General features: G+C 70.4%; 61 protein-coding genes, 1 tRNA gene and 2 pseudogenes (1 of these 64 cut by a window edge). 29 read left to right on the top strand and 35 right to left on the bottom strand.

Going from position 1 to position 52773, the window contains the following annotated elements:
* Both ACFQGL_RS22290 and ACFQGL_RS22295 read right to left on the bottom strand, forming a co-directional pair.
* The coding region (locus tag ACFQGL_RS22290) for a cobalamin biosynthesis protein (RefSeq protein ID WP_377514230.1) at window positions 1-961 on the bottom strand (961 nt) is incomplete at its 3' end.
* 272 nt (window positions 962-1233) lie between these two features.
* A complete protein-coding gene (locus tag ACFQGL_RS22295) occupies window positions 1234-2010 on the bottom strand; it encodes a single-stranded DNA-binding protein (protein WP_377514231.1) in 777 nt (258 codons plus the stop codon).
* 307 nt (window positions 2011-2317) lie between these two features.
* Between ACFQGL_RS22295 and ACFQGL_RS22300 the strand changes: the two genes are divergently transcribed.
* Together ACFQGL_RS22300 and ACFQGL_RS22305 are read left to right on the top strand one after the other, a co-directional pair.
* The gene (locus tag ACFQGL_RS22300) at window positions 2318-2758 is read left to right on the top strand and encodes an HPF/RaiA family ribosome-associated protein (protein WP_377514232.1); all 441 of its coding nucleotides are present in this window, start codon (window positions 2318-2320) and stop codon (window positions 2756-2758) included.
* Window positions 2759-2954: 196 nt separating this feature from the next.
* Window positions 2955-3941, top strand: a pseudogene (locus ACFQGL_RS22305) (alpha/beta hydrolase); the annotation flags it as partial.
* Window positions 3942-4187: 246 nt separating this feature from the next.
* Here ACFQGL_RS22305 and ACFQGL_RS22310 read toward each other — a convergent pair.
* The gene (locus tag ACFQGL_RS22310; protein WP_377514234.1) at window positions 4188-4886 is read right to left on the bottom strand and encodes a hypothetical protein; all 699 of its coding nucleotides are present in this window, start codon (window positions 4884-4886) and stop codon (window positions 4188-4190) included.
* A gap of 159 nt (window positions 4887-5045) precedes the next feature.
* On the opposite strand from ACFQGL_RS22310, the gene ACFQGL_RS22315 reads away from it, so the two are divergent.
* Both ACFQGL_RS22315 and ACFQGL_RS22320 read left to right on the top strand, forming a co-directional pair.
* Window positions 5046-5121: transfer RNA gene (locus ACFQGL_RS22315), tRNA-Arg, on the top strand.
* Between the two features lie 263 nt (window positions 5122-5384).
* On the top strand, window positions 5385-6722 hold the full coding sequence (locus ACFQGL_RS22320) for a UDP-N-acetylmuramoyl-tripeptide--D-alanyl-D-alanine ligase (RefSeq protein ID WP_377514236.1): 1338 nt from the start codon (window positions 5385-5387) through the stop codon (window positions 6720-6722).
* Between the two features lie 67 nt (window positions 6723-6789).
* On the opposite strand, the gene ACFQGL_RS22325 is transcribed toward ACFQGL_RS22320, so the two are convergent.
* From ACFQGL_RS22325 to ACFQGL_RS22345, 5 genes are all read right to left on the bottom strand, one after another.
* Window positions 6790-7428, bottom strand: coding sequence for a pentapeptide repeat-containing protein (locus ACFQGL_RS22325; RefSeq protein WP_377514238.1), 639 nt, complete (start codon window positions 7426-7428; stop codon window positions 6790-6792).
* Between the two features lie 86 nt (window positions 7429-7514).
* Window positions 7515-7697 (bottom strand): multiple cyclophane-containing RiPP AmcA, encoded by a 183-nt coding sequence (gene amcA / locus ACFQGL_RS22330; protein ID WP_377514239.1) that lies wholly within the window; start codon window positions 7695-7697, stop codon window positions 7515-7517.
* Entirely contained in the window at window positions 7690-8838 is a 1149-nt protein-coding gene (gene amcB, locus ACFQGL_RS22335; RefSeq protein WP_377514240.1) for a cyclophane-forming radical SAM peptide maturase AmcB, read from the bottom strand. The genes amcA and amcB overlap by 8 nt, the downstream gene beginning before the upstream one ends.
* A 334-nt stretch (window positions 8839-9172) precedes the next feature.
* Window positions 9173-9586, bottom strand: coding sequence for a helix-turn-helix domain-containing protein (locus tag ACFQGL_RS22340; protein WP_377514242.1), 414 nt, complete (start codon window positions 9584-9586; stop codon window positions 9173-9175).
* Window positions 9587-9595: 9 nt separating this feature from the next.
* Complete coding sequence (locus ACFQGL_RS22345) at window positions 9596-9841, bottom strand: hypothetical protein (protein ID WP_377514243.1); 246 nt, start codon at window positions 9839-9841, stop codon at window positions 9596-9598.
* 314 nt (window positions 9842-10155) lie between these two features.
* On the opposite strand from ACFQGL_RS22345, the gene ACFQGL_RS22350 reads away from it, so the two are divergent.
* From ACFQGL_RS22350 to ACFQGL_RS22365, 4 genes are all read left to right on the top strand, one after another.
* The gene (locus ACFQGL_RS22350; RefSeq protein ID WP_377514245.1) at window positions 10156-11445 is read left to right on the top strand and encodes a helix-turn-helix domain-containing protein; all 1290 of its coding nucleotides are present in this window, start codon (window positions 10156-10158) and stop codon (window positions 11443-11445) included.
* Window positions 11446-11458: 13 nt separating this feature from the next.
* Window positions 11459-11794: a PPC domain-containing DNA-binding protein gene (locus ACFQGL_RS22355; RefSeq protein WP_377514347.1), complete on the top strand. Its 336-nt coding sequence runs from the start codon at window positions 11459-11461 to the stop codon at window positions 11792-11794.
* Between the two features lie 380 nt (window positions 11795-12174).
* Window positions 12175-13320 carry a response regulator gene (locus ACFQGL_RS22360; protein ID WP_377514246.1) on the top strand — a complete coding sequence of 382 codons (1146 nt, stop codon included), beginning with the start codon at window positions 12175-12177 and terminating at the stop codon, window positions 13318-13320.
* A gap of 1104 nt (window positions 13321-14424) precedes the next feature.
* A complete protein-coding gene (locus tag ACFQGL_RS22365) occupies window positions 14425-14829 on the top strand; it encodes a hypothetical protein (RefSeq protein WP_377514247.1) in 405 nt (134 codons plus the stop codon).
* A gap of 130 nt (window positions 14830-14959) precedes the next feature.
* On the opposite strand, the gene ACFQGL_RS22370 is transcribed toward ACFQGL_RS22365, so the two are convergent.
* Together ACFQGL_RS22370 and ACFQGL_RS22375 are read right to left on the bottom strand one after the other, a co-directional pair.
* The gene (locus ACFQGL_RS22370) at window positions 14960-15484 is read right to left on the bottom strand and encodes a hypothetical protein (RefSeq protein ID WP_377514248.1); all 525 of its coding nucleotides are present in this window, start codon (window positions 15482-15484) and stop codon (window positions 14960-14962) included.
* 103 nt (window positions 15485-15587) lie between these two features.
* Complete coding sequence (locus ACFQGL_RS22375) at window positions 15588-16574, bottom strand: serine hydrolase domain-containing protein (protein WP_377514249.1); 987 nt, start codon at window positions 16572-16574, stop codon at window positions 15588-15590.
* A 199-nt stretch (window positions 16575-16773) separates the two neighbouring features.
* On the opposite strand from ACFQGL_RS22375, the gene ACFQGL_RS22380 reads away from it, so the two are divergent.
* The 3 genes from ACFQGL_RS22380 (at window position 16774) to ACFQGL_RS22390 (ending at window position 18878) form a co-directional block, all read left to right on the top strand.
* Window positions 16774-17256 carry a hypothetical protein gene (locus ACFQGL_RS22380; protein ID WP_377514250.1) on the top strand — a complete coding sequence of 161 codons (483 nt, stop codon included), beginning with the start codon at window positions 16774-16776 and terminating at the stop codon, window positions 17254-17256.
* 78 nt (window positions 17257-17334) lie between these two features.
* Window positions 17335-17832 (top strand): SigE family RNA polymerase sigma factor, encoded by a 498-nt coding sequence (locus ACFQGL_RS22385; RefSeq protein ID WP_377514251.1) that lies wholly within the window; start codon window positions 17335-17337, stop codon window positions 17830-17832.
* On the top strand, window positions 17832-18878 hold the full coding sequence (locus ACFQGL_RS22390) for a hypothetical protein (protein WP_377514252.1): 1047 nt from the start codon (window positions 17832-17834) through the stop codon (window positions 18876-18878). Before ACFQGL_RS22385 ends, ACFQGL_RS22390 begins: the two co-directional genes overlap by 1 nt.
* 79 nt (window positions 18879-18957) lie before the next feature.
* On the opposite strand, the gene ACFQGL_RS22395 is transcribed toward ACFQGL_RS22390, so the two are convergent.
* The 3 genes and pseudogenes from ACFQGL_RS22395 to ACFQGL_RS22405 all read right to left on the bottom strand — a co-directional run bounded on the left by ACFQGL_RS22395 (window position 18958) and on the right by ACFQGL_RS22405 (window position 20401).
* The gene (locus ACFQGL_RS22395; protein ID WP_377514253.1) at window positions 18958-19506 is read right to left on the bottom strand and encodes a DUF1062 domain-containing protein; all 549 of its coding nucleotides are present in this window, start codon (window positions 19504-19506) and stop codon (window positions 18958-18960) included.
* A 292-nt stretch (window positions 19507-19798) separates the two neighbouring features.
* Window positions 19799-20155, bottom strand: a pseudogene (locus tag ACFQGL_RS22400) (barstar family protein); the annotation flags it as partial.
* Between the two features lie 42 nt (window positions 20156-20197).
* Window positions 20198-20401 carry a hypothetical protein gene (locus ACFQGL_RS22405; RefSeq protein WP_377514254.1) on the bottom strand — a complete coding sequence of 68 codons (204 nt, stop codon included), beginning with the start codon at window positions 20399-20401 and terminating at the stop codon, window positions 20198-20200.
* 226 nt (window positions 20402-20627) lie between these two features.
* Between ACFQGL_RS22405 and ACFQGL_RS22410 the strand changes: the two genes are divergently transcribed.
* Window positions 20628-21017, top strand: coding sequence for a hypothetical protein (locus ACFQGL_RS22410; protein WP_377514256.1), 390 nt, complete (start codon window positions 20628-20630; stop codon window positions 21015-21017).
* A gap of 498 nt (window positions 21018-21515) precedes the next feature.
* Here the strand turns inward: ACFQGL_RS22410 and ACFQGL_RS22415 are convergent, their stop codons facing one another.
* Window positions 21516-22052, bottom strand: coding sequence for an alpha/beta hydrolase (locus ACFQGL_RS22415; RefSeq protein WP_377514258.1), 537 nt, complete (start codon window positions 22050-22052; stop codon window positions 21516-21518).
* Window positions 22053-22129: 77 nt separating this feature from the next.
* Here ACFQGL_RS22415 and ACFQGL_RS22420 point away from each other — a divergent pair, with 77 nt between their 5' ends.
* The gene (locus tag ACFQGL_RS22420) at window positions 22130-22348 is read left to right on the top strand and encodes a hypothetical protein (RefSeq protein ID WP_377514259.1); all 219 of its coding nucleotides are present in this window, start codon (window positions 22130-22132) and stop codon (window positions 22346-22348) included.
* Window positions 22349-22363: 15 nt separating this feature from the next.
* Here the strand turns inward: ACFQGL_RS22420 and ACFQGL_RS22425 are convergent, their stop codons facing one another.
* Entirely contained in the window at window positions 22364-23389 is a 1026-nt protein-coding gene (locus ACFQGL_RS22425) for a hypothetical protein (RefSeq protein ID WP_377514261.1), read from the bottom strand.
* Between the two features lie 76 nt (window positions 23390-23465).
* On the opposite strand from ACFQGL_RS22425, the gene ACFQGL_RS22430 reads away from it, so the two are divergent.
* Complete coding sequence (locus ACFQGL_RS22430; protein WP_377514262.1) at window positions 23466-23972, top strand: hypothetical protein; 507 nt, start codon at window positions 23466-23468, stop codon at window positions 23970-23972.
* Here ACFQGL_RS22430 and ACFQGL_RS22435 read toward each other — a convergent pair.
* Complete coding sequence (locus ACFQGL_RS22435; protein WP_377514265.1) at window positions 23969-24199, bottom strand: hypothetical protein; 231 nt, start codon at window positions 24197-24199, stop codon at window positions 23969-23971. The genes ACFQGL_RS22430 and ACFQGL_RS22435 overlap by 4 nt on opposite strands.
* A gap of 145 nt (window positions 24200-24344) precedes the next feature.
* Between ACFQGL_RS22435 and ACFQGL_RS22440 the strand changes: the two genes are divergently transcribed.
* The 5 genes from ACFQGL_RS22440 to ACFQGL_RS22460 all read left to right on the top strand — a co-directional run bounded on the left by ACFQGL_RS22440 (window position 24345) and on the right by ACFQGL_RS22460 (window position 28722).
* Complete coding sequence (locus ACFQGL_RS22440; protein WP_377514266.1) at window positions 24345-24740, top strand: VOC family protein; 396 nt, start codon at window positions 24345-24347, stop codon at window positions 24738-24740.
* Between the two features lie 118 nt (window positions 24741-24858).
* Complete coding sequence (locus ACFQGL_RS22445) at window positions 24859-26037, top strand: sensor histidine kinase (protein ID WP_377514268.1); 1179 nt, start codon at window positions 24859-24861, stop codon at window positions 26035-26037.
* A 61-nt stretch (window positions 26038-26098) separates the two neighbouring features.
* On the top strand, window positions 26099-27241 hold the full coding sequence (locus ACFQGL_RS22450; RefSeq protein WP_377514349.1) for a hypothetical protein: 1143 nt from the start codon (window positions 26099-26101) through the stop codon (window positions 27239-27241).
* Window positions 27214-27927, top strand: coding sequence for a response regulator transcription factor (locus ACFQGL_RS22455; RefSeq protein WP_377514270.1), 714 nt, complete (start codon window positions 27214-27216; stop codon window positions 27925-27927). Before ACFQGL_RS22450 ends, ACFQGL_RS22455 begins: the two co-directional genes overlap by 28 nt.
* A 72-nt stretch (window positions 27928-27999) precedes the next feature.
* Complete coding sequence (locus ACFQGL_RS22460; RefSeq protein WP_377514272.1) at window positions 28000-28722, top strand: hypothetical protein; 723 nt, start codon at window positions 28000-28002, stop codon at window positions 28720-28722.
* Here the strand turns inward: ACFQGL_RS22460 and ACFQGL_RS22465 are convergent.
* The 5 genes from ACFQGL_RS22465 to ACFQGL_RS22485 form a co-directional block, all read right to left on the bottom strand.
* Entirely contained in the window at window positions 28634-29584 is a 951-nt protein-coding gene (locus tag ACFQGL_RS22465; RefSeq protein WP_377514273.1) for a GlxA family transcriptional regulator, read from the bottom strand. The two genes, ACFQGL_RS22460 and ACFQGL_RS22465, sit on opposite strands and share 89 nt — an antisense overlap.
* Before the next feature lie 4 nt (window positions 29585-29588).
* Window positions 29589-30197 (bottom strand): isochorismatase family protein, encoded by a 609-nt coding sequence (locus tag ACFQGL_RS22470; RefSeq protein ID WP_377514274.1) that lies wholly within the window; start codon window positions 30195-30197, stop codon window positions 29589-29591.
* 84 nt (window positions 30198-30281) lie between these two features.
* Window positions 30282-31034 carry a lysophospholipid acyltransferase family protein gene (locus ACFQGL_RS22475; protein WP_377514275.1) on the bottom strand — a complete coding sequence of 251 codons (753 nt, stop codon included), beginning with the start codon at window positions 31032-31034 and terminating at the stop codon, window positions 30282-30284.
* Between the two features lie 108 nt (window positions 31035-31142).
* Window positions 31143-33203, bottom strand: coding sequence for an amylo-alpha-1,6-glucosidase (locus tag ACFQGL_RS22480; protein ID WP_377514276.1), 2061 nt, complete (start codon window positions 33201-33203; stop codon window positions 31143-31145).
* The gene (locus ACFQGL_RS22485) at window positions 33203-33574 is read right to left on the bottom strand and encodes an SCP2 sterol-binding domain-containing protein (protein ID WP_377514277.1); all 372 of its coding nucleotides are present in this window, start codon (window positions 33572-33574) and stop codon (window positions 33203-33205) included. Before ACFQGL_RS22485 ends, ACFQGL_RS22480 begins: the two co-directional genes overlap by 1 nt.
* Before the next feature lie 216 nt (window positions 33575-33790).
* On the opposite strand from ACFQGL_RS22485, the gene ACFQGL_RS22490 reads away from it, so the two are divergent.
* Window positions 33791-34897: a DNA glycosylase AlkZ-like family protein gene (locus tag ACFQGL_RS22490; protein WP_377514278.1), complete on the top strand. Its 1107-nt coding sequence runs from the start codon at window positions 33791-33793 to the stop codon at window positions 34895-34897.
* Between the two features lie 65 nt (window positions 34898-34962).
* Here the strand turns inward: ACFQGL_RS22490 and ACFQGL_RS22495 are convergent, their stop codons facing one another.
* Both ACFQGL_RS22495 and ACFQGL_RS22500 read right to left on the bottom strand, forming a co-directional pair.
* Complete coding sequence (locus ACFQGL_RS22495) at window positions 34963-35379, bottom strand: CBS domain-containing protein (protein ID WP_377514279.1); 417 nt, start codon at window positions 35377-35379, stop codon at window positions 34963-34965.
* 73 nt (window positions 35380-35452) lie between these two features.
* Window positions 35453-36139: a TMEM175 family protein gene (locus ACFQGL_RS22500; RefSeq protein WP_377514280.1), complete on the bottom strand. Its 687-nt coding sequence runs from the start codon at window positions 36137-36139 to the stop codon at window positions 35453-35455.
* 131 nt (window positions 36140-36270) lie between these two features.
* Between ACFQGL_RS22500 and ACFQGL_RS22505 the strand changes: the two genes are divergently transcribed.
* Window positions 36271-36846 carry a nucleotidyltransferase family protein gene (locus ACFQGL_RS22505; protein WP_377514350.1) on the top strand — a complete coding sequence of 192 codons (576 nt, stop codon included), beginning with the start codon at window positions 36271-36273 and terminating at the stop codon, window positions 36844-36846.
* Window positions 36847-36868: 22 nt separating this feature from the next.
* Here the strand turns inward: ACFQGL_RS22505 and ACFQGL_RS22510 are convergent, their stop codons facing one another.
* The 4 genes from ACFQGL_RS22510 to ACFQGL_RS22525 form a co-directional block, all read right to left on the bottom strand.
* Window positions 36869-37342 carry a PPOX class F420-dependent oxidoreductase gene (locus ACFQGL_RS22510; protein WP_377514281.1) on the bottom strand — a complete coding sequence of 158 codons (474 nt, stop codon included), beginning with the start codon at window positions 37340-37342 and terminating at the stop codon, window positions 36869-36871.
* 102 nt (window positions 37343-37444) lie between these two features.
* The gene (locus ACFQGL_RS22515; RefSeq protein WP_377514282.1) at window positions 37445-38470 is read right to left on the bottom strand and encodes an aspartate-semialdehyde dehydrogenase; all 1026 of its coding nucleotides are present in this window, start codon (window positions 38468-38470) and stop codon (window positions 37445-37447) included.
* Window positions 38471-38660: 190 nt separating this feature from the next.
* Complete coding sequence (locus ACFQGL_RS22520; RefSeq protein WP_377514284.1) at window positions 38661-40004, bottom strand: M16 family metallopeptidase; 1344 nt, start codon at window positions 40002-40004, stop codon at window positions 38661-38663.
* Window positions 40001-41290 carry a M16 family metallopeptidase gene (locus ACFQGL_RS22525; protein ID WP_377514286.1) on the bottom strand — a complete coding sequence of 430 codons (1290 nt, stop codon included), beginning with the start codon at window positions 41288-41290 and terminating at the stop codon, window positions 40001-40003. Before ACFQGL_RS22525 ends, ACFQGL_RS22520 begins: the two co-directional genes overlap by 4 nt.
* A 96-nt stretch (window positions 41291-41386) precedes the next feature.
* On the opposite strand from ACFQGL_RS22525, the gene ACFQGL_RS22530 reads away from it, so the two are divergent.
* On the top strand, window positions 41387-42145 hold the full coding sequence (locus ACFQGL_RS22530) for a phosphodiesterase (protein WP_377514287.1): 759 nt from the start codon (window positions 41387-41389) through the stop codon (window positions 42143-42145).
* Here ACFQGL_RS22530 and ACFQGL_RS22535 read toward each other — a convergent pair.
* Window positions 42112-42327: a hypothetical protein gene (locus ACFQGL_RS22535; protein ID WP_377514288.1), complete on the bottom strand. Its 216-nt coding sequence runs from the start codon at window positions 42325-42327 to the stop codon at window positions 42112-42114. The genes ACFQGL_RS22530 and ACFQGL_RS22535 overlap by 34 nt on opposite strands.
* 275 nt (window positions 42328-42602) lie before the next feature.
* Here ACFQGL_RS22535 and ACFQGL_RS22540 point away from each other — a divergent pair, with 275 nt between their 5' ends.
* From ACFQGL_RS22540 to ACFQGL_RS22550, 3 genes are all read left to right on the top strand, one after another.
* Complete coding sequence (locus tag ACFQGL_RS22540) at window positions 42603-43697, top strand: 3-deoxy-7-phosphoheptulonate synthase (RefSeq protein ID WP_377514289.1); 1095 nt, start codon at window positions 42603-42605, stop codon at window positions 43695-43697.
* Window positions 43698-43944: 247 nt separating this feature from the next.
* A complete protein-coding gene (locus ACFQGL_RS22545; RefSeq protein WP_377514351.1) occupies window positions 43945-44178 on the top strand; it encodes a hypothetical protein in 234 nt (77 codons plus the stop codon).
* Between the two features lie 52 nt (window positions 44179-44230).
* Complete coding sequence (locus tag ACFQGL_RS22550) at window positions 44231-44425, top strand: hypothetical protein (protein ID WP_377514290.1); 195 nt, start codon at window positions 44231-44233, stop codon at window positions 44423-44425.
* Window positions 44426-44482: 57 nt separating this feature from the next.
* On the opposite strand, the gene ACFQGL_RS22555 is transcribed toward ACFQGL_RS22550, so the two are convergent.
* From ACFQGL_RS22555 to ACFQGL_RS22565, 3 genes are read right to left on the bottom strand one after another with little or no spacing between them, the layout of a single operon-like run.
* Window positions 44483-45022, bottom strand: coding sequence for a DUF1360 domain-containing protein (locus ACFQGL_RS22555; protein WP_377514291.1), 540 nt, complete (start codon window positions 45020-45022; stop codon window positions 44483-44485).
* Window positions 45023-45070: 48 nt separating this feature from the next.
* Window positions 45071-45409 (bottom strand): hypothetical protein, encoded by a 339-nt coding sequence (locus ACFQGL_RS22560; protein WP_377514292.1) that lies wholly within the window; start codon window positions 45407-45409, stop codon window positions 45071-45073.
* The gene (locus ACFQGL_RS22565; protein WP_377514293.1) at window positions 45409-45756 is read right to left on the bottom strand and encodes a DUF6158 family protein; all 348 of its coding nucleotides are present in this window, start codon (window positions 45754-45756) and stop codon (window positions 45409-45411) included. The genes ACFQGL_RS22560 and ACFQGL_RS22565 overlap by 1 nt, the downstream gene beginning before the upstream one ends.
* Window positions 45757-45886: 130 nt before the next feature.
* On the opposite strand from ACFQGL_RS22565, the gene ACFQGL_RS22570 reads away from it, so the two are divergent.
* Both ACFQGL_RS22570 and ACFQGL_RS22575 read left to right on the top strand, forming a co-directional pair.
* Window positions 45887-46309 carry a hypothetical protein gene (locus tag ACFQGL_RS22570; protein WP_377514295.1) on the top strand — a complete coding sequence of 141 codons (423 nt, stop codon included), beginning with the start codon at window positions 45887-45889 and terminating at the stop codon, window positions 46307-46309.
* 26 nt (window positions 46310-46335) lie between these two features.
* Complete coding sequence (locus tag ACFQGL_RS22575; RefSeq protein WP_377514296.1) at window positions 46336-46662, top strand: DUF3817 domain-containing protein; 327 nt, start codon at window positions 46336-46338, stop codon at window positions 46660-46662.
* A gap of 42 nt (window positions 46663-46704) precedes the next feature.
* On the opposite strand, the gene ACFQGL_RS22580 is transcribed toward ACFQGL_RS22575, so the two are convergent.
* Window positions 46705-47226: a DUF6232 family protein gene (locus tag ACFQGL_RS22580; RefSeq protein WP_377514298.1), complete on the bottom strand. Its 522-nt coding sequence runs from the start codon at window positions 47224-47226 to the stop codon at window positions 46705-46707.
* A gap of 500 nt (window positions 47227-47726) precedes the next feature.
* Between ACFQGL_RS22580 and ACFQGL_RS22585 the strand changes: the two genes are divergently transcribed.
* Window positions 47727-48698: a C40 family peptidase gene (locus ACFQGL_RS22585; protein WP_377514299.1), complete on the top strand. Its 972-nt coding sequence runs from the start codon at window positions 47727-47729 to the stop codon at window positions 48696-48698.
* Window positions 48699-48770: 72 nt separating this feature from the next.
* Here the strand turns inward: ACFQGL_RS22585 and ACFQGL_RS22590 are convergent, their stop codons facing one another.
* The 3 genes from ACFQGL_RS22590 to ACFQGL_RS22600 form a co-directional block, all read right to left on the bottom strand.
* The gene (locus ACFQGL_RS22590) at window positions 48771-49760 is read right to left on the bottom strand and encodes a sigma-70 family RNA polymerase sigma factor (protein WP_377514300.1); all 990 of its coding nucleotides are present in this window, start codon (window positions 49758-49760) and stop codon (window positions 48771-48773) included.
* A 411-nt stretch (window positions 49761-50171) separates the two neighbouring features.
* A complete protein-coding gene (gene murQ, locus ACFQGL_RS22595; RefSeq protein WP_377514301.1) occupies window positions 50172-51128 on the bottom strand; it encodes an N-acetylmuramic acid 6-phosphate etherase in 957 nt (318 codons plus the stop codon).
* Entirely contained in the window at window positions 51125-52039 is a 915-nt protein-coding gene (locus tag ACFQGL_RS22600; protein ID WP_377514302.1) for a MurR/RpiR family transcriptional regulator, read from the bottom strand. Before ACFQGL_RS22600 ends, murQ begins: the two co-directional genes overlap by 4 nt.
* Before the next feature lie 320 nt (window positions 52040-52359).
* Between ACFQGL_RS22600 and ACFQGL_RS22605 the strand changes: the two genes are divergently transcribed.
* On the top strand, window positions 52360-52773 hold the 5' portion of the coding sequence (locus ACFQGL_RS22605; RefSeq protein ID WP_377514304.1) for an SDR family NAD(P)-dependent oxidoreductase. Its footprint extends 276 nt past the window's final position; the window shows 414 of its 690 coding nt (coding positions 1-414); the start codon lies at window positions 52360-52362; the stop codon falls past the right edge of the window.

The following is a 52773-nucleotide window of genomic DNA, read 5'->3' on the forward strand; positions in this document are numbered from 1 at the left end:
CCACCGCGGCGGCCAGACGGCCGACGGTCAGCGGATACGCGGCGGCCAGGCCGAGCGCGGCCAGGCCGACCGCGCCGGAGATCTGGGCGGCCCGCTTGAGGTGCCGTCCCTCGGGACGGGGACCGTCACCGAGGAACGGGCGAACCTCGGAGCGCCCGAAGTAGACGTTCCGGCCGCCGAGGCGGACGCCGAGCGCCCCGGCCATCGCGGCCTCGCACTGGCCGGCGTTGGGACTCGGGTGATCGTTGCGGTCGCGCCGCCACACCCGCCAGGCCCGCTCCCGGTCACCGTTGGCCACCGGCGCGACGGCGATGGTGAGCAGCCCGGTCAGCCGGGACGGCACCAGGTTGAGCACGTCGTCCAGGCGGGCGGCCGGGGTGCCGAACCGGGCGTAGCGGGCCGACCGGTGCCCGACCATCGCGTCCAGGGTGTTGGCCGCGCGGTAGCCCAGCAGCCCCGGCAGGCCGGCGACCGCACCCCAGACGAGCGGGGCGACCACCGCGTCCGAGGTGTTCTCGGCAACCGACTCGACAGTGGCGCGGGCCAGCTCGGACTCGTCCAGGGTCGACGGGTCCCGACCACAGAGGTGGCCGAGGCGGTGCCGGGCGGCGGGCAGGTCGCCGTCGCGGAGCGTACGGCCCATGACGGTGGCTTCGTGTCGCAGCGTGCGACCGCCCAGCACGGTCCAGGTGCCGGCGGCGACGAGCACCGCCCGGGCCACCGGTTGACGCCGGGTGACTGCCGTGGCGACCGCCCCGAGCAGCACCGGACCACCCACGGCGAGCGCGGTGAACGCCGCGCCGGCCGTCCGGTCCGGCCGGTACAGGCGACGCTCCAGGGCGCCAGCGGCCTGCCCGAAGCCGGCCACCGGGTGCCACCGCCGAGGGTCGCCGAGCAGCCTGTCCAGCGCGTACCCGGCCAGCAGCCCCACCGCGTTCGCCACCGGCGCTGTCCGTCGCACGCGCACCACCTCCGGCCGGCCAGCCTAGACGAGCGGCCCTGCACCGACCCGGTCGGCGCGGGCCGCGGGGCCTCGGCGCTGCCGTCACGCGGGGTGACGACGCCGGTCGCGTCGCCACCCCGCCCCCGTCGTGCTGAGCTAGCAGGGCCGGTCGGCGGTGGGCCAAGGTGACGCTCGACGGACTGGCCGTGCCGTCCCCGGCCGGCGCGGTCGGCGGCCAGGCAGCGCACGTGGGTCAGGCCGTCGGCAGCCCGGACCGGCGGGCCGACGAGTCACGCCGGCTGCGGAACCCTCCCCCGGCCGCGTCGTCCCCGGCCGGCCGGCTCCGGCTCGGCCTCCGGCTGACCCTCGTCCGGCTGGCCCTCGTCCGGCACCGGGCCGAGTTCGTCGTCGAGCTCGTCGACCTCGTCGACGTCCGCCCTGGGCGTGAAGGCCAACTCGTCGTCATCGAGCGCCGCCCGGTCGTCGGCATTCCCGCTCTGCCCGCCGCCACCGAAGGACATGCCGTCGCCGGACCCGTACGGGCCGGCAGGCGGCCCGTCGAAGACGGGCAGCTCGAAGTCGTCGTCCAGCGGGTGGTCGTCGGGCAGGACGGGCGCCTGACCGACCGGCACCGGCTCGGTGGGCTCGCCGTGCACCCGGCCCTCGGCCTCCGCGTCCTCCACGGTGCTGGTGGTCATGCTCGGCCGGTTGCGCAGGAACCGGGCCCGTCCCCGGGACAGGTCGTGGCCGACGGCGACCGCTTCCAGCTCGTAGAGGGTGCGGTGATTGCCCGCGTCGTCGGTCCAGTCGCGGGTGTAGAGCCGGCCACAGACCACCACCGGATCGCCGACCATCACCGAGGCGGCGACCCCTTCGGCCAGCTTGCGCCAGCAGTTGACGCGAACCCGAAGGGAGTTGCCGTCGACCCAGCGACCGCTGTCCCGGTCGAGGCGGCGGGCGGTGGAGGCGACCTTGAAGTTGGCCACCAGGGTGCTGCTCTGGGACGTACGCCGCCACTCCGGCGTCGTCAAGACATTACCGACAATCGTTACGTAGGTGTCGAACATCGTCCCTCCAGGGGGATCGGGAGCTTGCCAGCGCGAGTCGACTCGACACCGAGCCTGGGCGGTCCGATCACCTGTCGCCAGCACCCCTCCCCGACCTGTGGACGACGAAGCCACCTGTGGAAAACGCCCTGATCACGCCCGAATGTGGTACGGCCAACGCGCCCGACCTGGCTACGGCGGTTCCGGATCCGCCCGGACTGGGTATGGATTTGATCAACGCACCACCGACAGCTCCACGTCGACGAGAGGTCAGCGTCATGATGATCACCACCATCGGCTCCGCCACCACGTCCGGCCAGGTGCGGCGATGAGCGCCGTGGCGAACCCGGCCACCGTGGCTGAGTGCCTGCGGGTGGGCACCGGGTTCTCGCAGGGCGACCGGAACTGGATCACCGAGCAGTTCGCCACCCTCGACGCTCGGCTGGCCAGCTTCCACTCCGACGCCACCGAGCTGGAGGTGTCGGTGAAGGATCGGGAGGCCCGGGGGCAGAAGGTCACCCTGGAGTGCTGGATCGCCGGCCGCCAGAAGATCGTCACCACCTCTGCGGAGGAGGACCTGCACACCGCGCTCAACGACGTCCGCGACGATCTGCGCCGGCGGCTCAACGACGCCAAGACCCGCCAGGAGCCCCGCCACAACAAGCACCTGCGCGACGTCAGTCAGCCCCAGGCCGAGGCGGACCCCTCCGAGGAGCCCGAGGCCCTGCCGCCCGCCGACCCGAGTCGCGCCGACGCGGAAACGGCCTAACCCCGCCCGGTCCGGCCCGCCCCGGCCCTCGCGATCTTGCACTTTCGGACCTCATCACGCGGCTTTCGCCCGCTATGTAGAGGCAACCAGTGCGAGATCGCGGGGCCGGGAGGGCGGGAGCGGCGACGGCGAGGGCGAGACGGGGTCGGGCGGGCGGGGCTACCGCTGGGTAGGTCAGCGGCGTAGCGTCGCCCTCGTGGAACCGGACGTGCTGGGGCCGCCCTACGAGCGGCAGACGATCGAGCTGGGCACCGACGACGAAGGGCCCGTCGTCGCGACCCTGGTCCGGCGGCGGGCCGAGCGCCCCACCGGGCGGGCGGTGCTCTACGTGCACGGCTTCGTCGACTACTTCTTCCAGACCCACCTGGCCGACTTCTTCGCCGAGCGCGGCTGGGATTTCTACGCCCTCGACCTGCGCAAATACGGCCGCAGTCTGCTTCCGCACCAGACCCCGAACTTCTGCCAGGACATCAGCGACTACTTCCCCGAGCTGGACGCCGCCGCCGAGATCATCCGCGCGGACCACGGGCACGACACCCTCCTGGCGATGGGCCACTCCACCGGCGGCCTGATCATCTCGCTCTGGGCGGACGCCCGCCGCGACGCCGGCACCGTCGACGGCCTGGTGCTCAACAGCCCCTTCTTCGACCTCAACGCCCCCTGGGCCGTGCGGCGACCCCTCGCGGCCGCCGCCGCACGGCTGGGCCGCAGGGCGCCGCACCGCATCCTGCCGTTCGGGCTGGGCACGGTGTACGGCGAGAGCCTGCACGCCGACCACCGCGGCGAGTGGAGCTACGACCTGGCCTGGAAGCCGCTGGCCGGGTTCCCGGTCCGAGCCGGCTGGCTGAACGCGATCCGCACCGGTCAACGCCGGCTGCGCGCCGGTCTGGACATCCAGGTGCCGGTGCTGCTCGCCTGCTCGACACGCTCCTTCCGGGGCACCAAGTGGCACGACAACGCCACCCTGGCCGACGCCGTGCTGGACGTCGAGCACATGGTCCGGTACGCGCCCCGGCTCGGTCGGCACGTCACCCTGGCCCGTTTCGACGGCGGGCTGCACGACCTCACGCTCTCCGGCCCCGCCGTACGCAGGAAGGTGTTCGACGAGGTCGGGCGGTGGGCCGAGGCGTTCCTCGCCGCCGGCCCCACCGCCCCAGCCGATCCGACCGACGCAGTCCAGACCGACGCAGTCCAGACCGACGCCGACCAGCCCGACGCTGTCCCGGCCGACGTCACGTCGTCCGACACCGCTGCCGCCACCAGTAAGGTCCGAGTGCCGGAGAGTCGGCGACCGGCGGCCGACCCGGCGGGTGCGGCGACGCCCGGCGCCTGACCAGGCCAACAGACGGCGCAGGCCGACAGCAGGCGGCATGCGGCAGGCCGACGGCAGGCGGAAGCGTGGCCGCCAACGGCCAGCGCGGCGCTCGGCTCAGGCGTCGCCGGGGGCCGCCGGGAGGACGGCGCGGATCCGGTCGAAGGTCGCCACCGGGTGACCGCCGACGCCGGGCAGCACCAGGCCGAGGCAGTACAGCGACACGTCCCCTTCGGCGTCGGGCTGGACGACGAAGACCGGCGCACCGACGTACCCCGGTGGCAGTTCCGTGGTGATCCGCACGGCGTCCCCGTCGCGGACCACCCGCTCGATCGCGACCTCCAGCGGTCGTGACCCGTCTTCGCGTACCCCATGGGCCAGCACGAAAGCGGAACCGGCGGCGGCGCCGAGACGGGCGATCACCTCGGGCCCGGCGGCGATCTCGGCGGGCACCGGCTGTACGCGCCACCGCCAGCCACCGTCGTCGGCGTACCGGTGCAGCCCGGCGGTGGGCAGCACCGCGACACCGTCGCCCGGGAAGTTGAGCCAGCCGGGCCTGATCTCGGCCTCCGCTACGGTCGCCGGAGCGACGCCCGCCGGCTCGGTGACGCTCGCGCGCAGGCCCAACTCGCCATCCTGGGTGCCGGTGAGGTCGGCCGCCGTCAGCAGGAAGCCGCCCACCGGGCCGTCGGCGGCCCGGAAGAAGAACGCGGTGCCGAACGTGTCGCCCGCCGACCGGTACGGCAGGATGGCCCGCCCGACGAGCTGACACAGCTCGTAGGCGACGTCGTTCTCGGCCTCGGGATCCAGCAGCACCAGCCGAGGGTACGGGCCGCAACCCGACCGGCCTGCGAGAACCCGGATGCCCGGCACCCGGGCTTCGTGAGACCCTGCACGACGACGTGGACGCGACCACCCTTTACCCCGCTGCGAGGCGGGGCGGCGGTACCCTCTTGGCGCGAACATCCACGCCGCGCGCCCGTAGCTCAGCGGATAGAGCAGGGGACTTCTAATCCCAAGGCCGCAGGTTCGAATCCTGCCGGGCGCACCACGCAATCTAGCTGCAATAGTGCCCCCGCCGAGACCCATCGAGCAGAGGTTCATTTCGCCGTGTGGGGACAGGCTGGGGACACGTCGGTCCTCCTCGGAAGCTTTCGCTACCGCTTGACCGTGTCGGGCAAGTCCAACAGCGCTAACAGGCGGTGGCAGGGCACCCGAGGAGCCGTCGCACGGTAGGTTTTCCTCGTGCTTCCGATGACTCTGCGCGAGATCACGGCCGCTGTCGGTGGGGCCGTTCAAGACGCTGCAACCGACGTGACGGTGACAGCCCCGGTGGTGTTCGACAGTCGGCGTGTGGAGCCCGGCGGGATGTTCGTGGCGCTGCCGGGTGAGCGCGTCGACGGGCACGACTACGCCGCCCAGGCGATCGAGGCCGGCGCGGTGGCGGTGCTGGCGTCACGTCCGGTCGGGGTGCCCACGGTGGTCGTCGAGGACGTGCCCGCCGCCTACGGACGCCTCGCCCGCGCGGTGGTCGACCGGCTGCCGCAGACCACGGTTATCGGCGTGACCGGTTCGGTCGGCAAGACATCGACCAAGGACATCCTGGCCCAGGTGCTCCCGGTGTTCGGTCCGACGGTCGCCAACCGTGGATCGAACAACAACGAGCTTGGGTTGCCGTACACGGTCACCCGCGCCACTACTGGCACCCGTCATCTCGTGTTGGAGATGGGCTCTCGCGGTATCGGGCACGTGGCGTACCTGACTCGCATCGCCCCGCCCACCGTCAGTGTCGTTACCCGGGTCGGGCACGCGCACCTTGGCGAGTTCGGTTCGGTGGAGAACATCGCCCAGGCCAAGGGTGAGATCGTGGAGGCGCTGCCCAGCGCGCACGACGACGGCCTAGCGGTGCTCAACGCCGACGATGAGTTGGTGGCCGCCATGGCGAGCCGCACCCGCGCCCGAGTGCTGACCTACGGCATCGAGAACCCGGCAGACGTGCGGGCCGAGAACGTGGCATTGGACGAGCTGGGCCGGGCTTGCTTCCGGCTCGTGCACAACGGCCAGACCGCCGAAGTACGGTTGCGCCTGTACGGGTTGCATCAGGCGTCCAACGCGCTCGCCGCCGCCACCGTTGCCCTCGGGCTGGGCCACCCGATTGAGGCCGTGGCCGAGGCGGTTTCGCAGGCCGAAGCGGTGTCACCGGGGCGGATGCAGGTCACCACCCGCGCGGACGGGGTGACGGTCATCAACGACGCCTACAACGCCGCGCCGGACGCGATGCGTGCGGCACTACGCGCCCTGCACGCGATGACCGGCGACGGTCAGCGGGCGGTCGCGGTGCTGGGTGAGATGCACGAGCTGGGCGAGCACGCCGCACAGGTGCACCGCGAGATCGGCCAGCAGGTAGCCGAGATCGGGGCCGGATGGCTGGTGGCGATTGGCGAGACGGACGCCGACCAGTACGCGGCCGGGGCCGCCGGCAGTGGCACGGCGGTTGATCGCGCGGTGGACGTACCGCAGGCGTGGGAACTGCTCCGCGATGGGCTGCGACCGGGCGATGTCGTGTTGGTGAAGGCATCGAACAGCGCCGGGCTCCTCGCGCTCGCGGACAAGCTGATCGAGGAACCCGGCGCTGTCACCGCCCAGGCGTAGGCACGCCGTACCTCCTCCAGGCCGGGAATCGGCTGCCTGCTCCCCGAGCCGGCAGCTTTTACGTTGGCTACTCAGCCAGCACGGTCAGTTCTAGAGCCGTCACGGCCAGGTCCGCCAGGTCGGGCAGTTGCTCGGGAGCCAACGTCACCGCCTGTAGGTTCCCCAGGCCTGCCTTCAACCCGGCCAGGTCGTTCCCGCGCAGGTCCGCCCCGCGCAGGTGGCAGCCGTCCAGTTCCAGGCCATCGAGCTTGCAGGAGCGCAGCACAGCATTGGGCAAGCGGCACGAAGACCAGGCCGCAGAACTCAGTACGCAGTCCACGAAGGCCACCGCACCAGCCGCCACCATGTGCCGAAGCGTCGCGTAGTCGAAGCGGCACCCGCTGAAGACCACATCTTTCAACGTCAGGTGGGATAGCCGCGCGCCGGTGAACTTCGCCCCAGTCACAAGGCATCTCTCGAAAGTGAGGCCCGACATCTCCGCGCCGGACAAGTCGACCCGCTCCAGCTCCGAGCCGAACACCCGGCCGCCGTCCCAGACCGACTCGCCCAGATCCACACCGACGAGCCGGCTACTGTGCACCTCCACCTCTTCGAAGCGCCCACCCGCCCAAGACGCGCCGTCAACCAGCACGTCCCGCAAGCCGTTTCCTTGCTCGGTCGTCTCGTCCAAGTCGCGGGGATCGAGTTCGGGCAGCAGGATCGACACGCTGCCAACTTTCCTGGTCTGCATACCATCTCAACTCAGTCAGGTGGGGAGCGGACGCCCGCTCCCCAACCACTCGGACCGGCAGGCTACTTCTTCTTGTTCCAATTGTCCCAGGCAGGGCGGCTGTCAAACTTGCCCTTGTTGGCCCAGGCGGGTCGGTTGTCGAACTTTGCCGCATCGATCGGCGCAACAGCCTGATCCAGGTCGACGCCGAACCGCGCCAAGCGCTCCGGGGTGATACTGGCGAGGGATGCCAGTGCGCTAACCATTCTCTACCTCCAAATGGGTTAGTTGATCCACTGTGGCGCGGACCAACGCTTGACGACTTGTTCGGCAATAGTTCGTCTCCGCAACGGCGAGGGTGCCGTGTTCGAAATACCGGTTCCCTGCCTGCGCCCCCTTACAGAAGGCATAGAACGGGCAGCCGCTGGCGCAGTCATTCAAAGCGGAGACGAATTCGCGGACGTACCGCAGACCGCCAGCGTTTGCGATCATTGCAGGAATTGAAGTGCGCAGCACGTTGCCGACCAGGAAATCGCCGTACCGGTCATCGGTTACACCGAGCAGTTCCGGCGACAGCAACACCGCGTCTCCGGCGTGCGAAACGGTAGGGATCGGCTCGTACGGTGTGTGCGCGATCGGACCGATGCGGCTGGCCGCAATGTAATCGGCCAGGCGATCAAGGTCACGGACCCGTAGTGGGCTACCGGTCAGCCGACGCTCGACGAGGCGTCGCCAGAAGCGATAGGCCGCTTCCTCCGACACTGGGGCACGGACAGCGCCTTCCTGCTCTTCAATGTTGAAGCCCACCGAGGCGCAGCCGGGCAGGCCGGCGAAGAAGTCGGCAAGCTCGTCCGTGTGTCCGATCGTCTCCGGCGTCACCACGCAGATCACCGAGTACGACAGTCCGGCGTCGGCAAGTGCTGCCATGCCCCTCAGCGTTCGCTTAGCAGTGTCGTTGCCCGCCCGATCGAGCCGGTTGCGGTTCAACGCTCCCGGCCCATCGATGCTCACCCCGATCTCCATGTCGATCGAGGCGAACAGGTCGCACCACCGCCGGTTGATCAGCGTGGCATTGGTCTGAATCTCATGCCGAATCTGCCCCGCCCGCCGCAGCGGCTCAAACGGTTGCAGCAGCTCCCGGAACACCTTCACCGGGATAGCGGTCGGCTCACCCCCATGCCACACCACGCCTACCGGATGCGGACTGCCTTGCTCAGCGATAGACGCGGCGCACGCCGAAGCAACGGCCGGCGCCATCACCCGCCGCTTGTCCCGATGCAGGAGATAGCAATAGGTGCAGTCCAGATTGCAAAACGTCGTGGGTTGCATGATCAGGGTGTGGAACGTTCCCGCAATCGCCGGCTCTTGGTCGACACCAACTGTTCCGATGCTGCCGTACTCTTTCACCGCTCCGTCACGTCCTCTCGGTTGGTCCCTTCAACGTGTGAGTCTTCGGCGACGCCCAGGCCATCGATAGGGCGGACGCGATATGAGGCCATCCGCTGGCTGGGCCAACCCATGAACCGGTCGAACAGGTCCGGTCCGCTCTGCGGCTCGTCGGGATGCAGCCGCCACAGATCGCCGGTCGCCTCATGTAGCAGCCCAGCAAGGTAAACGAACAGGCTTACTCGATCCCGCTCGTACTCCAGGGTCAGAGCAAGTTTCGACTCGCCGCAGGGCCACGGATGCCCGCAGCCACGACACACCCAGATTGGGCGTATCGGCGTGTGCCCCCGCCCCGTCACAACGGCCACCCCAGCCCACCGAGCAGCCATCGCAGATCACGGCATACGCAGGCAGGGGGCGTTTGCGCCTGCCGTCGCCGCAACAGGTCCACCGTCATCTGAGCCCGTAGGCGGCGTGCAAGGGCTTGCGTCCGCGCCCACCCATCTACCAGCAGACCGCCCGCACCCAGCGCCGCATCGCACGCGGCCCAGAACTCCTGGGAAGCCAGGTGACGCGCCGTCTCCACGTTGGCGACTGTGCTTCGCGACCACCGCACCCCCACCGCCAGGCGGGCTTGCGTGACGCCGACCGCCCTCCTGGTTTGCGCCAGACGCGTTCCGAGCAAACGACGAGCCTCCGCCAGCGTCTCTGGCGTTAGGTGCTCAGCAGCGGTGCGTGAAAGCGTCAGCTCGTTCGCAGTGAGGGTCATTGCCGTGGCCTACCGCACCGAGAACAGCGAGGGCGAACCTACGAGGCGCGCACCGATCAGCTCGGGGCGAGTCGCCCCGGGCTGCCGACTCGGCAGGCGCAGCGTTCGCATGAAGACCAGCACCGCGGCTTCCCGTTGGGCGCATGGCCCAACGATTCCGCAACTCAGACAACGGCCATCGGCACTCGACACCGCGTGCCGTTCAAGTGCGTTCTGCGCGGCGTCGACCTGTTCGCCGCCGGGGTAGATCGCCATCTTCAACCGCCTTCCAGGCTGCATCGGCCGAGCACGCCGCGCGAGGAGGCTTACCACTTCCCCCGATTCGCGCGGCGTGCCAGCCGTCACCGGTCCGCACGGAGTCACCAGTCGCATACGAACAAGGAGCTTGAGCGCCGTAATCGAACGATCGCCTATCGTTAGCGACACGATGCCGGGGTTCGTCCAAGGACGACATGACAGAGGGCAGGTATCGATATGCGCCCCATGCATGACCAGAACCAGCACTCGAATGGGATCTTGGAGTGGAACCGCCTACCATCGAGGCTCGGCAGCCACACAAGGACGCCAAGATGACAGCTACCCACAAGGCCCGCTATTGCCGCTGCGGCGTTCGGCTCGCGCGGGACAACAAGGACGGACGCTGTTCGCCCTGCTCGGCCTACGAGCGGCAGCATTCAGGTACGGCACCCGAGGTCCCAGCCGACTTCTGGGATGAGGTTGTCCTAGCCCAAGCGCTGCAAAGCCGCCACATGGGCCGGGTCATCCGGGCATGGCGGACGCATCCCCACCACGGCCGACATCCGATCTCCCAGGACCGGGCCGCCGCATGGGTGGGCATGAGCCAGGCGCAGCTAAGCCGAGTCGAGACCGGTCCGCCCATAGTCCACCTTGATCGCCTGGTGCAGTGGGCAGTAGCGCTGCATCTACCGGAAGGCCGCTTGTGGTTCGCCCTCCCTGCTGCTGACGGCGAGCCGGACAAGAAGGAAGCCAACGTGAATCGCCGCCACTTCTTCACCTCGACCCTGTCCACCGCAGCCACTGGTGTCCTTTATGATCATTCCGCCCCAGCGGCGGTAAGCGCCGAGCACGAAGCCGTCGAATGGCTAGCGTGGAACCTCTGGCAGCAACGCAAGGACGAGCTGGATTCCTCTCTGATCCCAGGGCCAATTGCCCGGGTGCTGAACATGCATCCACACGTCATCAGGACAGCAGACGACACGTACCGCTTCACTGACCCCGCACTGACAGACGTGATGGTTGCCCATCGAGTATTCGGCGATATCACGCAGGGCAGCGGCCACCTCCTCGCGACCGCGCAGACCAGCCACGCCACTGATCTGACCATTGGCGCACTGGCAGCCGAACACGAGTCGGCGCGACGGGGCCTGTCCGTTTGGATGCGGACCGGCGCAACGGCAGTCCTCAGGGTCAACGCAGCCGGCATCCTCGCGAAGGTGGGAGCAGCCGAACTGGGTGACGCGGCAATCACCGCCCTCCGCGCCGACCAGGACGCGCGACAACTCTACCTAACCGCCGTTGCCAGCCGGGTACTGGAACTGCCATGGGAACGAGCAGCACACCTCTCCAGCGCGACAAGCACGCAGGCCACCAACTGGGCATGTAACGAGAGCAGCGACGCGAGAGGACGGGTATCGCAAAGACTTGCGAATGAGCTAACCAACAACCGTGATGCCGCCGCCCGATGGTGCAGCGCCGTACTGCTCGGGAACTTCGTTGATGCCGGTGACACTCGAACCCGAACTACCCTGATGCTTGCTGTAGAACGGGAAAAGTGCCGCGAGAACTTACGGGCATATGCGGCAGTGCTAGCCGGCGTCACCCCTCTAGCGATTGGATAGACAACAGGTGAAAATGCTCACAGTCAGGCCAGGGGAAGAAGTAATAGAGACGCTTACCAAGCAGGCCGCAGACCAAGGAATAACGAACGGCGCAATTGTCTCCCTCATTGGCGCTGTCGATGAGTGCGCAATCAGCAACATGCTCGCCGAGGACGCCGGCACAGACATCATCAGCGAATACCAACAGCCGTTCGAACTAAGCGGCACTGGCGAAATCCAGAACGGAAAGGTCCACGTCCATGTGGTTCTCGGTCGAGAGGGCGACACCGCACTCACCGGCCACTTGCACTGGGCGCGTGTAGAAACCTTCTTCGTCCACGCCTACACCCTTACGTTGGAGGACGGATGATCTGTGTGCAACATCCGATCTTGAGCGCTGACGAAGACGGCCGAACTGGACGGATTGGTGCTCCGATCTAGCTCCGACCCTCGCCATCTCTCGCCCCTCGCATGCCTTCTCGCTGTCGGTTATGCCGGATCTGTGCCCAATGCTCTCAAGTCGCTGATTTTCTCAGCCGCCAACAGTGCGTCGCATAGCCACACGACGACTCCCGCCAGGTAACCTCAGTCCAAACGGAGGCGACTATGCAGAGTATGAACTCTGGGAATCACTGGCTATATTCGTGGATTGACGAGTTCGAAGCTGATGGCCCCGAATCCACACGTCGCGCACTGTCGAGCACGTCAGCTGTGAAGCGGTTAGAGGATTTGGCGAGACGCGGTACAAAGATGACGCACGAGGACGTACCTTACACCGGAACAGTGGTTGCTGGCCCCGGACTGGAGATCAGCTCGCCAGCTACCTGTCGTGCGTTCGAATGCCGCAGACTCGGCCTAGACAATGAACTAGGCTCGCTACTACACTACTTCGACCATGTAGTCATGCAAGGGCCTCAACCTAACACCTATCTGACGTTGGCCGAATATCTCCAGAGCGGCAGTCAGAGTCACCTTTGGGCCTCCGACATTATTGAGGACATCACATCGCTCAACTACATCCGCGATAGCGGAATGGGTAATCACATAATTTTTACCGACAAGCCCTGCTACTGCGAGCATCACCTGTGGGAGCTGGCCAAGACCATTGGCCTGGGTGAAGTCGCCACTCCGGATGCGGTTTCATCGGCAGCGCAGAATCTGGTTCGCCGGGACGAGGTCCGAATCGAGGAGCTAGAGCCGGGTGTCTGGTGGGGTTCAACCAAAACACCGATGTTTAATAACACAATTGGCCGCCCCTTTCATCAGAAACGAAAGCCGTCTAGACGACACGTAGCCGAACTAGTCATCCGAGACAGCATTGCGGCAATGATTATCGATGCGGGGACGGCAAAGGCGCTGGACCTCCCCCTGTCATCGGTAGCTCATCCCACTTTATTCGAACAGAAGACAGCCGACGAGGTAACCGTTGACGACGTTGCACTACGAATGAAGATTCCCGTACTCTCGGGCCTAAGTACCGCCGAGCTTATCAGGCTGCGCATAACCGCCTCGGACGATTTCGACATATTCCAACAGGCACTGAGAATGGCAATCTCAGCAACACTGGCAAATAGCCAATCATCGAACCCTGCCGCAATCGGCGAAAAGACTTGGCAGGAGATTCTAAAACCAGCTTTAGCGGATATAGAGCGAAAATTGACGGCAGACCGTTGGGGACTCGGGGTAGGTGGAGTCACCACCGTTTCCGTGGGTTTCGCGGCGGCAGCTGTCAGTTCAATCACGAGCCTGCCGCTCGCTGCGGCACTCCTCGGTGCCGCCGCAAGCGCAACCGTTCCCCTCAACCAATTCTCGGAGTACATTAAGGACCGCAAGCAGGCGCGCTCATCGCCCTATTACTTTCTATGGCGAGCACGCAAGATGCAAACTCATGCTTGATGGCGAATAAATTTGCTGCCTGCGCGTATGCCATCCCGCTTCCGTCGGCCGTCTTCTGAGGAACGGGCCGCCCGACCCGCCATGTCAAGCGGACCGTGACGCAGGTTCGGACGCTGGCGGGTCGGGCGGTGGCTTGGTCGGCTCGCCGGGTCGAGGACGAACGGATGGCTTGCCGCAACCACCAACGGACGGCGACCCGCCGGAGGCACAGTTACCGCAACTCCGCCACCGCCGACAGCTCACAGACGCGGCCGGCGTTTGCTTCCTTACGGTGCGCGGGCCCGTGGCTGCGCAGCCAGGCCGGCTGCCGGTCCACTACAAGCAGTCAACCGCCCTTTAGTTCTACGGCGGCCCCTTGGGCCTCCCGCCTCCTCGTGGGCCGCCGAGTGTGCTGAGTGGCCCGAGTCGGAGCGCCAGCAGAGCAGCGGACGCGCGCGCAGGCAAGCGGCGCATGCCGCCCGCCTCGGACCGCCTTAAGCCGTGCAGAAGCTTTGACCCTTGGGCCTGGCCGTCCACGTCAACGGCCAGAGATGCTGATCGCTTGGAGGGTGAGCCCGCAGTGAGCCCGGACGTCCCCGGATCCGGCATCACGAGCCGACATGGATCGGCATGCAAAGGGGTGTCTACCTGGACAGATAGACACCCCTACGGACTACGGATTATGCAAAAACACGATCAGGATTCAACTTCTAATCCCAAGGCCGCAGGTTCGAATCCTGCCGGGCGCACCCACCACACCGCAGGTCAGCGGCTTCCCGCCTCCGGTCGAGACGGTCTCCACGGCCTCCATACAGCCAAGTCACCCGAAGAGGTGCATTGCGGCCTCGTCCGCGGCGGGCCGCTCGATCTCCGCCAGAACGCCCGGAGGCTCATCGTGCGTGCAGCCCAGGACCTCCGGAGCTAGGCCGCGCTTCAAAAGACGTTTCTCATGATCGAGATGTGCTCGATGTGATGGCGCTCAGATCGGCGGCTGGCTGCGGAGCCCGAGTATCGCGTGGCGCCAGCCTGGTTCGATGCTGTCTACTGCTGGCCGTGGGTGGAACCGCGTTGAGTGTCCTGAGTCCGTGCACGGCTGAGGACGTCAGACCAGTACTGCTGGAGGAGATGGCAGCCGAGGGCCTGGTCCGGTACGAGCCCGAGCCTGACTACTGGTATTCCGCCGAGGGTCTGCCCTACGGATATGACTTTCAGGCGTCGGACTTCGAGATCAGCGTCGAGGAGCTCGATCTGATCGCTCAGGCGGCCGGCGCGACCATGCGCTGTGACATCGTCCTTCATATCCTCGTCAGCGACGTCGCTGGCCGGCCTGCTCTGGCCCGCATCGCCGAGCGAGTGGCACGGCGGACCGACGGCTGGGTGTTCATCGAGTTCCACGCTCCGCCCTCGGCAGACCTGATCGAGTATCTGGGAAGTGTGGGCCGCTGCGTTCGCGTCGACGACGCCGTCTACCTGGACGCGACGGCGATGGCTGGCTGGATCGCCCACCCTGACTTCCACGTCGTCAAATGAGGATCATGCGCGTCCGCCAGGGCATTTGACATCGTTCCGGAGCCAGTCGCTGATGACGGCGACGTGGATGGTCGCCTAGTGGATGGCCTGCAAGCGCCAGACGATGCCGACCGGATCAGATGCGGCGTCTTCATCCGTCGCACGCCGCGTCGGCGTAACGGGCGAAGTCCTCGGGCGTATGGAACGTGGCGACGTAGCCGCCGTGATCCCCGCCCTCCCACCGCTTGGTGAGGATCACGGCAGAGCCGGTCCGGCCGCGCATCTCGCTGATCCGGAACGGGAAGTCTTCAACTTTGCCGCCGTTCCTGTTCCACGCGCGCAGGTCGTAAATCTGGCCGTCGTCTAACGTGTCCGGTGCCAGCTTCGTCTGCCAGCCGGCCGCCGGGTCGAGCAGCACAAATTCCTCCGCGCTGCGGGCGCTGCGGCCGGGATCCCGCTCGAGCTCGATTACCTTGTCGGTAACCCCGCCGTCGTCAATGCCGAGGTAGAGGATGATCTCGTCGGCCCCCTTGCCCCGGCACCAGTCGAACACCCCAACCAGCCGACCGTCGGCGTCCAGCCGTACCCCGACCGCGCCCTCGGTGGCCGGGCTGCAGCCAGTCAGCCCTGCCAGCACCACCGCGCAGATCAGCCCCAGCGTCCCAATCCGTCGCATCCTTTCAGCGTGAGCATGGACGGTCACCAGCCGATCACGACGAGAGGACGGCTTGACGGCATCGTGGATCGGCATCTACTGGGAGCACTGGACGCCGCTCCCGTTAGCTCGTCGCGGGCAAGATGACGTGCTCCAGCAGCGCCAGCGGGGTCCGCCACTGGTCGGGGTCGTCATAGTTGCCGGCGGTGATGGCCACGGCAAGGTCCAGGTCGGGCAGGACGAAAAGGCGCTGGCCGCCGTTGCCGATGCCGGCCACAAGTCGTTGGCCCGCAATGGTCTCGAGGTACCAGTGGTAGCCGTACCGAGCACCCCAGTCGGTCTGCAGACGGGGCTGGAGCATCGCGCGGATCCAGCCGGCGGGGACGATCTTTCGGCCGTCCCAGGCTCCTTCCGCGAGCATCAGCTCGCCAATCCTGGCCAGGTCGCGCGGTGCGAGTCGCAGCCCGGACGCGGCCGAAGCGACCCCGTCCTCGCCGGCCATCCACTCGAAGTTGTGGATGCCCAGCGGCGCGAACAGCGCCGCTCGGGCATACTCCGGCAGCGACTGCCCGGTCCCGTCGGCGATCAGCCGGCCGAGCAGCGCCGTGGCGCCTCCGCAGTAGGTCCACCTGGTGCCCGGCGGCTCCAAGACGGGTCGCTCCAGCACGTACCGATACCGGTCCGGCGCCAGTTCCATCGCGATCTCGGCGTTTGCCGGGCTGTCGTACGGAGGGTCCTCGCGCCATTCCAGCCCCAGCGACATCGTCAGCGCGTGCTCGACGGTGAGTCGGGCCCGTTCGGGATCGACAGCCAGATCCGAGTATTCCGGGAAGTGTCGCAAGAGCCGCTCTGCGGGGTGTGGGACGTGGCCCTCATCAAGCGCGATGCCGTACAGCAACGCGGTCACGCTCTTGGTTACCGACCGCAGATCGTGCAACGTCTCGGGTCCGAATTGGACGGCACCCAACGAGGTGCTCCAGGTGAAGTCCTCACCCGCGCCGTAGTACTCCAGCAGAATGTTGCCACCGCGGACCGCCACGGCCGCGTGCAGGCCGTCCACTCGCCCGGCCCGCAGCGCCTCATCAAGGGTCTCACGCAACTGCGTCGTCATGTCGCACTCCATCGGTCGGGCAGCACTGTGCCTCCGGAATAGCACGGATATCGTGAGCCGGGAAGCGCAATCTGGTCGGGCACACCAGCAGAACAGCCATCGGTACGGCCAAGCCAGCGGGCCTCTGTCGTAAGTTGGGGCCAAAGCCAACCCGGCCCCGCGAAGCGCTTGCATGGCGTTGTCGGCGTCCGGAGACAGGGTGATGCGCGGTCTCGGCTGGTCTGACGAGGAGGTACCGACCGACGAAGCCCGCTTCGCCACCCCGGCCGGTCACGCTGTCTACGGTGACGACTGCTTCTACCTGCCGTTCGTCCATTCCTACGAGGTGGGCGGGGAGCTGTGGTCGGACGACTTCTGGGGCTCGTTGCCCGGCTGGTCGAGCCAGCAGGGGGCCGGCCGGGAGGAGTTCGAGGCGCACGTCGACGCGGCCATCGACCGGTTCGCCGAACGGCTCGGCCCACCGGAGTGTGACGTCCGGACCGAGGGCAGGCACCTCGCCATCGGTCGGTACTCGTGGCGGTACGCCGCCTGGCGACGTGGCGGCAACATCCTCGTGATCGGCCCCGCCCTGGACGGCTACTCCTACGCCCAGGACGAGGAGGCTGTCGTCTTCATCGGTGAGTTCGCCAAGGACCGCCCGTTTTCGGACGCCGCCGACTTCCTCAAACTCATGCATTTCTGAGGGCACGGTCTTCAAGACTGTTCCAGGAAATGCCCGGTGGGTGTCTACGGGGCACCCGGCTTGCGGCGTTAATAGGGCGTGACGTTCGAGGAGTACGCGTTCGCCCGCACGTCGGCGCTGGTGCGGCTCGCCCGGCTGCTGACCGGCGACGAGCATCGAGCCGAGGACCTGGTTCAGGATGTCCTCGCCAGGGCGTACGCCCGCTGGGGGCGCATCTCCCGGACGGATCAGCCCGATGCGTACGTCCGTCGGATGCTCGTCAATGCCCATAACTCGTGGTGGCGCCAGCGCAGCAGCCGAGAGATCTCCGTCGCCGCGGTGACCGATCGAGCGGCGACCATCGACGAGGCCGCCGGGGTCGCCGAACGCGACGCGCTCTGGCGGTACGTCTGTGACCTGCCGACGCGCCAGCGCACCGTGATCGTCCTGCGCTACTACGAGGACCTCGACGACACGATGATCGCCGACATCCTGGGCTGTTCGACCGGCACCGTTCGTACCCATGCGAAGCGGGCCCTGGCGGCGCTGCGCAAGCGGCAGGAAACACCAACCCCCGCACGGACAGGAGGGTTCTGATGTTCAGCGACCTCGATCAGCAGCTCGCCGCGACGCTCACGCACCGCGCGGGCAGCGACATCGACCCGGCACCGATCGTCGAACGCGCCCGCCAGCGCGGTCGTCGGATTCGGGTACGCCGCCGGGCGCTGATCGCCGGAGGCACGGCAGCAGCGTGCGTCGCCCTTGCCGCGGTGGTCACGGTGATCCCTCTGGGTCGGAACCCCGATCAGGCGAACCTGCCACCGGCAGCGATCATGCTGCCGGATGCGTCGGGGCAGCTCGGTGCGATCGCCCGACCCGAGGAGGTCGGTGCCGATCCTGGTGTCCTGCACTTCTCGACCGACAGCCTGGTCAGCGGAGCCGAATATGCGACGTGGCACGCCGGGCGCGGCACCGAGAGCGTCGAATTCCGGGGTCCGACCGGTCAGGCCCGGTTCGTGCTGGCACGCAGCGTCGCGACGCTGAACGGGTTGCAGCAGACGTTGTCCTCGGCGGGTCAACCGCGGCCACCAGCCGACGTACGAGTCGGAGCCCGCCCGGGGGTCGGCTGGTTCGATCCGTCCGGTGACCGGAAACTGTGGTTCGTTCGCTGGCAACCCGCGGACGGCCTCTGGGCTCAGTTGGAGATTTACGCGACCACTCTCGACGACGCGACAGACACGGCGAGCCGTGTCCGGTTCGACGGCGCGAGCCGTTGCGTCGTGCCGTTCCGCCTGGAGTCGCTGCCTCCCGGCGGACGGCTGCTCGAATGCTCGGTCACGCTCGGCCGGTCCGAGCGTGGCTCCTTCGCGGAGGGCTCACTCGTCGTGGGTGATGAATCGGGTCGCTGGCTGACGGTCCGGGCGCAACGCGCCCCAGTCAGCGAAGGCCGGCCCGGGGACCTCGTCGCGGGGCGGTACCAGGTACGGCGGCAGGGCAGCGACGTACTGGAGATGGTGGTCAAGCCATGCGTCGTCGAGGCGTTCCTCAAGGGTTGGGGGAAGGGCTTCACCGAGGCGGAGGGCCTGGTGGTCCTCGGCGGGTACCGGCCGGCCCGCGACCTCGACCGCCCCGACACCTGGTGACACCAGACGAGCCACCGCTCACCGGCTGAGGGCCTGCCCGGCAGATCATGCCGGACAGGCCCTCGGTCCTCAAGAGGGCTCAGCGCTTGAGCGTGAAGGTGAAGTCACCGGAGACAATGCCGCTCAGCCGAGTTGCCGAGACGAGTCTCCCCTCCGCGATCAGTCTCTCGACCTCGCCCCGCGAAAGACCGCAACCGTCGGCGATCAGTCGCAGCGGCCGGACCGGAATCCGCGCCGCGAAGCGGACCGAAACGTCGATCACCTCGCGGTCCAGGTGATCCGAACCGCCGGTGTCGAGCCGCCAGGCGTTGTCCCAGTCCAGAGCGATGCGGTTACGGCGCTGCACGGCCGGATCCTGGAGCAGCTCAGCGGTCAGACCGGGGTCGTTGTCATGCAGTCGGTCCAGCAACTCCGGCCGCATGGAACGTACGGTCATCCGTTCCAAGACCGTGAGCTTCGCGGTGTCCCCGCATCCGGTACAGAGCACGAGGAGCCAGACGTCGATGAGCTTGTGGTTTGCGTTGACGCGAAATTTGCCGCTTGCCCGGTAGCTCTCGGACGCACACCCGTGGCAACGGCGGCGAACGAGCGGCAGGCAGGTGGGCACGACCATCCAGTTTTTGAGCACAGAAGTACACCGGTTTTCAGTGAGAAGTCCGCAGCAAAAAGGAGCGCGGCGCAGATGCGCGACGCGCGACAGATCAGCTTTTGGGAGGTCTCACAGGGTGTACAACGGCTCGTCCTCGACTAGACGGCATGGCTGAGCGGAACGGTAGTGGCGTACAGCGGCGCTGCTCCACTGGTTTTCCGGCGTCTCGCCGCCAGGTTCAATCCGCCCGACAACGGCGAAGCCAGGGCCAGATCACCTGATCCGCCAGCTTGTAGCGGGCGCGGGCCTTCCGAGTTGGCTTGCCGGTAGTTCAGAGCTTTCGGCGTTTGGCGTCCAGCCACTCGGCTTCGTTCCAGGTCACGGGGACCGCCCCAACCGGCTCGAACCGAATCTGCGGGTCGTTGCTCTGCACGAGACACATCAGGCGCTGACCGAACAGGCTGGCAGCCCGGGAATGGTCGGCCATGATGTCCAGCACGATCTGGGCGGACCGTGGGCAGTGCGTGGCGAACGTGTCGTAGCTGCTGAAGACGAGGGCAAGGCCGGCCGCCTCGGGAGACCACCCGTACGCGTGGCCTACGACATCACGCATGCAGTCGTTGAGGGCGTCGAGGTTGCGACCGTAGTAGTCGGGAAACCCGAGTGCAGCCGCCGTGTCGCGATGCAACCGGGGTAGAGCCGCGTCGGCCAGGATCACGCCCGACGGGAACTAGTCCGGGGTGATGCCGTGGGCGCGGAGGATCTGGCGAACCCGCTCGCGCGTGTAGCCGGTCACACGCACGATGTCGATCTGACGCATGCCATCTCGGGATGCGTCCACGATGGCGGACGCGAGCTGGTCCCGGGCGGCCGTGACCTTCTCCCGATCGTCAGCCGCTCGCTGCGCGGAGGCAGCGGCAGTCGCTTGCGCCATGTGAAACACACGCACAGCATCCGCTAGTCGGTTGGCCACATGGCAGATGATCTCACTAGCCAAACGAGGCTTCATATCGGTGATTGCGGTTCGGCATAGTAGCTTGAGGCGAACCCTTGACTAGGTAGGCCAACTAAGATTTGCTGATTTGGCATACAACCAGACGGCCCCCGGCCAGCGCTCACGACGCCGACCAGGGGCCTTGATCGCCCCATGGAGGCGACCCATGCGCACCCTACCCACCCCGCCCGCCTGCGGAGAACACGCGACCATCCGCATCGAGCTGTATACATCGCAATCCCTGGACGCCTGCGCGTACACCTGCGCCACCCACGCCGCCCAGCTCACCGCTGAGATCGTCGAGGCAGGTCTGAGCGCCGAGCCGTTTGGCATGACAGTCGACGTCGACCGACCCTGCGGCTACCTGCACGTCTTCCCGACCGGCAACCTCGCCGACCCGACCCGACCCACCCACGCTGGTGCGACCGCGCCGACTGCCAGCGCCGGGGCCAACACCGCTCCCCGGCCCGCCGCTTGGACACCAACCGACCAGAGGCGTTCATTGTCGATGTCGCCTTGGCGCAAGCCCTGCATCCGGCCGCCAGGCCGATGGTGATTCTGACCAGCACGGAGGGCGACATCGCAGCCCGCCTGGTCCTGTCGCTGAGGCAAGCGCGGGTGCTGCGGTACCGGCTGGCTCACCTACACGATGCGGCCAAGCCAGCCCGCAACGACGGCCGCTGGGCGTAGCTCACACGCTCGCTTACACATCATCGGTCCAAAGCTGACTTCTGTGAGTCGAGGCGTAGCCGTCCCCTCGTTCTTGGTGGCCTGTCATCAGCCCTGTTCAAGGCAGAAGGGGTCTTGTGCGACGTACAGCCGGCCGAGCAGGTCGTGGAGCTGATCCCGCTCGGCTTTGGTGAGCGGGGACAGAAAGTCGACCTCGATCCGGTCGTACTGCCGGGCCTGGCCGACCGGTGGTCACGCATCGAGGAGTTCTCCCCCTACAGCGACATTGAGCCGGACTTCATGCTGCCGCTCCTGCGGGAGTTCGTCGGGCTGGCACACCGAGCACGCACGGGAAAACATCTACTGCTGAATCTGGGCAGTACACCTAGCCCGGCCAGCCGATCTCGTCGAGAAACGTCTCCACCGCCACCACGACCCGGCTGAGCACGGCGATCGACTCGGTCAGCGGTCCCGGCACGTACATGCCGTGATCCGCTCCGGCAACCTCCAGCACGTACGGCGACAGCCGCCGGGCGGCGTCACCGTCCCAAAACCCGTCGGCAGTGCCGCCCACCAGGAGGAACGGCGCCGTCGCGCGGCTCAACCCGTCCACCACCCACGGCAGGGTGAGCACGGGGGTGAGCCACACCGCGGGCAGGGACCCCTCGGCGGCGAGCGCCGCGGCGTTCGTGCCGAGCGACTTGCCGATCAGCAGTGGACGACCGCCCACCGTGTCGATCACCGGGGTCACCTCGCCGTGGACCCAGCCTTCGATCTCCGGCCTGTCCGGCCTCGGGCTCTGCTGGGACCAGGAATGTCGGTGCACGGTGGCTCCGCGCTGCTCGGCCACATCACCGGCGTACATCAGCAGGGGTGCGCCCGGACCGAAGGTACGGCCGGGGATCACGACAGCGTCAGCCACGCCGCCGACCCTACCCAGCTCTGGGCCGGACCTGCGGCGACGCGGAACTCGTTGCCCGCGTCGGCCATCCTGTGGTCATGGCGCGACAGGAGCCGCAGCGCGGCGATGACCCGCTCGGGGACATGACCAAAGATCACCCGAGCCCGTACCTGGTCGAATCGCAGATTCGGATGCTCGGCCGGATGGGGCGCGGCTGGACGCCACGCCGCCGACTCTTCGCGCGCCTGTTCGCTGCGCTGGCGCTACTTCCGTTCCTGCTCGGCATCGTCGTGAGCGTCGTGCAAATGCTGCGCTGAGGGTGATTTGCCGGCTCAGTCGCGCCCCAGCAGCTCGGCCAGCGCGGCGTCCCCCTGCCCGAGCTGCGGTCCGGTCGCGGGTGGCGAGATCAGGAAACGTCGACATCCGTCGAGTTCCACGTAGCGGTCGAGTCCTCCGCTCGCGTCGAGCGGGCGCAGCACCGCGATGCGTGACGCCGGGGTGGTGCACGGGGCCGCCGGCCGGCCGCCGGCCAGCGCGCGCAGCACGGCCGCCTGGCGCTCGGGTGCGAGCGGCCCGCCGTACGCGAAGTCGCCGGCCGGTTTCCCGCTGCCCTGCTCCGACGCGGGCACCTGGTAGACGCAGAGGCGCAGCGGCCTCGTCTCCGGGGCCATCCCCGGGACCGGCGGGCCAGGGCGCCCGCCAGTCCCCTCCACCCACACCATGTCCGCCCACCGCTGCGCGCAGCCGGCGGCCTCGGCCGCCGCAGATTCGACCTGCCCGACGGTACGGGTGTCCACGGTGGTCAGCCGCAGCCCGTCGAGCGCGGCCCGCACCTCGGGGCGCGGCTTGCCGCAGGCGTCCCTCGGCAGGTACGGCCGCAGCCAGCGCCCCCGCTCGTCGAGCAGGGCCAGCCAGGGTGGGACGACCATGTCGGCTGTGCAGGCGAACTCTCCGCCCGGCGGCGGCTGGTTCGGCAGACGCAGCGCGGCTACCAGGGCACCGACCTCCTCGGCACGCCGTTCGGTGGCTGTCTCCTCCTGGCCGCCGCCGGGAGGTCGCCGGATCTCCCGACCGCAGAGCACGGCGGCGACCGGAGTGAACGCCGGGTCGATCCGGCCGATCGTCGGGTCGTCGCCGCTCGGCGCCAACCCGTTCGTCCTGGGCACCGACAGCACGCCGCCGGCCTGCGGCGCCGCCTCGGCACAGGAGGTCCACTTGTCGACGATCTGGGCCGGGCCGGACTCGTCGACCACGGCTGGCCCGCCGACCGGGCCGCCGCAGCCGGACAATCCGACCGCGAGCAGTGTCACCGCCAGTACCGTGCCGCGCGCGTGCATCCGGCTCACCACCTCTCCCACCGGACGATGGGACGAGCGGCCACCCCGCACGGTTCCGACCCGAATCGGGTACGCACCGGGGGAACCAGTACGGGTCGTGCGACGTCGCACCGGGGTGAAGCAGAGGACGTACCTGCGTACGGCTGCCAGCACCGTGGCGGCGTTGTTCGTTCTGACGGGCTGCACCGGGCCGGCTCGCGTGCCGGACCGGCCGAGCCCCGAAGCGTCGAGCGTCTCGCCGAGCCCCGCGCCGCCGACGATCCGCCTCGTCGAGGAGCACCTGGCTGAGCTGCACCTGTGGGTGAGCAACCAGTCGTTCACCGACGACCCGGTCGTCCTCACGATCAGCATCGACGGCGTCCAGGTGGTCGCCCAACCCTTCGAGGTGCAGGGTCAGCACAACTGGATCCTGTTCCCCGTCAGGGTCCCGCCCGGCCCACACGTGGTCAATGTGTTGTCGGACCTCGGCGTCGGGCTTCAGGAGCACTTCACCATGCCCGAGACGGGTCGGCGGTACGCCGTGATCGACTACTGGAACCACGCAGGCGAAGGTGCTCGGCGGATCAACTGGCACATCCAGTCCACGATGATCGCCTTCGCCTAGCCGACCGACTGAGGGAGTTGGTCGGACGGCTCCGCCATTCGCTCCAGCCGGGCCAGACCGGCCCAGCCGCGCTCGCGCATCAGGTCCAGCAGCCGGCCCACCCGCGGGTCGGTCTCGACGGCGAGCGCGTCCAGGAGGTCGAACGGTAGATCGTCGTGCGCCACCTCGCCGAGGTCGATCTCGCCCGAGTTGTACGCCTGCTCGGCCAGGCCGGCCGACAGGGCCAAACGAGTTGCGGGTCGTCGAGCTGTGTGAGCTGCGTCAGGGTCAGGCCCGCGGAGCGGAGTCGGCCCGAAGCCCGCCAACGTGACGCCGCCAACCAGGAGCGATGCCACCAACTGGCGCCGACACGTCCGCCGGCATGATGGACGCATGGCACATCTGGGACTTGTCGCACTGTTGGTACGCGAGTACGACGAGGCGATCGACTTCTACGTCGGCGACCTCGGCTTCGAGTTGGTGGAGGACACCGCCCGTCCGGACGGCTCGCGCTGGGTGGTGGTCCGCCCGTCCGGCGCACGGGAGACGGCACTGCTGCTGGCCCGGGCGAGCACCGCCGAGCAGCAGGCCCGGATCGGCGACCAGACCGGCGGCCGGGTCGGGCTGTTCCTGTACACCGAGGACTTCGCCCGGGACCACGCCCGGATGGTCGGGGCCGGAGTGCGTTTCCTGGAGGAGCCGCGGCACGAGGCGTACGGCTCGGTCGCGGTCTTCGCGGACCTGTACGGCAACCGGTGGGACCTGCTCCAGCCACGCAGCGCTGTGTAATCCCCCGGCGACACTCCGCGCACATGCAGTGATAACCGGCGATTGGTTGTGTTATTCTGCAATGTCGATCTCTGCGGTGCCGGCCCGGATTGGGTCGTTGTGAGAAGGACACCTCCCGATGCCGGCAGTTGCCACCCCGACCGCGCCGCCGACCGCGCTGGACAATCCGGCCGGCGGCGCGTTCAGCCTCATCTTCACCACGCTTCCGGCGCTGCTGCGGCTGACCTGCGGATTGGTCGGCGCGGTGGTGGCGCTGTGGGTGCGTACCCCTCCGGTCGAGCCGGCCCTGCTGCTGCCCGGCGTGGCCGCGCTGACCGGCTGGTCACTCTGGTACGCGGGTCGCGCGCTGCGCCACGGGATCACGCCCGCCCTGGTCGCCGGTGACGTCGCGGTCACCGCGGTGGCCTGCCTGCTCATCCCCGTCCTGGTGGCACCCGGGGTGCTGCCCGGCGAGGGCAGCTGGATCGCGGTTCTGGCCAGCACCACGGTGATCAACGCCCAGGCCACCGCACCGGCACGCTGGTCGGTCCCGGCCGGGCTGCTGGTCACCGCCGCCTACGCGACTGGCGCGCAGGCGGCCGGCAATCTCACCGAGGCACGGGCCCACGCGGCCACCCTGCTGGTGCAGACCGGCTGCACGGCGATGATGACGGCGGTGATGCGCCGCCGGATCGGGCGGGCCGACGGGGCGTTCGCCGAGCACCAGCGACTGACCCGGGAGACGCTGGTCGCCCGGGCCGCCCGGGAGTCCGAACGCCAGCAGAACCGCGACCTGCACGACACGGTCCTCGGCACACTGACCATGGTGGGGCTCGGCGCGGTGCCCGGGCCGTCAGCCGCGCTACGCGAGCGGTGCGCGGCCGACCTGCGTACCCTCGTGGCCCTGACCGACGCCGGCCCGGTGCCCGGTGACGGCCCGGTGGCGTTGGACGGGCGGTTGCGGGCGGTGCCCGACCGGCTGCCCGAGCTGCGGGTGCACCTGGACCTGGCGGCGTGCACCGCGCCGGCCGGGGTTGCCGACGCGATCACCGAGAGCGCCTACGCGGCACTGTCCAACGTGGTCCGGCACGCGCCGGGCGCGCGAGCCACGCTGCGGCTGACCCGGGACGCGATCGCCGTCGTGGTCGAGGTGGTCGACGACGGCCCCGGCTTCGACCCGGCCACCGTCCCGCATTACCGGTACGGGCTGCGCGAGTCGATCCGGGGCCGGATGGCCGCGGTCGGTGGCCGAGCCGAGGTGCACACCGCGCCCGGTGCGGGCACCCGGATCCGACTGGAGTGGCCCGGTGTCGGCTGACCTCGGCGCCCCGGCGGGCCGCACCGAAGCACCGGTCCTCGGGCCGACGGGCTCGACCAGCGTGTCGTTGTCCCGTACGCCGGCATCGGGAGCGGCGCTCGGCGCCCCGGCGGCCGTGGCCCACGCCTCCGACCGGGGTGCCCGGATCGTCGCCGTCGTCATCGCGCTGGCCTGGCACGTCGCCATCGGCCTGCCCGCGGTGCTGGCCGTGCGGGCGGAGTTCGCCGCGCCGGCGGTGGTGCTCGGCGGCTGGGCGGTGGTCGCCGTGGCCGGGGTCGTGGCCGGGGTACGGCTGCTGCGCGGCGCACCGCTGCCGCCGTGGCCGCTGGCCGTGCTGCTGCTCGTCGTGGACGCGGCGGTCTTCGCGGCGGTCGGCGAGCGGCAACTGTTCACCGCCGCCAACTGGGTGTGGGGCACGCTCGGCTGGTTCTTCGTGCTGGCAATGTGGGGCCGACGGGTCACCGGGCTGATCGCGCTGCTGGCCACGCACGCGCTGATCGCGCAGGCCGCCGTGCTCTGGCACGGCCCCGACCCGGCCGATCTGGCCCGCTACGTGATGTACGTCTACGGCACCTCCTCGCTGCCGGTGGCGGTCTTCGTGGGCAGCGCGGTGATCGTCGGCCTGGCCCGGGACCGGGCCGCCACGGCGGCCGCCGGTCACGCGATGGCCGCGGAGCGGGCCGCCGCCGAGCGGGGCCTTCGGGACCGCCGTGACCGGCTCGCCCTGGTCGGCGCTGCGGCCGGACGGGTGCTCGGAGATCTGGCCGCCGGGCGGGTCGACCCGAACGACCCCGAGGTGCAGCGCCGGTGCGTGCTCGCCGCAGCCCGGCTGCGCCGCCTGATCGCCGAGTCCGACGACGTGCCCGACCCGCTGCTGCACGAGCTGCGGGCCGCCGCCGACCTCGCCGAACGCAACGGGCTGCCGATCGACATGGTCACCATCGGCAGCCCGCCGCCGCTGCCGGTGGAGATCCGCCGCCGGCTGGCCGAGCCACTCACCGCGACTCTCGCCGACGCCCGAGACTGGGCCCGACTGACCGTGGTCTCCGGGCCGGACGAGGTGGTGGTCAGCCTGGTCACGCCGGACCGGGGCGGGCCGGATGGGACCGGCCCGCCACCCGGGGTGGACGACGACGGGCCGGTGCAGCACCTTGACGAACGGGACGGGAACATCAGATGGACGCAGACCCGGTGGCGGAGTTGACCGGCGACCGGCCGATCGGGGTGGCGATCGTCGACGACCACCCCGTGGTCGTCGACGGCGTTCGCGCCTGGCTCTCCACCGAGCCTCGGCTGACCGTGCTCGCCACCGGCGACGATCCGGATGAGGTGCTGCGGGCGGCGCCGGATGCCGACGTGGTCCTGCTCGACCTGCGGCTGCACGGCCGGATGGCGCTGGACAAGCTGGCCGAGCTGAGCGCCACCGGGCGGCGGGTGGTGGTCTACTCGGAGCACACCGACCCGGAGACGATGCTCGCCGCGCTGGACGCCGGGGCGGTGGCGTTCCTGGCCAAGCACGAGGGCCGGGAGCATTGCGTGGCGACCGTGCTGGCCGCCGCCAGCGACCGCCCGTACGTGCCGCCGGCGCTGGCCGGTGCGATGGTCGGCGACCCGCGGCCGGACCGGCCGACGCTGTCGGACAAGGAGCGCGAGGCGCTGCTGCTCTGGTTCCAGTCGATGTCCAAGGCGTCGGTGGCCCGTCGGATGCAGATCAGCGAACACACGGTCAAGCAGTACGTCGACCGCGCGCGGATCAAGTACACCCGGGCGGGGCGTCCGGCCGCCACAAAAGCGGCGCTGCTCGCCCGGGCGATCGAGGACGGCCTAGTCCGCCCGGAGGAGATCGGCATCTACCGGTCACAGGCATCGCACGACCGGCCGACCCCCTAACGGGCGTCATGACATCGCTGCCCAGGTCCGCAAGGCTCGACGGCACAACCAGCTGACCGGAAGGTCGTGACGATGCACGCCAACGCGTCCCCCTTCTTCATCGGTCCCCACCGGTTCGATGCGCAGGACGACGATGCGGGGCCGAGTCTGGATCGCCGCTACGAGCTGCGCCCGGCGGTGGGCGAGCGCGTGCTTGGCCGGCACCAACTGCTGGTCGCGGGTTACCTGCTCGGGCCGACGGATGGGCGGCGCGGTTGGCAGCTTCCCGGGCCGGTGTCGGTGACCGTCACCGACCAGCGAGTCTGCTGGGTGGGCACCGGGCGGCAGCTGTCCCTGGTCGGCGACGACCAGCCTCGCCACCGGCCGGCGGGTCGGCTGGCCGGTCTGATGAGCGGGCAGATCCGCTGGCAGTGGCCATCCCGGTTGGAGCTGCCCATGGCCGGCCCGGACGGTCTGGCACAGCTGCTCATCGTCTGCGACGCGCTGCGCACGATCCAGCAGCCGGCGTTGGCCCTCGACGGGTCGGCCCGGGAGATCACCGCGCTGGCCCGTCAGGTCCGCCGGGCGGTGGCCACGTTCCGGCTCACCCGCCCGCACCTGGTCGACCTCTCCGCGCAGGAGCGTGACGTGCTGCTCCTGCGTGCCGGCCCGGGGTGGGTCACCGGCGCCGAGCGGATCACCCTGCCCGGCTCGCTGCCGGTGGAGTTCAAGTCCCGGGACGACTACTACCGTTCGGGGTCGGAGTCGGCCTCGTGGAACGGGCTCGCAGGCGGCGCAGCATCCGGGCGTCGGTGAAGCCGACGGTCCGCGCGGCGGACTCCACGGTCGCACCGTGCCCGATCAGGTGCTCGGCGCGCTCCACCCGCAGCAACTGCTGGTAACCCAGCGGGGTCAGCCCGGTGGTCGCGCGGAACAGCCGGGTCAGCGTCCGGTCGGCCACGCCACCCGCCGCGGCCAGGTCGGCCAGCGGCAGCGGCTCGTCGTACCGGCTGTCGATCAGGTCCTGCACCCGGTGCACCGCGTCGGACAGGTGCGAGCGGTGTCGCATCAGCGCGCTGGCTTGTGGCTCGTGCCCGTTGCGTCGGGCGTACACGACCAGCGTGCGGGCGATCCGGGCGGCCGCCGCCGGGCCGTGCCGGGTGGCCACCAGGTGCAGCGCCACGTCGATACCGCTGGCGATGCCGGCCGAGGTGACCACCCGGTCGTCGACCACGTAGAGCACGTCCCGGACGACCCGGGCCGCCGGGTGGCGGAGGGCCAGGTCGTCCTGCACCTCGTGGTGGGTGGTGCAGCGCCGGCCGTCGAGCAGCCCGGCCCGACCGAGGGCGTACGCGCCGGCACAGACGCTGGCCACCGTGCCGCCGGCCGCGTGGTGGTCGGCCAGCCGCCGCAGGTCCGGGGGCGAGACCGGCCCCTGCGGCCCGTGCGCGGCCGGCCGCCAGCCCGGGACCAGCACCAGGTCGTCGGGCGTCAGCTCGGGCCAACGTGTGTCGGCGACCAGCGGTACGCCCTGGACGGTGGACACCTGCTCCCGCTCGGCGACGTAGTGCAGTTGGTAGTCGTAGCCGAGGTCGGCGGCGCTGGAGAAGACCTGGGCCGGCCCCGCCAGGTCCAGCAGGTGCAACTGCGGGACGAGCAGGAAGACGACCCGGGTCATCGGATCAGGCCCGGGCGCCGGCGAGGGACGTGCCGGTCAGCTCGTCCACCGTGCGGATGGTCGCGAAGCGGCCAGCCAGGGCGTACTCCGTACGGGCGACGATCTCCTCGTTGGAGAGGGTGCGCGGGTCGGCGAGGACCTCCTCGAGCGTCGCGGTCTCCGGCAGGTCCCAGTGCGCGATCGGGAACGTCAGCGTGGCGTCGGTGACGAAGGTGACCCGGTAGCCGAGGTCGGACGCGACCCGGGTGGTGGTCTCGACGCACTGCTCGGTGCGGATGCCGCAGACGGTGAGGTCCACGATGCCGGCCTGGGTGAGCAGTTGTTGCAGGTTGGTCGTGGTGAACGCGTTGTGCGCGGTCTTGACCAGCGTCGGCTCGCCCTCGACCGGGGTCAGCCCGTCGAGCAGCCGCACGTACCCGAGGGCCGGGTCGAACAACGTGCCGGTGCCCGGCTCGGAGTGCAGGACCCACACCACGAGGTCGCCTCGCTCCCGGGCGGCGGTGACCAGCCGGTCGACCTGCTGGACCATGTCGGGGTTCGAGCCGTACGCCCAGATCGGGCGCTGGCGGAAGGATTCCTGAACGTCGATCACGACGAGTGCTGCTCTGTTCATGCCTACGATCCTCATCGCGCGGCGTCCGCGATGGCAGACACCATCATGCCTGGAAGCGGAACGATCTGGTCACTATCGTACCCGTCAGGCGGTGGTGGCACGCTGCTCGTCGGCGGCGTCCAGGGCGGCGGCCTCCTCCGGAGTCGGCGCGCTGCCGCCCAGGTGCGCCGGCAGCCACCAGGTGTCGTCCGGGCCGGCCGGCGAGTCCGGGTACTCGCTCTGGGCCCGATCGACGAGCGCGCTGAGCCGGGTGGTCAGCTCGGCGGCCAACACGTTCGGGTCCGGATGGTCCGCGGGGTCGATCGGCTCGCCGATCAGAATGGTGATCGGGGTGTGCCGGCGGGTGAGGGTGCGGGGGCGTCCCTTCGTCCAGAGCCGCTGGGTGCCCCAGACCGCGACCGGCAGCACCGGGACCTTCGCCGAGCGGGCCATCCGGACGGTGCCGCTCTTGAGTTCCTTGACGGTGAACGATCGGCTGATCGTCGCCTCCGGGAAGACGCCGACCACCTCGCCACTCTTGAGTGCGGCCACCGCCGCCCGGAACGAGGCCGCTCCGGCCTGCCGATCCACCGGGATGTGCCGCATCCCGCGCATCAGCGGGCCGGAGATCCGGTGCGTGAAGACCGACTGCTTGGCCATGAACCGGACCAGCCGATTCGACTCGTGCGCGCCCAGCCCACAGAAGATGAAGTCGAGGTAGCTGACGTGGTTGCTGGCCAGCACCGCCCCGCCGGTGCGGGGGACATGGTGGGCACCCTCAATGGTGATCTTCAGGTCGAGGACCCGGAACATCGTCTTGGCGGTGGCGATCACGGGCGGGTACACGAGCTCCGGCATCCGCAGAATCTACCGTGCCCGGCTGCGGATCGGCTGAGTGGCGACCGGCCGGCGAGGCCGAGTTCCCGTCGCCGGCCGGTCGGCCTGCCGAAAGTCCGTTTCGGCGGGTCAGTCGGACAGGTTCTCCAGGTCGATCCGGCCGCGGGCGAACGCGTCCACCCGACCCCACCGGCCTGGAATGTCCAGTACCTCGATGCGGCCCATCCCGATCGGCAGCCGCGGTTCGACGGCCAGGTGCCCCTCGTGCGGCTCCAGACCGAGCATGGTGCGCAGCAGCAGTAGCGGCGTACCGGTCGACCACGCCTGCGGGCTGCACGCCGTCGGGTACTCCACCGGGAACTTCGTCAGCTCCCGCTGGTAGCCGCCGAACGCCTCGGGCAGTCGGCCGTCGAAGTAGGTGGCGGCGTCCAGGATGCCGCTGGCGATGGTCGCGGCCTCCTCCGCGAAGCCGTACCGGCGCAGGCCCCAGGCGATGAAGGAGTTGTCGAACGGCCAGATCGTCCCGTTGTGGTAGCCGATCGGGTTGTACCGGACCTCCCCCTCGGCGAGCGTCCGCACCCCCCACCCGGAGAAGAGCCGAGGCCCCACCAAATGCTGCGCGACCTTCTCGGCCCGCTCGGGTTCGACGATCCCACTCCACAGCAGGTGGCCGATGTTCGAGCTGAGGGTGTCGCACTGGCGGCCCTCCGGGTCCAGGGCCAGGGCGTAGTACTCGCCGTCGGCCACCCACCAGTCCCGGTTGAACCGCTCCTTCAGCGCCGCAGCCTCCCGCTCCAACTGGTCGGCGAACTCCGGGTCGTCCCAGAACAGCCGGGCCATCCGGGCCGCGCGGATCTTCGCGTCGTACGCGTACCCCTGCACCTCGCAGGTGGCCCGCGGGAACGGTGGCAGCGTGCCGTCCCGATAGGAGATCGAGTCCCAGGAGTCCTTCCAGCACTGGTTCTCCAGGCCGGTCTCGGTGTTGCGTCGCTCGTACCAGATGTAGCCGCTGCCGACCAGGTCGGCGTAGTCGTCGATCCACCTCAGCGCCGCCCGCGACTCCTGTTCCAACTCCTTGACCAGCGCGACGTCACCGGTCCACCGCTCGTACTCGTCGAGCAGCACGACGAACAACGGCGTCGCGTCGACCGAGCCGTAGTACGGCGAGTGCGGCTGCTCCTCGAACGCGGCGGTCTCGCCGTAGCGCATCTCGTGCAGGATCCGCCCGGGGTCCTCGTCCCGGAAGTCGTCGAAGCGGCTGCCCTGCAGCGAGGCCAGGATGCGCAGGGTCGTCTTCGACAGGTGCGGGGTGAACGGCAGTGTCTGCAGGCAGGTGAGGATGCTGTCCCGGCCGAACATGGTCATGAACCAGGGCAGACCGGCGGCCGGCAGGGTGGCGCCACCGAGCGACAGCGGCGAGAAACGCAGCGCCGCCAGGTCGATGAGGCTGCGCCGGTAGGTGCTGGCGACCCGACCGTGCTCACTGTTGACCTTGGGGGCGTCGGCGATCCACTTCTCCAGGTCGTGCTGAAGGGCGAGCCGCTCGTTGCCGTGCACCCGCAGCCCCAGCCGCAGGTCCCGGCCCCCGGGCCCGACCGCGTGCGTCTCGACGTTGATCGCCGTGTGCCACTGCTCGTTGGGCTCCAGGTGGACGGTGTACGCGAACCCCTTGCTGTCGTACCGCGCGGCCATCGACGAGGAGATCACCGTCTCCCGCCGGAAGTTGCCGCGGCGGTAGCCCAACCGCAGCTCGTTGGTCTCGACCTCGGTGTAGAGCTCGCCCTTCTTGTTCAGGATCTCGTCCTTGACCTGGAACAGGTCGGCGAAGTCGGACGCCGCGTCCATCCGGATCTCCAGGTCGACCGGTCTCTCGTCATGGTTGAGGATGGTGAGCTGCTCCCGGAAGCTCCCACCGACCGCCCGCTCCCGGATGATCGACAGCTTCGCGTCGATGTAGTGCGTGGCCATCCCCGGCACCAGGAAGAACCGCGACTCGAAGTACTGGAGGTCGTCGAAGGAGAGCGCGTTGAGTCGCTCGCCGTTGACGGTCAGCACCCAGGTGGACAGGAAACGGGTGTCCAGCGAGAACAGCCCGGTCGGCTCGCTCGGCGTCGCCTCGATGTCGCCGGTGTCCTCGGAGACGACGAACGTGTTGCCGTCCAGGATCCGGACCGTGTTGCTCTGGCCCATCAGTGCACCTCCCCCGCGAAGCGCCGACGCGGCCCACGGGCGTCCGGGGAACCCGGGAAGATCCGCTCCACCTGCACCACCAGCCGGGCGTCACCCAGCACCGTCATGTCGCCCCGCAACAGGGCCGCCAGGCCGTGTTCGCGGCCGGCGGCGATGTCGTCGAAGAGCCTCGGGCTGGTCCCGATGACCGTGTCGGCCTCCCGGTCCTCCTGGCTCACCTGCAGCCGGCCGTGGTCGATCCGCAGCAGCCAGTGCCGGGTCTGCGCCCCCTCGTGCAGATCGATGCGCACCGTCCCGGCGGTCTTCGCCAGCAGTGGCTCGTACCCCCGTCGGTCCAGGTCCTCGAAGAACCTCGTGGTCGCGTCCACCATCGGGTCCACTCCTCCCCCAGTTGGGCCGGGTCCCGGATCCCCGCCCGGCGCGCTCGCATGCCGAGGACGGCCGGCTCCTGAACGTCCCCGCACGGGTCCCCACCGCCGCTGCGGCCAACCTCGCCCGGATCGGGTGAGCGGCGCAGCGGTGTCGGACGGTCCGGGTAGCGTGCCGGGCGGGATGGCATCGACGGGACGTCCGGGACGGAGCGGCACATGGCGGGGCAGGTGCCAGAGGTCGATCGGCGGCAGGTGCTGGCCTACCGGGTGGCGGCCCAACAGCTCGACCGGTCCAGCCCTCGGCGTGCCGGCGACCTGGCGGTGCTGGCCCTGGGCGTGCAGGACACGCCGTACGGCGCGGCCCGGCAGGCGTTGGCGGCGCGCCGCGCGACCGAGCCCGACGACGGGCTGGAGCTGGTCTGGTCGATGCGCGGCGCGCCGCACCTGCACCGGCGCAGCGACCTGCCGACCCTCGCCACCGCGCTCTGGCCGCTCAGTGACACCGACGCCACCCGCCGCATCCCCGGGCAGATCGGCGCGGGCGCCCGGCTCGGGCTGGCCGCGTTCCAGGCCACGGCCGAGGCATTCCAGGCGGTGGTCACCACCGAGTTGGAGCGCGGCGCGGTCAGCCGGGCGGTCTCCGACCTGGTGCCCAAGGAGCTGAGCTTCGACTGCCGGCCGTGCGGGGCACGGCACATCTCCGGGGCAGTGTTCCAGCAGGCCGGCCTGGCCGGTGGGGTGCGTCTGGTGGTCGCCGGTCGGGCCGCCCGGCTCGCCCCGCTGCGCGATCGGCCGGGTCCACCCGCCACTGCGGCGCACACCGGCGAGCTGATCACCACCTACCTGCGGCTGCTCGGGCCGGCCACCCCGGCGGACGCCGCTGGGTTCCTCGGCTCCAGCGCCACCGAGTTGCGCCGGGTCTGGCCGACGGGCCTGGCCGAGGTACGCGTCGACGGGCGAGTGGCCTGGCTGCCGGCCGACGCTCTCGACGCGTTGACCGGTGCCCCGACCCCCAGCCTGGTGCGGCTACTGCCTCCGGGTGACCCCTTCCTCGCCGGCCGAGACCGTGACCTGCTGGTGCCCGAGCGGGAGCACCAGCGGCAGTTGTGGCGGGCGATCAGCAGTCCCGGGGCACTACTGGTCGACGGCGAGGTGGCCGGCATCTGGCGGGCACGGCAGGCCGGAAAGGGCCGGCTGGAGCTGACCATCAACCCGTTCCACGCCCTACCGGCCCGCGTTCGACGGGAGGTCGACGCCGAGGCCGCCACGGTTGCCACCGCTCGCGCCGCCACCGACGTACGGGTCCAGGTCGAGCCGGCCTGACCGACCCGGGCTGCGCGACGCCGGCCCTCCCTCGCGGGGAGAGCCGGCGCGTCCGCGGCGGACGGTCAGTTGTTCGGGTCGTCGGCGCTGATGTCGGCCAGCACCGACTGCGGTTCGCGCTCGACGGCGAGGTCGCCCATCGAGACCAGGCCGACCAGGCGGCCGTCGTCGATCACCGGCAGCCGGCGTACGGCGTAGGTGCGCATCAGGTCCGCGGCGGCCACCGCGTCGTCGTACTGGCTCACGGTGATCACATCCCGGCTGGTGATCTGGTTCAGCCGGGTCGAGCCCGGGTCCATGTTCTCCGCGACACCCCGAACCGTGATGTCCCGGTCCGTGACGATACCGACCACACTGTCACCGTCGGTCACCACCACGTCGCCAATCGCGCTGTCGCGCATCTCCTGCGCGGCGGAGATGAGCGTGTCGTTGCCGTCCATCGTCACCAACCGGGTCGTCATGAACTCTCCGACCGTTGTCATGGTGCTCCCCTCTCGGTGTCGGCACGGCCGTCTACCCGGCACCCGGGACGGGGTAACGCCGACGCCCCGGCGGCTATCGGCGGGGGTGCCGCAGGAGCCGTAGCTCGTACAGGCCGCTGCTGGTCAGGGCGTAGAAGAGCGGCAGCAGCAGGAAGATCACCAAGGCGAACAGCGGTCTGGCCAGGAATCCGACCAGGATCGCCAACACGTACCCCAGGACGCCGACCGCGGCCCGCGTCCGCTCCCCCGGGAAGAATCCGGGCGACACCGCCGGATCCAGTAGATCGCGACGTCGGGCGAGGTAATGGAACAGACCCATCCAACTCGCCGAGAGCAGCAGGCCCACCGCGCCGTAGAGTGCCACCCCGACCCGCTCGTCCGCCCGGTCGCCCTCCCGCACGGCCTGCGAGACGACCGAGGCGGCGAACGGCACCAGCGCGGTGCTGAACAGCACCCCGAGGTTCCACCACTGCAGACCCTTTCCGCTGCTCCCCACCCGGTGCAGGGCGGCCCGGTGGTTCAGCCAACTGACCGCGACGACCAGGTACGACGCGAGATAGGCCAGGTAGGCGGGCCAGCGCTCGGTCAGCGCGTGCAGCAACTCGCCACGACGCACCTCGTGTGGTTGGAGGTCGAGCACCAGCAGCGTGATGATGATGGCGAAGACCCCGTCGCTGAACGACAGCAGCCGGGTGGTCTCCGACCGCAGATTCGGGGCGGCGGCGAACCCGCCGTCGTCGGTGCCCCGATCCGTGCCCATTCCGCCACCTCTCTCCCGGTGTCCCGCACCGGCGCTGCCGGCACGGGAGGCCGGTATACCCGGCGACCGGGCGCGCACCCGGTGGCGGGGCAACGCGTTCCGTCTCCGCTGCCTACCGTGGTGCGGTGACGATGGGCGAGCACGAGCTGCGCGGCCTGGTCGCCGGCAGCGGCTGGCTGACCCGGGCGCTGACCGTGGTACGCGATTCCGGCCTGCCGGAGGCGTGGATCGGCGCTGGCGTCCTGCGCGATCTGGTCTGGGGTGTGCGGTACGGCGACGGGTTCGACCCGGCGGCGGTCCGGGACGTCGACGTGGTCTTCTTCGACCCGACGGACCTCAGCCGGGAGGGCGATCACCGGGCCACCGCCGAACTGACGGCGGCGTGGCCCGAACTGCCCTGGGAGGCGCGCAACCAGGCGGCGGTGCACACCTGGTACGCGACGAAGTTCGGTGGCGAGCCAATCGCCCCGTACCGCAGCGTGGCCGAGGCCGTCGCCACCTGGCCGGAGTACGCCACCGCCGTGGCGGTTCGGCTGGACCCGGCCGACCGGCTGGAGGTCTGCGCGCCGTACGGCCTGGCCGATCTGTTGGGCGGGGTGTGGCGGCACAATCCGGCCCGGGTCGGGCTCGCGATGTCCCGGCAGCGGTTGGCCCGACACCGTCCGGCGCAGCGCTGGCCCGGGGTGACCGTGATCGAACCGGGCTGACCACAGAGGACCGGGCGGGGGGTCAGCGCGGCGGCATGCCGTAGATCCGCTCCACGTGCAGGCGCAGCACCAGCCGGCCGTCGGCGACCATGGCCCGGCGGTAGTCGTCCCAGTCCGGGTGCTCGCCGCGCAGCGACCGGTAGACCCCCACCAGCTCCTCGACGGTCGCGTCGTCGGGTTCGGCGGCGGGCGCGGTCAGCTCGGCACGCGCCTCGGCCACCGCGTACGCCCAGCCGTCCTCGCTGCTGACGTGGAAGCTCGCCCGGGGGTCCCGGCGCAGGTTGGCGGTCTTGGCCCGCCCCTCGGTGACCGAGATCCGGATGATGCCCGACTCCCGGTCGAGGGAATGCACCACGGTGGACAGCTGTGGCCGTCCGTCTCGCTTGATCGTCGCGAGCACACCCATCGGGCGGTTGGCGATCAGGTCGGTCAGCGCCTGCTGGGTACGGTCGTCCGGCACGGCATCCTCCAGGTGGCGGGGTCGGCTCCGTCCCATCCAAGCACGACCGGCGACGCGCGCGACCCGACCGGCGTTGTCGCCCGGACGGACGGAGGCCCCCGCCCGGTTGCCGGCGGGGGCCTCGGACGACCGCGACGGTCAGCGGCGCTCGGCCGCGACCAGCTCGGCGAGCTGCACCGCGTTGAGCGCGGCGCCCTTGCGCAGGTTGTCGTTGGAGCAGAACAGGGCCAGCCCGTGCTCGACGGTCTCGTCGGCGCGGATCCGCCCCACGTAGGTCGGATCCTGCCCGGCCGCCTGCAACGGCGTCGGCACGTCGGTCAGCGCCACGCCGGGTGCCCCGGCCAGCAGTTCCCCGGCCCGCTGCGGGCTGAGTGGCCGGGCGAACCGGGCGTTGATCTGGAGTGAGTGGCCGGTGAAGACCGGCACCCGGACGCAGGTGCCGGAGACCTTCAGGCCGGGGATCTCCAGGATCTTGCGGCTCTCGTTGCGCAGCTTCTGCTCCTCGTCGGTCTCGAACGAGCCGTCGTCGACGATCGAGCCGGCCAGCGGGAGCACGTTGAAGGCGATCGGCTGGGCGAACGAGCGCGGCGTGGGGAACTCCACGGCGGACCCGTCGAAGGCGAGCGCGGTGGCGTGCTCGGCGACCTTGCGGACCTGCTCGTCCAGCTCGGCGACGCCGGCCAGCCCGGCGCCGGAGACCGCCTGGTAGGTCGTGACGACCAGGCTGACCAGGCCGGCCTCGGCGTGCAGCGGACGCAGCACCGGCATCGCGGCCATCGTGGTGCAGTTGGGGTTGGCGATGATGCCCTTCGGGCGGTCGGCGGCGGCGTGCGGGTTGACCTCGGCGACCACCAACGGCACCTGCGGGTCCATCCGGAAGGCCGAGGAATTGTCGATCACCACGGCGCCGGCGGCGGCGACCCGGGGGGCCAGCTCCCGGGCGGTGCCCTTGCCCGCCGAGAAGAGCACGATGTCCAGCCCGGAGTAGTCCGCCGTGGCGGCGTCCTCGACGGTCACCTCGCCGTCGCGCCAGGGCAGGGTACGCCCGGCGGACCGCGCCGAGGCGAACAACCGCACCTGCTCCGCCGGGAACTCCCGTTCCGCCAGCACCCGCCGCATCACGCCACCGACCTGGCCGGTGGCCCCCACAATGCCGATCCTCATGCCCGCGAGGCTACCCAGCCCACCCCCGGAACCGGGACCCCTTTCCCACCCCCCGCGTCCCGCGTCACACCCCCGCCCCCAGGCCACCGGGTTCCCCCACCCCGTCGATCATGAAGTTGTTGTCCCGACACGCCGTACCGAGGAACAACAACTTCATGATCGACCGCAGGGATCGGGCGGGGTCGGGCCGTCAGGGGCCGGTGAGCACCTCGCCCAGGCCGGTGGCCGTCAGCTCGTCGCGGATCACCGCGGCGTCGCCCTCGATGACCAGGGTCAGTGCGTCCGGGTGCAGGTGGGCGGCTGCCGCCGCGGAGACCTGGTCCACGTCGGCGGCGAGCAACTCCTCGCGCAGCCGGGCGTGGTAGTCGTCCGGCAGGTCGTGCACCACCAGCGTGGTGAGCGCGGAGGCGATGGCCCGAGGGCTCTGCAGCTCGACCGAGAGCTGCCCGGCGCGCCAGGAACGGGCCACCGCCAGCTCCTCCTCCGTCACCCCGTCGACCTGGGTACGGGTGATCTCCCCGACCGCCTCGACCAGGGCCGGCGCGGTCACCGCGGTCTGTACGCCGGAGCTGACCGCGAACCGGCCGAACCGCCGGGACGAGGCGAACTCGCCACGGATGCCGTACGTGTAGCCGCGCACCTCGCGGATCAGGTGGTTGAGCCGGGAGGTGAACGCGCCACCGAGCACCGTGCCGGCGAGCGTCATCGGCACGTGGTCGGGGTGCGCCCGATACGGCGACGGGTGGCCCAGCCGCAGGGTGGACTGCACGGAGCCGGGCCGGTCCACGAGGATGATCCGCCGACCGGTGTGCAACGGCACCTCGATCGGGCCGCCCCGGTCGGCGGGACCGCCGCCGGTACCGGCGAACGCCGCCGCTCCCAGCGCGTCCAGGTCGATCCGATCCAGGTCACCGGCGACGATCAGGGTGCCGGGGCGCAGGAACCACTCGGAGTGGAAGACCGTCACGTCCTCCACGTCGAGGGCGGCCACCGACTCCGGATCGCCGTACATCGGGCGTCCCCAGCGGTTCTGGGCGCCGAACAGGTCGGCGCGCAGCGCGGCGTCGGCGCGCGGGCCCGGGTTGGCCCAGTCCATCCGCAGCGCGGTCGCCTCGTCGTCGCGGACCCGGAGCACGTCGGCGGGATCCAGCCGGGGCGTCCGGACCGCCTCGGCGAGCAACTCCACGGCGGCGCTGAGACGGTCCACCGGGATCACCACGCTGGCCTGGAACGAGTCCCAGTCCAGTCCGGTCACCAGGGCGGTGCCGAGCCCCTCGACGGCGAGGGCGTACGCGGCGGCGTCCCGCTGGGCGGTCCCCTCCTCCAGCGCCTTGGCCAGCACCCCGGACAGGCCCTCCTTGCCGACCGGCTCCTGGCCCGCGCCCACGTCGAGCAGCAGCAGTGCCACGGCGAGGTTCTGCCCGGGCAGGTGCGCGGCGACGACCTGACCGCCGGCCACGGCACGGCGGACCACCGGCGGGAACCGGTACGGGCGGGCGGGCCCCGGGCCGGGTCGATCGGTGATCAGCGTCATGAGGTCTCCTCGGGCAGGTAGGTCAGGGTCACCCGGTCGCCGGCACCGAGCACCTCGGTGGCGGCCTCGGCGATCTGCTCGGCGGTCACCGCGAGCAGGGCCGGCAACTGGTCCGCGGTGCGGGCCGGGTCGCCGAACTGCGTGGTGTACCGCCCGAGGAGGTCCGCCCTGCCGTCCACCGTGGAGAGCTGTCGCCACCAGGCGGTGCTGAGCATGGCCTTGGCCCGGTCCAGCTCGGCGGTGGTGACCGGCACGGTGGCCAGCTCGTCGACGACCTCGGCCAGCCCTTCGGCCAGCCGCTCGGCGGTCACGCCGGGGCGGGCGGTGGCGGTGGCGATCAGCGGTGCCGGGGCGTGCGCGAGGTCCACCCCGTACGCGCCGACCAGGTCCGGTTGGGCGATCCGCTCACCGTCGGCGAGCCGCTGGTAGAGCCGGCTGCCCCGGCCGCTGCCGAGCACGGTGGCGAGCACGGTGGCGACCGCGTACCCCGGGCTGCCGAACGGGTAGGTGCGGTGCGCGACGTACACCCGGGGTGCCGGCACGTCGGCGGACACCGACTCCACGGCCGGCCCGCTGGCCGGGACACTCCGGCCGTCCGGGGCGGGCGGGATGTCGTCCCGGGCGGTCAGCGCGCCGAAGTACTTGTCGGCGAGCGCGAACACCTCGGACGCGGCGGCGTCGCCGACCACGGTGAGCACCGCGTTGTTCGGCGCGTAGTACGTCTGGTGGAACGCCTGGAAGGTGGCCAGGTCGGCGGCGTTCAGGTCGGCCATCGACCCGATCGTCGAGTGGTGGTACGGGTGCCCCGGCGGATACAGCAGGGGCAGCAGCCGCAGCCAGGCGTCGCCGTACGGGACGTTCTCGTAGCGCTGCCGGCGTTCGTTCTTCACCACGTCGCGCTGGTTGTCCAGCGTCTCCTGGGTGAGCGCCGGGACCAGGCCGCCCATCCGGTCCGCCTCCAGCCAGAGCGCCAACTCCAGGTGCTCGGCCGGGACGGTCTCGAAGTAGTTGGTCCGATCCGGGTTGGTGGTCGCGTTGAGCGAGCCGCCGGAGCCCTGGATCAACTTCATGTGCTCGGTCTTCGCGACGTTCACCGAGCCCTCGAACATCAGGTGCTCGAAGAGGTGCGCGAAGCCGGTCTGCCCGGCTGGCTCGTGCCGGGAGCCGACGTCGTACCAGAGGTTGACCGCCACCGCCGGCGCGGTGCGGTCCTCGCTCACCACCACGCGCAGGCCGTTGTCCAGTCGGGACGTCTCGATGGGCCAGGGATAACCGCTGTCGGGCATGGCACGACGCTATCCGATCGTCCGGGCGGAAAGTGACGTGCGGCCGCTCGGCGAGCCGAGCGGCATCGAGTCGGCCAGTCGGGGTACGCGAGGGACATGCCCGCGCCCCCCGCCACCCCGCCCACGTCCCGCGCCGCCGGCCGGGCGGCCACCGCCGTCGTACGCGCCGCCGCCGCGCTCACCCGCCTGCGCCACGGCCGGCTGCTGCACCCGGCGGGTCGCTCGTTCAGCGGCGAGGTGCGGATCTGGGGTACGGCCGGACCACCCACCGGCGTCCCGCTGCTGGACGAGCCCGGCCGGTACCGGGCCACCCTCCGGCTCTCCAAGGGCGTGCCCACGCCCGGCGGCTGGCCGGACGTCCTGGGGCTGGCGCTGCGCGTGCACTCCGACGGCGGCCGCCCCTTCGACCTGCTGGTCAGCTCCAGCGGCGCGGCACCGGGGCTGCGGCACCTGCCGCTGCCCCGGCGCCGCTTCAGCGGGACGTACAGCACGATCATGTGTTATCGCGCCGGCCGACGCCGGCTCTGGCTGGCCGCGCTGGCCGACCCCGAGTCGGCTGACCTCGGCCGCAGCCTGGCCGCGGTGACCGCCACGGTCCGGACGGACGCACCGCGCCTGGTGCTCGCGGTCGCCTCCGCCGTCGGACCGTGGCGGCCCTTCGGCGAGATCAACGTCGGTGTCCCGCTCAGCGCCCGCGAGGACGCCGCGCTCGCCTTCGACCCGGTGGGCAACGTGCCGACCGAGTTGCGGACGGCCGGCCTGCTGGCCTGGTTGCGGGCGCAGACCTATCGGGGGTCGCGGTGGGCGCGCGGAGCGGCCGGTCAGTCCGGCGGCTCGACGGCGGCCACCGTCTGATCCGAGGTACGGCGCTCCAGCACGGTATCCGGTGCCGCGTTCTGGTCCGCCTCGCGGATGTCGGACTCGGTGAGGATGGCCTCGGCCTGCGCCTCCGGGTCGTCGCTGCCGACCGCCGCCTCCTCGGGCAGGAGGTGTGCGCGGGACTCCACCCGGTCGTGGTCGCTCTGCTCGTCAGTCATGGCACCCCTGTTACCCCGGCCTCGGCCCGGGCACGCGGTGTTCGCCGAACCTCTTGACCCGACCCGGCGAGCGTTCCCCGTCCGGTCGGGTACGCTGGGCCGCGTGACGCGTTCGTATCGATGGTTTAGGCAGCCGGCTCGCACGCCGGTGACTTCACCATGATCTGACGTCACCACGGACCGAGCCGGCTGGGCAGGAGCTGTCGTTCCTGCCCTTTTGCGTACGAGCAGCCGGCTCGTCCCGGGCACCGGCCCCGGGCACGGTCGGCGGAAGGATGCCCACCGTGACGACCCCGGAGACCGATCGGGTCAGCGATCAACGGATCGACCGCGTCGTACCGTTGACCACGCCCGCGCTGCTGCACCACGAGCTGCCCCTGGATGCCCCGCTCGCCTCTGCCGTCCTCGCCGGCCGCCGCGAGGTGGGCCGGGTGCTGGACCGTGCCGACGACCGCCTGCTGGTGGTGGTCGGCCCCTGCTCGGTGCACGACCCGGCCGCCGCCCTCGACTACGCCCAGCGGCTGCGTACCGCCGCCGACCGCCTGTCCGACGATCTGCTGATCGTCATGCGGGTCTACTTCGAGAAGCCGCGATCCACGGTGGGCTGGAAGGGTCTGATCAACGACCCGGGGCTGGACGGCAGCGGGGACGTCAACACCGGTCTGCGACTGGCCCGGGCGCTGCTGCTCGACGTGCTGCGCCTCGGCCTGCCGGTGGGTTGCGAGTTCCTCGACCCGATCACGCCGCAGTACATCGCGGACACCGTCGCCTGGGGCGCGATCGGGGCGCGCACCGTGGAGAGCCAGGTGCACCGCCAGCTCGCCTCCGGCCTGTCCATGCCGATCGGCATGAAGAACCGCCCGGACGGCAGCATCGGCACCGCCGTCGACGCGATCCGCGCCGCCAGCGTGCCGCACGTCTTCCCGGGCATCGACTTCTCCGGCACCCCGGCGATCATGCACACCCGGGGTAACACCGACGGGCACCTGGTGCTGCGCGGCGGGGGTGGCCGACCCAACTACGACGCGGAGTCGGTGGCCGGTGCGCTCGACCTGCTGCGCGCGGCCGGGCTGCCGGAGCGGCTGGTCATCGACGCCAGCCACGCCAACAGCGGCAAGGACCACCGCAACCAGCCGCTGGTCGCCGCGGACGTGGCCGCCCAGCTGGCCGCCGGTCAGCGTGGGATCACCGGCGTGATGCTGGAGTCGTTCCTGCTGCCGGGCCGGCAGGATCTCGACCCGACCCGGGAGTTGGAGTACGGCCGCTCGGTCACCGACGCCTGCCTCGGCTGGGACGACACCGCCGTGGTGCTCGACGAGCTGGCCGCCGCCGTCCAGGCCCGTCGGGCCACCCTGCCGACGATGGCCTGAATGCTGTGACGGCCGACACCGGAGTGGGCGGAACACGGTTGGGGGTCGGTCCGTTGACTGAGGTGTCGGTGTGTCCAGTGTCCCCGGGCCTCACCTAAATTGCCCTCGCGGAATACCGTTCGGCTGGAGCCGCGTCGTGCCACTCGCCGAGAGGCGACCTGCACATCGACACCAGCGCCGCCCCCGGCCGGGAGGCCGGGGGCGGCGCTGTCTGTACGCCACGTTTGACCGATTCCGACCCGGGTAGCTGATCGGCGTGACCGACGACGCATCCGTGGCCGGCGAGCCGGACACCCGGCTCCTCGACGACCTGCTCGACGACATCTTCCGGGCCCAGGAGCGGGTCATCCAGGCGGAGATCTACCGCCGGGCGGTGGCTGCCGAGCTTCCGCCGGACCTGCTCGCCCGGATCGACGGGCTGCCCGAGGGCGAGTACTCGGTGGACGAGGTCAGCGATCTGTTGGGCGGCTCCATCGGGTGACCTCGCCCCGCCCGACGACCCCAGAGCCGACGACCTCAGAAGGGACACCGACATGACGCACCACGAGGATCACGACGAGAAGGTGACGGCGCTGGCCCAACCGCCGAAGGGTAGGGACACCACGCCCGAGCCGGACTTCGCCAACGAGCACGACCGCACCGCCGTGGACCGGGACATCATCACCGGGGAGGACGAGGACGAGCGGGAGCCGGAGTCGCCACACGGCTGGTCCGGCATGCAGCGTTGATCCAGACGGAAAGCGGGGGCCGGCTGACACCGGCCCCCGCTGCGCTGTCTGACCCGCTCAGTCGTCGTGGTGCCCACCCTCGGCGGCCTGCTGCGCCGTCGCGTACGCCATCTGCAGGAAGTCGGACGCGGCGACCGCGGTCAGCGCGGTGGCCACCAGCCGGGTCAGCCGGGGCGCGAGCACCAGGCCCCCGGTGAGCCCGGTGGCCACCCAGACCGCGAGGCAGAACGGGCAGCTCAGCAGCTCCCCGATGGCGTGTCGGGTGGAGCTGCCCGAGTCGCGGACCTGCTCCATCACCTCACCGCTGCCGATCGGCCGGTCGTACCGGGTGAAGGGAGCCCGGAGCGGACTGGTCACCGCGTCCTTGGACAGCAGCCGGCTGAGCTTGTGCGTGGCGATGGAGAGCAGCACCACGTCGGCCGTGCCTGGGCGTTCGGGCACCTGCCGTCCGGTCACCTTGACCAGCCCGGCCAGCGCCCCGGTCACCCCGGCGTAGGTGCCCATCGCCACCAGATATCCGCCGAGCGGCCGGTGCTCGTGCGGCGCGTACGCCCGGCGCAGCCGCGCCACTTTCTGCCGCAGGCCAGTGTCGGTCACCCGTTCTCCTCGTCGTCAGTGGTGCTGCGGGAATGCCGTTCGCGCGTCTCAACCGGCCTGGAGGTTGTCGGCGACCTCGCGTACCAGGTTCGCCAGCGCCTCGTCGGCCAACTGGTCCGGAGCCGGACCGTCCGATCCGTCGGCCAGATCGAGCTGGATCCGGGCGCCGCCGGAGTCCACCGGCTCGACCCGGATCTCGGCGGACCAGTCGGCGTCGTCACCGTCGCCCCAACGGGCCCACAGCTCCTCGGCGCTGATCTCCGCGGCCGGGCTGCCGTCGACGCGCAGCGGCTCGGGCAGCCACGCCGAGGCCCGGTTCGGGTCGGTGGCCGTACTGAAGACGACCTCGGGCGGCGCGGACATGCCGCGCACGGCGCGCGCCGGCATCAGGCGTCCCGCAGGCGGCTCGGGTCGACCTCCCGGCCCGGGTGGCGGGCCAGGTACTCGGTCTCCAGCTCCGCCGTGCGTCGCAGGTGGTTGGCGAGCGCGGAGTCCGCCGCGTGCCGGAGGGTGTCGAGTCGGGTGCGGTGCAGGCTTTGCATCTCGCGGATCAGATCCTCGTCGCTCAGGTCCTCCGGGTCGACGCCGAGCAGGTCGCCGTCGAGATCCGTGGCGGTACCCGCCGGGTCGGCGGCGAGCTGCTCGCCGCCCCACTCGGGCACCCGCTGCTCCGGGCTCATGTCCGTGCTAGCGCTGGACGGAAAGCCGTCCTCGCGTACCGATCCGGTCATCATCGCCCCCCTGGTCTCGTTTGGGCTGGCGTCTAGATGGATGCCCACGCCCGGTGACGCCAAACCAGCCCGACCGCGCGACAACTACGACACGGTGTCGGAGACCCGCGCCGCTCCCGGTACCCTCGATGCCATGAGGCGGCTCTGGACCCCGGCGTGGATCGCACGTCACGTGGCCATGGTCGTGCTGGTCGTGGGCTTTCTCGGGCTGGGCTGGTGGCAGGTCAGCCGGGCCGCCGCCGGCAACAGCCTGAGCTGGGGGTACGCGGTCGAGTGGCCGATCTTCGCCGGCTTCGTGGTCTACGTCTGGTGGCGCGAGGTGCGGTTGGCCAACCGAGACCCGGCGGATGTTGCCGGGTCAGCGGCCGACGAGGCCGACGCCCCGACGCCCGCCGTGACCCAAGGGTCCCGCCCGGCGGTACGCCGGCCGGTGCGGGTGGCTCGGGTTCCGGCCGCCGGCGGAGCCGCTGAGGACGCCGACCTGGCCGCCTACAACCGCTACCTGTCATGGTTGAACGCCAATCCGGGCGCTCGGCCCGGTGACTATCCCGGCTGAGCCGGGGCTCGGAAGGACGGACGAAGGTGGGCGCAGCCCTTACCCGGTACCGCGCGATCGCCTGGATCGTGGGCGTGGTGCTGATCCTGCTGGTCGTGGTCGGCATGCCGTTGAAGTACGCGTTCGACAATCCAGTCGTGGTGGAGACGGTGGGGCCGGCACACGGTTTCCTCTACATGATCTATCTGGTGGCCGCGTTCGACCTGAGCCGCCGGGCCGACTGGCCGCTGAAGCGGATGCTCCTGGTGATGCTGGCCGGCACCGTGCCCTTCGTCTCGTTCTACGCCGAGCGGCGGGTCACCGGCTGGGTCAGCCGCCCGGTGGAGCGCACCCCGGAGCCGGTCGCCAGCTGAGCGACCCTCCTCGGCCACGGGTCGGGGTGTCGGCCGGCGCGCTCAGCGGCTGGGCCGCCACGGGTCGGCCGAGGCGAGCGGGTCCGCCCAGGTGCCGTACCGGTTCACCTCCCGGGCCCGCAGCAGCGCCCGGGTCACCTGGCCGAACTGCCTCTCGTCGTCGGCGCTGAACAGCAGCACCTCGTCTCCCCGGTGCCACCCCCACAGCTCGAACGGCGGTGGCCGCCAGCGATCGCCCACCAGGGCCAGCACCGCCGGCAGCAGCAGCACCGCCCCGAGGATGAGGTACGCCCCGGCGGTCAGCCGTTGCAGGCCACCGGTGAAGCCCAGCAGCAGACCGACGCCACCGATCATGGCCGCGGTGACGGCGACGGCCCGCACGGCGATCCGGTCGTGCGGGCCCCGGGTGGTACGCAGATGAGTCAGGTCGGCGACGCGGTAGCTGGTTCGGCCGACGGTGAACCGGTCGATGGTCACGATGATGCCGGGACGCGCGTACAGCAGCGTCGACCTTGCACCGGCCACCGGTCGCGGCGGCCGCGTCGTTGCGCCTTCACGATTCACGGTTCCTCCCGCGGGGCGGTCCGCCGGGCTGGTTCGCCGGCCGCAGACATCGCTGCCTGTCGACGGGATTCCCGGCTCCGGCCTACATTGTGTTGCGGCACCGCCACCCCACCAGGGCATTTGCCGGCTCCCGACAGCCACTCGGCCGGGCGACATCGCCGAGAAACAGCCTCCATTTCGGGTTTTATCGGTTATGGCCGATCGAAATCCGGCGGCATACGCCCGGAACGACGAAGGCCGCGTATCGCGCGAATGAGCGGCAAAACCGGCGCTCCCGCAGCCCCGGTACGTGCGGCAAGCCGCCACACGATCACGGACCGCACCAGCACTTCCCGCCCCTTTGCCAACATTCGCCCCTGCTTCAACTGCGGATCACAACCGTCCCGGGTTAGGTTGGGCGAGCCGGTCCGGCCCAGTGCCGTCCGCTCGGACAGCCCCGGCCGGTGTCGCCGAGGGCCGTCAGCAGCCCACGGCGGCCGTGGGAGAGGAGCCTTCCGCTCTTGTCATCCCTGAGAAATCTGCTGCGCACCCTGACCGTGGCCGGAATGTCGGCCACGTTGATCGTCCCGACGGCGGTGGCCCACGCCGAGCCGTCCCCCGCCGACCTGACCGGCCGGATCGAGACGTCCTCGGCCGAGTTGGAGCGGATCGTCGAGTCGTACAACAAGCTCTCCGAGGAGATCAAGACCAACAAAGCCGCGGTGGCCCGATTACAGGCCCGGATCGGCCCGCTGGAGCAGCAGGCCGAGCAGAGCCGGGCCGACGTCGCCGAGCTGGCGACCACGGCGTACAAGAGCGGCGGCCTGCGGACCGCGGACGCCCTGCTGCGTCCGGGTGGCTCGGCCGCGCTGCTGGACCGGCTCGGCGCGCTCGACCAGTTGACCCGCCAGCGGCAGGACCGCATCTCCGGCTTCACCGACAACCAGCGGCGCCTGCTCGACGAGAAGGTCCGCCTGGACGCCACGCTGGCTCGGCAGGCCGCACAGGCCCGCGAACTCGCCGCGGGCAAGAGGCGGATCGAGAACGACCTGGCCGAGCTGTACGAGCTGCGCCGGCAGGCGTACGGGGCGGCCACCGAGCAACCCGCGCCCAAGGCGGCCACGGCCGAGAAGGCACCCGCCCTGGCCGGGGACGCCGGCACCGCCGTGCGGTACGCGTACGGCGCGATCGGCAAGCCGTACCGGTGGGCTGCCGACGGGCCGGACGGCTACGACTGCTCCGGACTCACCTCGGCGGCCTGGCGGGCTGCCGGGAAGTCACTGCCACACAACACCCGGATGCAGTGGAGCGCGGTCGCCCACATCGGTCGGGGCGACCTGCGCCCGGGCGACCTGGTCTTCTACAGCGGGCTCGGTCACGTCGGCCTCTACGTCGGTGGCAATCAGGTGATCGACGCGCCGAGCGCCGGCCGCAACGTGCTCAAGCGGGGCATGAACATGATGCCCATCCAGGGCTACGGCCGGGTCCACTAGGCCCGACCGCAGACGGCGAACGGCCGGCGTCCCCCTATCGGACGCCGGCCGTTCGCCGTCATTATGACCTGGTCAGGCTGCCTGCAACCCCTCGGCCCGGGCCAGCTCGCGGAGCCGACCGAGCGCCTGGATCTCCAGCTGCCGGATCCGCTCGCGGGACAGCGAGAACCGGGACGCGACCTCGGTGAGCGAGTGCTCGCGACCGTCCTCCAGCCCGTAGCGGGCCCGCATGATGCCCGCCGACCGATCGTCGAGGTGGTTGAGCAGCCCCTCGATGCGCTGCCGCTCCAGCCCGGAGAGGACGATGTCCTCCGGCGACGGGGCGTCACTGTCGGCGACCAGGTCGCCGAGGCTGGTGTCGCCGTCGTCGCCCACCGGAGTGTCCAGCGAGACGGTGTCCTGCGACCAGCGCCGCAGCTCGTTGACCCGCTCGACGGTGACGCCGAGGGCCGCCGCGATCTGCTCCGGCTCCGGGTCGCTGCCCAGCTCACGGGTGAGCTGCCGAGCCACGTTGCGCATCCGGTTGACGTCCTCCACCAGGTGCACCGGCAGCCGCACGGTGCGCTCCTGCTGGGCGATCGCCCGGCTGATGGCCTGGCGGATCCACCAGGTGGCGTAGGTGGAGAACTTGTAGCCGCGCTCGTAGTCGAACTTCTCGACCGCCCGGACCAGGCCGGTGTTGCCCTCCTGGATCAGATCCAGCATGGGCATGCCCGAGCGCACGTAACGGCGGGCGATCGACACGACCAGTCGCAGGTTGGCGCGGATGAAGAGGTCCTTCGCGCGCTCACCCTCGACGACCAGCCGCTCCAGGTCGTCCCGGTCGACGCCGGCCGGAACGCGGTCCTCGTCGAGCAGGTGCTCGGCGTAGAGGCCGCCCTCGATCGCCTTGGAGAGATCAACCTCCCGGGCAGCGTCCAGCAGTGGCGTCCGGGAGATCTCGTGCAGGTAGACGCCGACGAGGTCGCGCTCTTCGGCGACCTGATCGGTCCGCATGCCGATGTTCTTGTCCACGTTGCCCACGGTCCCCTCGCTCGCGCCGGTTGCCCGGTTCCTTGCCATTCCCCACGTCTGACAGCCCCCGGTAACTTCCGCTGTGCCCACCGGTGCTGACACCTACACAACAGATGAGACGTTCCGGGGATTCCATGTCGTGAGTCGAAAGTGTCACGAATGCCTGAGTAGTAGCTGAGAGCACGGTCCATGTTTGCTGTCAGCGCCCGTCGGGTGGCTCGCCGCTGGGCACCACGTACGGGTTGGCGGGACGACGAATCGCCGATCGCCCGCAACTATGGCAACACCGCACGCCGCGGGGGCACAGCGACCCGGGTCACCACCGCGCTGCGATCCTGGTCACTGCCAGATACGCACCGGTGGACCGGTCGGTTCATCTACAGGGTGGTATTACCCCCCGCCCCGATGAACAATCCGGAGCCTCGATTGCTTCCCGCTGCCCGGGACGGCGGCCAGGAGCTAGGAGGCGAGCAGGGCGAGAGCGCCGCGAACCTGGTCGGCGGAGCGGGCCAGCGCGGCCCGCGCGGCGCCTACCTCGGCACCGGACACCAGTGAGACCAGCGCGGTCTTCAGGTCGCCGTCGGCCTCGTTGAGGGCCTGCCGGCAGACCTCCTCGGAGCAGCCGGTGGCCTCGACCAGAATCGAGATCATGCGTCCGCGAAGCTTCGCGTTGGTGGCAACCATATCGATCATGAGGTTCGAGTAGACCCGACCGAGGCGCACCATGACAGCGGTCGAGAACGTGTTGAGCACCAATTTCTGTGCCGTGCCCGCCTTCATCCGGGTCGAACCGGTGACCACCTCGGGTCCGGTGTCCACCCCGATGAACACGTCGACCGACCGGGCCGCCTCCGCCTCCGGATTCGCGCAGAGCAGCACCGTCGATGCGCCCTTGGCGCGGGACGCGGCGAGCGCCCCGAGGACGTACGGAGTGCGTCCACTGGCGGCCAGACCGACCACCAGGTCACCGGTGTGCACACAACCGGCCGCGTCGGCCGCGCCGCCCCGGTCGTCGTCCTCGGCGTCCTCCACGGCCCGCCACATCGCGTCCGGGCCACCCGCGAGGTGGGCGCAGAACCAGTGCCGGGGCGAGTTGAACGTGGGTGCCAACTCGGCCGCGTCGAGCACGCCGAGCCGGCCGGAGGTGCCGGCCCCGAAGTAGTGCACCCGGTGGCCGCCGCGTAGTGCCGCGACCGCCAGGTCGACCGTGGTGGCGATCTCGTCGAGCACCGCGGCGACCGCGGCCGGAACCCTACGGTCCGCCTCGTTGATGATGGTGAGCACGTCCCGGGTCGACATCAGGTCGAGGTCGACGCTGAGCGGGTTGCGCCGCTCGGTCGGGGCACCCACCCGGACGACCGGGCGGGCGAGTGGTGCTGGGGTGTCCTCGTCCGGCTCCACCGAACCGGCCGTCATCCTCGCCTCCGGTTGGCACCCACCCGGTGCGACTGGACCGCCTCGGCGGTCACTTCGAGGGCCTTGCGGGCCCGGGACCGGTTGCGGGCTGCCACCCCGACGAAGAGGCAGTCGACGACGGTGAGCTGGGCCAGTCGGCTGGCTGTCGCTCCGGAGCGGTAGGTGGTCTCCCGGGCGGCCGTGGTCAGCACGAAGTCGGCCACATCGGTGATCGGCGAACGCGGGAAGTTGGTCAGCGCCACGGTGGCGGCACCCCGCGCCCGGGCCTGCTCCAGCACCTCGATCACGTCGGAGGTGGTGCCGGTGTGCGAGATGCCGATGGCGACATCGCCCCGGCCGAGCAGGGCGGCCGAGGTCAGCGCGGTGTGCACGTCCGGGAAGTAGAAGGCGATCCGGCCGATGCGGTGCAGCTTCTGTTGGAAGTCCGAGGCGACGAACCCGCTGGCGCCGGCGCCGTAGATGTCGATCCGGCCGGCGTTCGCGATCGCCTCGACCACCTGCTCACAGACGGCCGGGTCGAGCTGCTCGGCAGTCTCCTCAACGGCGCGGGCGTCGTTGAACGCGATGGTGGCGATGATCTGGGCGAGGTCGGCGCCGGGCGGAATGTCACCGCCGACCACCCGGGCGTCCGGCGGTTCGATCCGGCGGGCGGCCTCGGCGGCGAGCCGGATCCGCAGCTGCGGATAGCCGTCCATGCCCACCGATCGGCAGAACCGGATGACGGTCGCTTCGGATGTCTCGGCTGCGGTGGCGAGATCGGTGATCGTCTTGCGGGCGGCCTCGGCCGGGTCCGCGACGACCAGCCGGGCGACCCGCTGCTCGGCGGGCGACAGCGACGGAAGGAGTCCACTGATGTGGACGATCAGCCCACCGGGCTCCTGACTCGCAGAAATCTTCGGACTCTTCGCCACGGATGAAACTTACTTTCACGAGGCGTGAGCGTCAACCATGACTCCACGTGTTGGGGAAAATACCGCCGATCGGACGAGTGTGTCCGCCCCGAGCCTGCCACCGCCACGGGCGCCGCACCTCCCCCACCGGGTCGGCCCAGCCTGCCGGACGGCGTCGGCCGCGCGAAAACCCGGCAACGGCCCGACCGTACGGCGTCCCCGATCGGCCGCACCGGGCAGGGCCGCCCCTCCAACGCGCCGCCCCGGCCCCCACCGGTCGTCGTGTGCCCTGCCGCGGGTTGGTGCGTCGGCGAGGCGTACGCGGCGCTAGCGTGTGCCGCATGGCGGAGCGCAGTGTGCTGATCACCGGAGGCACCGGCGGGCTGGGCGGGGCGGTCACCACTGCCTTCCGGGCGGCCGGCTGGCGGGTGGTCGTACCGGAACGGGGGTCCAGGCCCGACGCGGAGCCGGCGGAGGGTCTGGTCCGGCTCGTCGCGGACCTGACCGATCCGGTCGGCGCGGCGCGGGCGGTCGAGGCCGCCGCCGACGATCCGGCGGCCCCGCTACGGGCGGTGGTGAACCTGGTCGGCGGGTACGCGAGCGGTGGGCTGGTGCACGAGACGCCGGTCGAGGAGTTCGAGCGGATGCTCACCGCGAACCTGCGGCCGACCTACCTGGTCACCCAAGCCGCGCTGCCGCACCTGGTGGCAGCCGGTGGTGGCGCGGTGGTCTGTGTCTCGGCCCGCGCGGCGGTC

Origin of the sequence: Micromonospora vulcania (assembly GCF_042658605.1) — a bacterium.
In the GTDB taxonomy this organism is placed as follows: Bacteria; Actinomycetota; Actinomycetes; order Mycobacteriales; family Micromonosporaceae; genus Micromonospora; species Micromonospora vulcania.

What these genes read in the sequence shown, in the direction of transcription:
- ACFQGL_RS22295 (WP_377514231.1), bottom strand. Translation starts at nt 2,010, where the DNA reads ATGTTCGACACCTACGTAACGATTGTCGGTAATGTCTTGACGACGCCG.
- ACFQGL_RS22300 (WP_377514232.1), top strand. Translation starts at nt 2,318, where the DNA reads ATGAGCGCCGTGGCGAACCCGGCCACCGTGGCTGAGTGCCTGCGGGTG.
- amcA (WP_377514239.1), bottom strand. Translation starts at nt 7,697, where the DNA reads ATGGTTAGCGCACTGGCATCCCTCGCCAGTATCACCCCGGAGCGCTTG.
- ACFQGL_RS22340 (WP_377514242.1), bottom strand. Translation starts at nt 9,586, where the DNA reads ATGACCCTCACTGCGAACGAGCTGACGCTTTCACGCACCGCTGCTGAG.
- ACFQGL_RS22345 (WP_377514243.1), bottom strand. Translation starts at nt 9,841, where the DNA reads ATGGCGATCTACCCCGGCGGCGAACAGGTCGACGCCGCGCAGAACGCA.
- ACFQGL_RS22350 (WP_377514245.1), top strand. Translation starts at nt 10,156, where the DNA reads ATGACAGCTACCCACAAGGCCCGCTATTGCCGCTGCGGCGTTCGGCTC.
- ACFQGL_RS22355 (WP_377514347.1), top strand. Translation starts at nt 11,459, where the DNA reads ATGCTCACAGTCAGGCCAGGGGAAGAAGTAATAGAGACGCTTACCAAG.
- ACFQGL_RS22360 (WP_377514246.1), top strand. Translation starts at nt 12,175, where the DNA reads ATGACGCACGAGGACGTACCTTACACCGGAACAGTGGTTGCTGGCCCC.
- ACFQGL_RS22365 (WP_377514247.1), top strand. Translation starts at nt 14,425, where the DNA reads ATGGCAGCCGAGGGCCTGGTCCGGTACGAGCCCGAGCCTGACTACTGG.
- ACFQGL_RS22370 (WP_377514248.1), bottom strand. Translation starts at nt 15,484, where the DNA reads ATGCGACGGATTGGGACGCTGGGGCTGATCTGCGCGGTGGTGCTGGCA.
- ACFQGL_RS22375 (WP_377514249.1), bottom strand. Translation starts at nt 16,574, where the DNA reads ATGACGACGCAGTTGCGTGAGACCCTTGATGAGGCGCTGCGGGCCGGG.
- ACFQGL_RS22390 (WP_377514252.1), top strand. Translation starts at nt 17,832, where the DNA reads ATGTTCAGCGACCTCGATCAGCAGCTCGCCGCGACGCTCACGCACCGC.
- ACFQGL_RS22405 (WP_377514254.1), bottom strand. Translation starts at nt 20,401, where the DNA reads ATGGCGCAAGCGACTGCCGCTGCCTCCGCGCAGCGAGCGGCTGACGAT.
- ACFQGL_RS22410 (WP_377514256.1), top strand. Translation starts at nt 20,628, where the DNA reads ATGCGCACCCTACCCACCCCGCCCGCCTGCGGAGAACACGCGACCATC.
- ACFQGL_RS22420 (WP_377514259.1), top strand. Translation starts at nt 22,130, where the DNA reads ATGGCGCGACAGGAGCCGCAGCGCGGCGATGACCCGCTCGGGGACATG.
- ACFQGL_RS22440 (WP_377514266.1), top strand. Translation starts at nt 24,345, where the DNA reads ATGGCACATCTGGGACTTGTCGCACTGTTGGTACGCGAGTACGACGAG.
- ACFQGL_RS22445 (WP_377514268.1), top strand. Translation starts at nt 24,859, where the DNA reads ATGCCGGCAGTTGCCACCCCGACCGCGCCGCCGACCGCGCTGGACAAT.
- ACFQGL_RS22455 (WP_377514270.1), top strand. Translation starts at nt 27,214, where the DNA reads ATGGACGCAGACCCGGTGGCGGAGTTGACCGGCGACCGGCCGATCGGG.
- ACFQGL_RS22460 (WP_377514272.1), top strand. Translation starts at nt 28,000, where the DNA reads ATGCACGCCAACGCGTCCCCCTTCTTCATCGGTCCCCACCGGTTCGAT.
- ACFQGL_RS22465 (WP_377514273.1), bottom strand. Translation starts at nt 29,584, where the DNA reads ATGACCCGGGTCGTCTTCCTGCTCGTCCCGCAGTTGCACCTGCTGGAC.
- ACFQGL_RS22470 (WP_377514274.1), bottom strand. Translation starts at nt 30,197, where the DNA reads ATGAACAGAGCAGCACTCGTCGTGATCGACGTTCAGGAATCCTTCCGC.
- ACFQGL_RS22475 (WP_377514275.1), bottom strand. Translation starts at nt 31,034, where the DNA reads ATGCCGGAGCTCGTGTACCCGCCCGTGATCGCCACCGCCAAGACGATG.
- ACFQGL_RS22480 (WP_377514276.1), bottom strand. Translation starts at nt 33,203, where the DNA reads ATGGGCCAGAGCAACACGGTCCGGATCCTGGACGGCAACACGTTCGTC.
- ACFQGL_RS22485 (WP_377514277.1), bottom strand. Translation starts at nt 33,574, where the DNA reads ATGGTGGACGCGACCACGAGGTTCTTCGAGGACCTGGACCGACGGGGG.
- ACFQGL_RS22490 (WP_377514278.1), top strand. Translation starts at nt 33,791, where the DNA reads ATGGCGGGGCAGGTGCCAGAGGTCGATCGGCGGCAGGTGCTGGCCTAC.
- ACFQGL_RS22495 (WP_377514279.1), bottom strand. Translation starts at nt 35,379, where the DNA reads ATGACAACGGTCGGAGAGTTCATGACGACCCGGTTGGTGACGATGGAC.
- ACFQGL_RS22500 (WP_377514280.1), bottom strand. Translation starts at nt 36,139, where the DNA reads ATGGGCACGGATCGGGGCACCGACGACGGCGGGTTCGCCGCCGCCCCG.
- ACFQGL_RS22505 (WP_377514350.1), top strand. Translation starts at nt 36,271, where the DNA reads ATGGGCGAGCACGAGCTGCGCGGCCTGGTCGCCGGCAGCGGCTGGCTG.
- ACFQGL_RS22510 (WP_377514281.1), bottom strand. Translation starts at nt 37,342, where the DNA reads ATGGGACGGAGCCGACCCCGCCACCTGGAGGATGCCGTGCCGGACGAC.
- ACFQGL_RS22515 (WP_377514282.1), bottom strand. Translation starts at nt 38,470, where the DNA reads ATGAGGATCGGCATTGTGGGGGCCACCGGCCAGGTCGGTGGCGTGATG.
- ACFQGL_RS22520 (WP_377514284.1), bottom strand. Translation starts at nt 40,004, where the DNA reads ATGACGCTGATCACCGATCGACCCGGCCCGGGGCCCGCCCGCCCGTAC.
- ACFQGL_RS22525 (WP_377514286.1), bottom strand. Translation starts at nt 41,290, where the DNA reads ATGCCCGACAGCGGTTATCCCTGGCCCATCGAGACGTCCCGACTGGAC.
- ACFQGL_RS22530 (WP_377514287.1), top strand. Translation starts at nt 41,387, where the DNA reads ATGCCCGCGCCCCCCGCCACCCCGCCCACGTCCCGCGCCGCCGGCCGG.
- ACFQGL_RS22535 (WP_377514288.1), bottom strand. Translation starts at nt 42,327, where the DNA reads ATGACTGACGAGCAGAGCGACCACGACCGGGTGGAGTCCCGCGCACAC.
- ACFQGL_RS22540 (WP_377514289.1), top strand. Translation starts at nt 42,603, where the DNA reads ATGCCCACCGTGACGACCCCGGAGACCGATCGGGTCAGCGATCAACGG.
- ACFQGL_RS22550 (WP_377514290.1), top strand. Translation starts at nt 44,231, where the DNA reads ATGACGCACCACGAGGATCACGACGAGAAGGTGACGGCGCTGGCCCAA.
- ACFQGL_RS22560 (WP_377514292.1), bottom strand. Translation starts at nt 45,409, where the DNA reads ATGCCGGCGCGCGCCGTGCGCGGCATGTCCGCGCCGCCCGAGGTCGTC.
- ACFQGL_RS22565 (WP_377514293.1), bottom strand. Translation starts at nt 45,756, where the DNA reads ATGATGACCGGATCGGTACGCGAGGACGGCTTTCCGTCCAGCGCTAGC.
- ACFQGL_RS22570 (WP_377514295.1), top strand. Translation starts at nt 45,887, where the DNA reads ATGAGGCGGCTCTGGACCCCGGCGTGGATCGCACGTCACGTGGCCATG.
- ACFQGL_RS22590 (WP_377514300.1), bottom strand. Translation starts at nt 49,760, where the DNA reads ATGGCAAGGAACCGGGCAACCGGCGCGAGCGAGGGGACCGTGGGCAAC.
- murQ (WP_377514301.1), bottom strand. Translation starts at nt 51,128, where the DNA reads ATGACGGCCGGTTCGGTGGAGCCGGACGAGGACACCCCAGCACCACTC.